At 70.7% G+C, this 57,671-nt stretch carries 46 protein-coding genes, 2 pseudogenes and 1 riboswitch (1 of these 49 running past the window's edge); of the genes and pseudogenes, 15 read left to right on the plus strand and 33 right to left on the minus strand.

Annotation, left to right across the window (positions count from 1 at the left end; translation table 11 throughout):
• Positions 1 to 132: 132 nt before the first annotated feature.
• From truB to rimP, 7 genes are all read right to left on the minus strand, one after another.
• Positions 133 to 1,032, minus strand: a complete 900-nt coding sequence (truB, locus tag ACIQ7D_RS25685) for a tRNA pseudouridine(55) synthase TruB (RefSeq protein ID WP_403941260.1) — start codon at positions 1,030 to 1,032, stop codon at positions 133 to 135.
• Positions 1,029 to 1,571 carry a 30S ribosome-binding factor RbfA gene (rbfA, locus tag ACIQ7D_RS25690; protein ID WP_403941262.1) on the minus strand — a complete coding sequence of 181 codons (543 nt, stop codon included), beginning with the start codon at positions 1,569 to 1,571 and terminating at the stop codon, positions 1,029 to 1,031. The genes truB and rbfA overlap by 4 nt, the downstream gene beginning before the upstream one ends.
• A 125-nt stretch (positions 1,572 to 1,696) precedes the next feature.
• A complete protein-coding gene (locus ACIQ7D_RS25695) occupies positions 1,697 to 1,993 on the minus strand; it encodes a DUF503 domain-containing protein (protein WP_403941264.1) in 297 nt (98 codons plus the stop codon).
• 140 nt (positions 1,994 to 2,133) lie between these two features.
• A complete protein-coding gene (infB, locus tag ACIQ7D_RS25700; protein ID WP_403941266.1) occupies positions 2,134 to 5,244 on the minus strand; it encodes a translation initiation factor IF-2 in 3,111 nt (1,036 codons plus the stop codon).
• 149 nt (positions 5,245 to 5,393) lie between these two features.
• Positions 5,394 to 5,672, minus strand: coding sequence for a YlxR family protein (locus tag ACIQ7D_RS25705; RefSeq protein WP_403941426.1), 279 nt, complete (start codon positions 5,670 to 5,672; stop codon positions 5,394 to 5,396).
• A gap of 143 nt (positions 5,673 to 5,815) precedes the next feature.
• Positions 5,816 to 6,925, minus strand: coding sequence for a transcription termination factor NusA (nusA, locus tag ACIQ7D_RS25710; protein ID WP_403941268.1), 1,110 nt, complete (start codon positions 6,923 to 6,925; stop codon positions 5,816 to 5,818).
• 2 nt (positions 6,926 to 6,927) lie between these two features.
• Positions 6,928 to 7,425, minus strand: a complete 498-nt coding sequence (gene rimP, locus ACIQ7D_RS25715) for a ribosome maturation factor RimP (protein WP_403941270.1) — start codon at positions 7,423 to 7,425, stop codon at positions 6,928 to 6,930.
• 211 nt (positions 7,426 to 7,636) lie between these two features.
• On the opposite strand from rimP, the gene ACIQ7D_RS25720 reads away from it, so the two are divergent.
• Genes ACIQ7D_RS25720 through ACIQ7D_RS25730 form a run of 3 tightly spaced genes read left to right on the plus strand, consistent with a single transcriptional unit; the run spans position 7,637 to position 9,838 of the window.
• The gene (locus ACIQ7D_RS25720; protein ID WP_403941272.1) at positions 7,637 to 8,395 is read left to right on the plus strand and encodes a hypothetical protein; all 759 of its coding nucleotides are present in this window, start codon (positions 7,637 to 7,639) and stop codon (positions 8,393 to 8,395) included.
• Positions 8,392 to 8,814, plus strand: coding sequence for a ferritin-like domain-containing protein (locus ACIQ7D_RS25725; protein WP_403941274.1), 423 nt, complete (start codon positions 8,392 to 8,394; stop codon positions 8,812 to 8,814). Before ACIQ7D_RS25720 ends, ACIQ7D_RS25725 begins: the two co-directional genes overlap by 4 nt.
• A 43-nt stretch (positions 8,815 to 8,857) precedes the next feature.
• Positions 8,858 to 9,838: an aminoglycoside phosphotransferase family protein gene (locus ACIQ7D_RS25730; protein WP_403941276.1), complete on the plus strand. Its 981-nt coding sequence runs from the start codon at positions 8,858 to 8,860 to the stop codon at positions 9,836 to 9,838.
• 191 nt (positions 9,839 to 10,029) lie between these two features.
• On the opposite strand, the gene ACIQ7D_RS25735 is transcribed toward ACIQ7D_RS25730, so the two are convergent.
• The 8 genes from ACIQ7D_RS25735 to ACIQ7D_RS25770 form a co-directional block, all read right to left on the minus strand.
• Complete coding sequence (locus tag ACIQ7D_RS25735) at positions 10,030 to 11,721, minus strand: proline--tRNA ligase (RefSeq protein ID WP_403941278.1); 1,692 nt, start codon at positions 11,719 to 11,721, stop codon at positions 10,030 to 10,032.
• Positions 11,722 to 11,794: 73 nt separating this feature from the next.
• Entirely contained in the window at positions 11,795 to 12,376 is a 582-nt protein-coding gene (locus ACIQ7D_RS25740) for a GNAT family N-acetyltransferase (protein ID WP_403941280.1), read from the minus strand.
• Positions 12,377 to 12,391: 15 nt separating this feature from the next.
• Positions 12,392 to 13,237 carry a GNAT family N-acetyltransferase gene (locus tag ACIQ7D_RS25745; protein WP_403941281.1) on the minus strand — a complete coding sequence of 282 codons (846 nt, stop codon included), beginning with the start codon at positions 13,235 to 13,237 and terminating at the stop codon, positions 12,392 to 12,394.
• A gap of 199 nt (positions 13,238 to 13,436) precedes the next feature.
• Positions 13,437 to 13,592: a hypothetical protein gene (locus ACIQ7D_RS25750; RefSeq protein ID WP_403941283.1), complete on the minus strand. Its 156-nt coding sequence runs from the start codon at positions 13,590 to 13,592 to the stop codon at positions 13,437 to 13,439.
• A gap of 113 nt (positions 13,593 to 13,705) precedes the next feature.
• Positions 13,706 to 14,860, minus strand: coding sequence for a flavodoxin-dependent (E)-4-hydroxy-3-methylbut-2-enyl-diphosphate synthase (gene ispG, locus ACIQ7D_RS25755; protein ID WP_403941428.1), 1,155 nt, complete (start codon positions 14,858 to 14,860; stop codon positions 13,706 to 13,708).
• 163 nt (positions 14,861 to 15,023) lie between these two features.
• A complete protein-coding gene (locus ACIQ7D_RS25760) occupies positions 15,024 to 16,325 on the minus strand; it encodes a M50 family metallopeptidase (protein ID WP_403941285.1) in 1,302 nt (433 codons plus the stop codon).
• Positions 16,322 to 17,647, minus strand: a complete 1,326-nt coding sequence (dxr, locus tag ACIQ7D_RS25765) for a 1-deoxy-D-xylulose-5-phosphate reductoisomerase (RefSeq protein ID WP_403941286.1) — start codon at positions 17,645 to 17,647, stop codon at positions 16,322 to 16,324. Before dxr ends, ACIQ7D_RS25760 begins: the two co-directional genes overlap by 4 nt.
• 276 nt (positions 17,648 to 17,923) lie before the next feature.
• Positions 17,924 to 18,820 (minus strand): hypothetical protein, encoded by an 897-nt coding sequence (locus ACIQ7D_RS25770; protein WP_403941288.1) that lies wholly within the window; start codon positions 18,818 to 18,820, stop codon positions 17,924 to 17,926.
• A gap of 314 nt (positions 18,821 to 19,134) precedes the next feature.
• On the opposite strand from ACIQ7D_RS25770, the gene ACIQ7D_RS25775 reads away from it, so the two are divergent.
• On the plus strand, positions 19,135 to 20,367 hold the full coding sequence (locus ACIQ7D_RS25775) for a glycoside hydrolase family 64 protein (RefSeq protein WP_403941290.1): 1,233 nt from the start codon (positions 19,135 to 19,137) through the stop codon (positions 20,365 to 20,367).
• A gap of 114 nt (positions 20,368 to 20,481) precedes the next feature.
• On the opposite strand, the pseudogene ACIQ7D_RS25780 reads toward ACIQ7D_RS25775, so the two are convergent.
• The 5 genes and pseudogenes from ACIQ7D_RS25780 to ACIQ7D_RS25800 form a co-directional block, all read right to left on the minus strand.
• Positions 20,482 to 20,814, minus strand: a pseudogene (locus tag ACIQ7D_RS25780) (3-phosphoshikimate 1-carboxyvinyltransferase); the annotation flags it as partial.
• Between the two features lie 247 nt (positions 20,815 to 21,061).
• A complete protein-coding gene (locus tag ACIQ7D_RS25785; RefSeq protein ID WP_403941292.1) occupies positions 21,062 to 23,062 on the minus strand; it encodes an acyl-CoA dehydrogenase family protein in 2,001 nt (666 codons plus the stop codon).
• 430 nt (positions 23,063 to 23,492) lie between these two features.
• Positions 23,493 to 24,938: an aldehyde dehydrogenase family protein gene (locus ACIQ7D_RS25790; protein ID WP_403941294.1), complete on the minus strand. Its 1,446-nt coding sequence runs from the start codon at positions 24,936 to 24,938 to the stop codon at positions 23,493 to 23,495.
• 481 nt (positions 24,939 to 25,419) lie between these two features.
• Complete coding sequence (locus ACIQ7D_RS25795; protein ID WP_403941296.1) at positions 25,420 to 27,081, minus strand: PucR family transcriptional regulator; 1,662 nt, start codon at positions 27,079 to 27,081, stop codon at positions 25,420 to 25,422.
• Between the two features lie 244 nt (positions 27,082 to 27,325).
• Entirely contained in the window at positions 27,326 to 29,443 is a 2,118-nt protein-coding gene (locus ACIQ7D_RS25800; RefSeq protein WP_403941298.1) for an ATP-binding protein, read from the minus strand.
• Positions 29,444 to 29,726: 283 nt separating this feature from the next.
• Here ACIQ7D_RS25800 and gabT point away from each other — a divergent pair, with 283 nt between their 5' ends.
• Both gabT and ACIQ7D_RS25810 read left to right on the plus strand, forming a co-directional pair.
• A complete protein-coding gene (gene gabT, locus ACIQ7D_RS25805) occupies positions 29,727 to 31,061 on the plus strand; it encodes a 4-aminobutyrate--2-oxoglutarate transaminase (protein WP_403941300.1) in 1,335 nt (444 codons plus the stop codon).
• Positions 31,062 to 31,590: 529 nt separating this feature from the next.
• A complete protein-coding gene (locus tag ACIQ7D_RS25810; protein ID WP_403941302.1) occupies positions 31,591 to 32,247 on the plus strand; it encodes a phosphatase PAP2 family protein in 657 nt (218 codons plus the stop codon).
• 33 nt (positions 32,248 to 32,280) lie between these two features.
• Here the strand turns inward: ACIQ7D_RS25810 and ACIQ7D_RS25815 are convergent, their stop codons facing one another.
• The 7 genes and pseudogenes from ACIQ7D_RS25815 to ACIQ7D_RS25845 all read right to left on the minus strand — a co-directional run.
• Positions 32,281 to 32,760 (minus strand): hypothetical protein, encoded by a 480-nt coding sequence (locus tag ACIQ7D_RS25815; RefSeq protein ID WP_403941304.1) that lies wholly within the window; start codon positions 32,758 to 32,760, stop codon positions 32,281 to 32,283.
• 326 nt (positions 32,761 to 33,086) lie between these two features.
• Positions 33,087 to 34,511 carry an NAD(P)/FAD-dependent oxidoreductase gene (locus tag ACIQ7D_RS25820; RefSeq protein ID WP_403941306.1) on the minus strand — a complete coding sequence of 475 codons (1,425 nt, stop codon included), beginning with the start codon at positions 34,509 to 34,511 and terminating at the stop codon, positions 33,087 to 33,089.
• An 89-nt stretch (positions 34,512 to 34,600) separates the two neighbouring features.
• On the minus strand, positions 34,601 to 35,341 hold the full coding sequence (locus ACIQ7D_RS25825; RefSeq protein WP_403941430.1) for an ABC transporter permease: 741 nt from the start codon (positions 35,339 to 35,341) through the stop codon (positions 34,601 to 34,603).
• A 179-nt stretch (positions 35,342 to 35,520) separates the two neighbouring features.
• The gene (locus ACIQ7D_RS25830; protein ID WP_403941308.1) at positions 35,521 to 36,465 is read right to left on the minus strand and encodes an ABC transporter permease; all 945 of its coding nucleotides are present in this window, start codon (positions 36,463 to 36,465) and stop codon (positions 35,521 to 35,523) included.
• The gene (locus ACIQ7D_RS25835; protein ID WP_403941310.1) at positions 36,462 to 37,796 is read right to left on the minus strand and encodes an ABC transporter ATP-binding protein; all 1,335 of its coding nucleotides are present in this window, start codon (positions 37,794 to 37,796) and stop codon (positions 36,462 to 36,464) included. The genes ACIQ7D_RS25830 and ACIQ7D_RS25835 overlap by 4 nt, the downstream gene beginning before the upstream one ends.
• A 224-nt stretch (positions 37,797 to 38,020) precedes the next feature.
• On the minus strand, positions 38,021 to 39,268 hold the full coding sequence (locus tag ACIQ7D_RS25840) for a spermidine/putrescine ABC transporter substrate-binding protein (protein ID WP_403941432.1): 1,248 nt from the start codon (positions 39,266 to 39,268) through the stop codon (positions 38,021 to 38,023).
• Positions 39,269 to 39,575: 307 nt separating this feature from the next.
• Positions 39,576 to 40,972, minus strand: a pseudogene (locus ACIQ7D_RS25845) (aminobutyraldehyde dehydrogenase); the annotation flags it as partial.
• Between the two features lie 237 nt (positions 40,973 to 41,209).
• Here ACIQ7D_RS25845 and ACIQ7D_RS25850 point away from each other — a divergent pair.
• Positions 41,210 to 41,782 (plus strand): NADAR family protein, encoded by a 573-nt coding sequence (locus ACIQ7D_RS25850; protein ID WP_403941434.1) that lies wholly within the window; start codon positions 41,210 to 41,212, stop codon positions 41,780 to 41,782.
• Between the two features lie 154 nt (positions 41,783 to 41,936).
• Here the strand turns inward: ACIQ7D_RS25850 and ACIQ7D_RS25855 are convergent, their stop codons facing one another.
• Positions 41,937 to 42,713: a DUF4190 domain-containing protein gene (locus tag ACIQ7D_RS25855; RefSeq protein ID WP_403941312.1), complete on the minus strand. Its 777-nt coding sequence runs from the start codon at positions 42,711 to 42,713 to the stop codon at positions 41,937 to 41,939.
• A gap of 189 nt (positions 42,714 to 42,902) precedes the next feature.
• Between ACIQ7D_RS25855 and ACIQ7D_RS25860 the strand changes: the two genes are divergently transcribed.
• Together ACIQ7D_RS25860 and ACIQ7D_RS25865 are read left to right on the plus strand one after the other, a co-directional pair.
• Positions 42,903 to 43,928, plus strand: coding sequence for an adenosine deaminase (locus ACIQ7D_RS25860; protein ID WP_403941314.1), 1,026 nt, complete (start codon positions 42,903 to 42,905; stop codon positions 43,926 to 43,928).
• Positions 43,929 to 43,930: 2 nt separating this feature from the next.
• Positions 43,931 to 44,752 (plus strand): glycerophosphodiester phosphodiesterase, encoded by an 822-nt coding sequence (locus tag ACIQ7D_RS25865; protein ID WP_403941315.1) that lies wholly within the window; start codon positions 43,931 to 43,933, stop codon positions 44,750 to 44,752.
• 317 nt (positions 44,753 to 45,069) lie between these two features.
• Here the strand turns inward: ACIQ7D_RS25865 and ACIQ7D_RS25870 are convergent, their stop codons facing one another.
• Positions 45,070 to 46,509, minus strand: coding sequence for a gamma-aminobutyraldehyde dehydrogenase (locus ACIQ7D_RS25870; protein WP_403941436.1), 1,440 nt, complete (start codon positions 46,507 to 46,509; stop codon positions 45,070 to 45,072).
• Between the two features lie 374 nt (positions 46,510 to 46,883).
• On the opposite strand from ACIQ7D_RS25870, the gene ACIQ7D_RS25875 reads away from it, so the two are divergent.
• The 6 genes from ACIQ7D_RS25875 (at position 46,884) to ACIQ7D_RS25900 (ending at position 53,034) form a co-directional block, all read left to right on the plus strand.
• Positions 46,884 to 47,324, plus strand: a complete 441-nt coding sequence (locus ACIQ7D_RS25875; protein ID WP_385005444.1) for an Lrp/AsnC family transcriptional regulator — start codon at positions 46,884 to 46,886, stop codon at positions 47,322 to 47,324.
• Positions 47,309 to 48,688, plus strand: a complete 1,380-nt coding sequence (locus ACIQ7D_RS25880; protein WP_403941317.1) for an aspartate aminotransferase family protein — start codon at positions 47,309 to 47,311, stop codon at positions 48,686 to 48,688. Before ACIQ7D_RS25875 ends, ACIQ7D_RS25880 begins: the two co-directional genes overlap by 16 nt.
• Before the next feature lie 259 nt (positions 48,689 to 48,947).
• A complete protein-coding gene (locus tag ACIQ7D_RS25885; RefSeq protein WP_403941319.1) occupies positions 48,948 to 49,676 on the plus strand; it encodes an ABC transporter ATP-binding protein in 729 nt (242 codons plus the stop codon).
• Entirely contained in the window at positions 49,658 to 51,022 is a 1,365-nt protein-coding gene (locus ACIQ7D_RS25890) for a hypothetical protein (RefSeq protein ID WP_403941321.1), read from the plus strand. The genes ACIQ7D_RS25885 and ACIQ7D_RS25890 overlap by 19 nt, the downstream gene beginning before the upstream one ends.
• A gap of 305 nt (positions 51,023 to 51,327) precedes the next feature.
• Positions 51,328 to 52,455 carry an LOG family protein gene (locus ACIQ7D_RS25895; protein ID WP_403941322.1) on the plus strand — a complete coding sequence of 376 codons (1,128 nt, stop codon included), beginning with the start codon at positions 51,328 to 51,330 and terminating at the stop codon, positions 52,453 to 52,455.
• 156 nt (positions 52,456 to 52,611) lie between these two features.
• Positions 52,612 to 53,034 (plus strand): nuclear transport factor 2 family protein, encoded by a 423-nt coding sequence (locus ACIQ7D_RS25900; RefSeq protein WP_403941324.1) that lies wholly within the window; start codon positions 52,612 to 52,614, stop codon positions 53,032 to 53,034.
• Between the two features lie 7 nt (positions 53,035 to 53,041).
• Here the strand turns inward: ACIQ7D_RS25900 and ACIQ7D_RS25905 are convergent, their stop codons facing one another.
• The 4 genes from ACIQ7D_RS25905 to rlmN all read right to left on the minus strand — a co-directional run.
• On the minus strand, positions 53,042 to 54,136 hold the full coding sequence (locus tag ACIQ7D_RS25905) for an ABC transporter ATP-binding protein (RefSeq protein WP_403941326.1): 1,095 nt from the start codon (positions 54,134 to 54,136) through the stop codon (positions 53,042 to 53,044).
• Entirely contained in the window at positions 54,136 to 55,749 is a 1,614-nt protein-coding gene (locus ACIQ7D_RS25910) for an ABC transporter permease (protein WP_403941438.1), read from the minus strand. Before ACIQ7D_RS25910 ends, ACIQ7D_RS25905 begins: the two co-directional genes overlap by 1 nt.
• A 203-nt stretch (positions 55,750 to 55,952) precedes the next feature.
• Positions 55,953 to 57,077: a thiamine ABC transporter substrate binding subunit gene (locus ACIQ7D_RS25915; RefSeq protein ID WP_403941328.1), complete on the minus strand. Its 1,125-nt coding sequence runs from the start codon at positions 57,075 to 57,077 to the stop codon at positions 55,953 to 55,955.
• A 91-nt stretch (positions 57,078 to 57,168) separates the two neighbouring features.
• Positions 57,169 to 57,294, minus strand: a riboswitch (TPP riboswitch).
• A 39-nt stretch (positions 57,295 to 57,333) separates the two neighbouring features.
• Positions 57,334 to 57,671, minus strand: the 3' end of a protein-coding gene (gene rlmN, locus ACIQ7D_RS25920) for a 23S rRNA (adenine(2503)-C(2))-methyltransferase RlmN (RefSeq protein WP_384924717.1). 769 nt of this gene lie beyond the right edge of the window; only the last 338 of its 1,107 coding nucleotides appear in the window; its start codon lies off the right edge, out of view; its stop codon occupies positions 57,334 to 57,336.

Raw genomic sequence — 57,671 nt, forward strand, 5'->3', positions numbered from 1 at the left:
CGGTGCGGGGGCCGCGGGGGCGGGCGGTCGGGGGGGGGGGCGTGGGGGGGGGGGGGGGGGGGGGGGGGGGCCCCCCCCCCCCCCCCCCCGGCGCGGGTCCACCGGGAAGGACACCGGGCGGACACCGAGGGATCAGCCGAAGACGGCGAGGCTCTTCGCCTTGCCGTGCTGCTCCTCCACGAGCGCCAGGAAGCGGCCCTGCGGGCCGAAGACGGCGACCGGCCCCGTGCCGTACGCGGGCATGTCGAGCCGTACGCCGTTGAGCAGGAGCCCCGCGCGCCTCTCGTCCACGTCCCAGCGCGCGAACGCCGCGGCGGCGGCCTCCGCGACGGGCATGACGGTCAGCTCCTCCTGGAGCTGGTCGAGGGTGCGCGCGCCGTCCAGCGCGTACGGGCCCACCCGGGTCCGGCGCAGCGCCGTGAGGTGGCCGCCCACCCCGAGCCCGGCGCCGAGGTCGCGGGCGAGGGCGCGGATGTACGTGCCCGAGGAGCAGACCACGGAGACGACCAGGTCGAGGACCGGAGTGCCGTCTTCCGCGACCGCTTCGCGGACGTCGTAGAGCCGGAAGGAGGAGACGGTCACCGGCCGGGCCGGGATCTCGAACTCCTCGCCGCCGCGGACCCGCGCGTACGACCGCTTGCCGTCGATCTTGATGGCGCTGACCTTGGACGGTACCTGCATGATCGCGCCGGTGAGGGCGGCGATCCCGGCGTCGATGGCCTCGCGCTTCACGGTGGAGGCGTCGGTGGCGGAGGTGATCTCCCCCTCCGCGTCGTCCGTGACGGTGTCCTGGCCGAGCCGGATCGTACCGAGGTACTCCTTCTCGGTCAGCGCGAGGTGGCCGAGGAGCTTCGTGGCACGCTCCACGCCGAGGACGAGGACGCCGGTCGCCATCGGGTCGAGGGTGCCGGCATGGCCGACCCGTCGGGTCCTGGCGATGCCTCGCATCTTGGCGACGACGTCGTGCGAGGTGAAGCCCGACGGCTTGTCCACGATGATCAGGCCGTCGGGCGTCTTGGTCTGCTGAGTCATTCCGCGGCGGCGCCGTTCGTGTCGCCGCCCGCGTCGCGGTTCGTACTCCCGCCCGTACCGCCGTTCGTACGGCCGTCGACGTCGCTTCCTGACCCGCCCTCGGCCCCGTCGTCGGCGTCGTCGTCGGCCTTTCGGTACGGGTCGGCCCCGGCCGCGTAGGTCTTGCCGGTCGACACGTTCCGTACCTCGGCGTCCTTGGCGCGCGCCTTGTCGAGGAGGTCCTCGATGGTGCGCGCGTTGTCCGGGAGCGCGTCGGGGACGAACGCCAGCGTCGGGGTGAAGCGGACGCCGGTCTGGCGGCCCACCTCGGAGCGGAGGACGCCCTTGGCGCTCTCCAGCGCCGCCGCGGAGGCCGCGCGCTCCTCGTCGTCGCCGTAGACCGTGTAGAAGACCGTGGCCTCCCGCAGGTCGCCGGTGACGCGGGCGTCCGTGATGGTCACGAAGCCGAGTCGCGGGTCCTTGATACGCCGGTCCAGGGTCTCCGCGACCACGACCTGGATGCGATCGGCCAGCTTGCGGGCCCGCGCGTTGTCGGTCACCGGTCCGTCACTCTTCCTTCTGGGATTCTTGCTGGTTCTCTTGCTGGTCTGCCCGGCCGGGTGTCCGGTGCCGGGCCCGCGCCGTGCGGCGCACCGTACGGGGCGTACGACGCCTTCCGCGCGGGTCATTCCTCGTCGTCACCGTGGAGCCGGCGCCGTACCGACAGCAGCTCCACCTCGGGCCGGCCGGCGACCATCCGTTCGCACCGGTCGAGCACTTCGGTGAGATGCCCCCAGTCGCCGGAGACCACCGCCAGGCCGATCTGGGCCCTGCGATGGAGGTCCTGGTCTCCGGTCTCCGCCACACTGACCGCGAATTTCCGCTGCAGCTCGGCAACGATCGGCCGGACGACGGAGCGTTTCTCCTTCAACGACCGTACGTCGCCGAGAAGCAGATCGAAGGACAGTGTCCCCACATACATGTATGTCCGGATGTCCCGCCGGTACGGGTTCGACAGGCCCCGCCGACACTTGGCAGGGACACAAGAACCGTACACGGAACGGCCGGGGCCGATCGACGGAAATACGTCCCGTCGACCGGCCCCGGACCGGCTGCCGCACGTCAGCCGCGCGGCTTCTCCCGCATCTCGTACGTCGCGATGACGTCGTCGATCTTGATGTCGTTGAAGTTTCCGAGGTTGATACCACCCTCGAAGCCTTCGCGGATCTCGGTGACATCGTCCTTGAAGCGGCGCAGACCCTGGATGTTGAGGTCCTCCGCGATGACCTTGCCGTCGCGGATGAGCCGGGCCTTGGTGTTGCGCTTGACCTCGCCGGAGCGGATGAGAACACCCGCGATGTTGCCCAGCTTGGACGAGCGGAAGATCTCGCGGATCTCCGCCGTGCCGAGCTCGACCTCTTCGTACTCCGGCTTGAGCATGCCCTTGAGGGCCGCTTCGATCTCCTCGATCGCCTGGTAGATGACCGAGTAGTAGCGGACGTCCACGCCTTCGCGGTCGGCCATCTGCGCGGCGCGCCCCGCGGCGCGCACGTTGAAGCCGATCACGATGGCGTCGGAGCCCATGGCCAGGTCGATGTCGGACTCCGTGACCGCACCCACACCGCGGTGCAGGACCCGGATGTCGACCTCTTCGCCGACGTCGAGCTGGAGCAGCGAGGACTCGAGGGCCTCCACCGAACCGGACGCGTCGCCCTTGATGATGAGGTTGAGTTCCTGCACCAGGCCGGCCTTGAGGGCCTCGTCCAGGTTCTCCAGGGAGAACCGGACACCCCTGCGGGCGAAGGCCGCGTTCCGCTCGCGGGCGGCGCGCTTCTCCGCGATCTGCCGGGCGGTGCGGTCCTCGTCGACGACGAGGAAGTTGTCGCCGGCACCGGGGACGTTGGTGAGACCCAGGACCAGGACGGGCGTCGAAGGCGTCGCCACGTCGACGTTGTTGCCGTTGTCGTCGAGCATCGCCCGGACACGGCCGTACGCGTCACCGGCGACCATCGTGTCACCTACGCGCAGCGTGCCGCGCTGGACGAGCACGGTGGCGACGGCGCCGCGACCGCGGTCGAGGTGGGCCTCGATGGCGATACCCTGCGCGTCCTGCTCCGGGTTGGCCCGCAGGTCGAGCGAGGCGTCCGCGGTGAGGACCACGGCCTCCAGCAGGCTGTCGATGTTCAGTCCCTGCTTGGCGGAGATGTCGACGAACATGGTGTCGCCGCCGTACTCCTCGGCCACCAGACCGAACTCGGTGAGCTGACCGCGCACCTTGGTCGGGTCGGCGCCCTCGACATCGATCTTGTTGACCGCGACCACGATCGGCACGTCGGCCGCCTTGGCGTGGTTCAGCGCCTCGATCGTCTGGGGCATCACACCGTCGTTGGCCGCGACCACGAGGATCGCGATGTCGGTGGACTTCGCACCACGGGCACGCATGGCGGTGAACGCCTCGTGACCCGGGGTGTCGATGAAGGTGATCTTGCGCTCTTCACCGTTGACGTCCGTCGCGACCTGGTACGCACCGATGTGCTGCGTGATCCCGCCGGCCTCGCCCGCGACGACGTTCGTCTTGCGGATCGCGTCGAGCAGCCGGGTCTTACCGTGGTCGACGTGACCCATGACGGTGACGACCGGCGGACGGGACACGAGCGCTTCCTCGCCGCCCTCGTCCTCGCCGAACTCGATGTCGAAGGACTCGAGCAGCTCGCGGTCCTCCTCCTCGGGGCTGACGATCTCGATGACGTAGTTCATCTCGCCGGCGAGGACCTGAAGGGTCTCGTCGGAGACGGACTGCGTGGCCGTGACCATCTCGCCGAGGTTCATCATCACGGCGACGAGCGACGCCGGGTTGGCGTTGATCTTCTCCGCGAAGTCGGTGAGCGACGCACCGCGCGAGAGCCGGACCGTCTGGCCCTGGCCCTGCGGCAGCATCACGCCGCCTACCGACGGGGCCTGCATGGCCTCGTACTCCTGGCGCCTCTGCCGCTTCGACTTGCGGCCTCGACGGGCGGGCCCGCCGGGGCGGCCGAACGCGCCCTGTGTGCCACCACGACCACCGGGACCACCCGGACGACCGCCGAAGCCGGGACGGCCACCGCCGCCACCGAAGCCACCGCCACCGGGACGACCCGGGGCACCGCCACCGCCACCGGGACGACCGGCGAAACCGCCACCGCCGCCACCGGGACGACCGGCGAAACCGCCACCGCCACCGGGACGACCGCCACCGCCGCCACCCGGGCGACCGGGGCCGCCGGGACCGCGGCCACCGCCGGGGCCACCACCGGGACGCGGGCCGGCAGCGGGACGCTGCGGCATCATGCCCGGGTTCGGACGGTTACCACCGGGGCCACCGCCGGGACCCGCGGCGCGCGGGGCCTGCGGACGCGGCATGCCGCCCGGGGTCGGACGGCCACCGGTCTGTCCACCGGGGCCGGCCTGCGGCCGGGGACCGCCCTGACCGGCGCCCTGCGGGCGCGGGCCGCCGGGGGCACCGGGGCCGCCGGGACGCGGGGCGCCGCCGGGACGGGGCGCCTGCGGGCGCGCCATGCCGGTGGAGCCGCCGGACGTGAAGGGGTTGTTACCCGGACGCGGGCCCGCGGGGCGGGCGCCGGGACGCGGGGCCTGGCCTGGACGCGCGCCGCCGGGGCGGCCGCCTTGGCGCTGCTCGCCGCGCTGGTCACCCTGACGGTCGCCCTGGCGCTGGTCTCCCTGACCGCCCGCGGGGCGGTTGGAAGGACGCGGGCCGGGCGTGGCACCGGGCCGAGGACCGGCGGCCGGGGCCGACGGGGGCGCGGTGAACTCCGGAGCCGCCGGAGCGGCGGGCGCCGGACGGGCCGGGGGCCGCGGGGCGGCCGGAGCCGGACGCGGGCCGGGGCTCGGCGCGGGAGAGGGGGCGCTGCTCCTGGGAGCCTCGGCGGCGGCCGGCTTGGGGGCCGGGACACCGGGCTTGGGGGCAGCGGGACGTGCCGCCTGGGCCGGGGAGGCCGGAGACGGGGGGGTGGGCCTTGCGGGGGTCGCCCTGCGGGGCGCCCCGGGCTTGGCAGCGGACTTGCCGGCGTTGCCGCCGGGCCCCTGCAAAGCGTCAGTCAATTTGCGCACGACCGGCGCCTCGATCGTCGAGGACGCCGAACGGACGAATTCACCGAGTTCTTGGAGCTTGGCCATGACGACCTTGCTCTCCACGCCGAACTCCTTGGCGAGTTCGTATACCCGGACCTTAGCCACTTCGCTCCTTTTAGGTCCGGGTTACCGCCGGACCCTCGCTACTTCATGGGCGTACTCATCGCGTACTCATCGAGTGCTCATCGCAATCTCGACCTACTTCCAACTCGCGAGGTACCTGAACCGCACGGGGTCCCGTGCCGTACTTCTTCTTACAGTGCCGACCGCTCGACATACCGGCGCAGTTCCGTGCTGTCGAGCGGCCCCTGGACCTTGAAGGCCCTGGAGAACGCCCGGCGGCGGATCGCCAGGTCGAGACAGATCAAGGCGGGATGCGTGTACGCACCCCGGCCGGGCAGCGTACCGCGTTGATCGGGAACACATTGTTCACCCATCGCCACGATGCGCAGCAGATCGCTCTTGGCCGCTCGCTTCCGACAGCCCACGCAGGTTCGCTCAGGGCAGGGTCGGTCGGTCGTCCGGCCAGACACGTTCAAGTCTACCTCCCCGCGCCGACCTCACCCCTTTGGGGCAACGTTCGAACGCTGACGTACGCAAAAGGGCGTGACGGTGTACGGCGGGATCGCACCGCCGTACACCCGGAAGATCACACCCGGATCGTTACCGATGGGTATCAGCCGCGCTCGCGATCCCTGCTCCGGTCGCCGCCGCGCGCCGCGCCGCGTTCGCCGCCCCGTACCCCGTCACGGGGCCGGTCGTCGCCACGGGGACGGTCGTCGCCACGTTCGCCGCCGTTGTCGTCCGGCTGCTCCGTGTCGGGACGGATGTCGATGCGCCAGCCGGTGAGCCGCGCGGCGAGCCTGGCGTTCTGCCCTTCCTTGCCGATGGCCAACGAGAGCTGGTAGTCCGGCACGGTCACCCGCGCGGACCTGGCGCCCAGGTCAACGACCTCGACCTTGCTGACCCGGGCGGGCGAGAGCGCGTTGGCCACCATCTCGGCCGGGTCGTCCGACCAGTCGACGATGTCGATCTTCTCGCCGAGCAGCTCGGCCATGACATTGCGCACACGGGCGCCCATCGGGCCGATGCAGGCGCCCTTGGCATTGAGACCGGAACGTGTCGAACGCACGGCGATCTTGGTGCGGTGGCCGGCCTCGCGGGCGATCGCCGTGATCTCCACGGAACCGTCCGCGATCTCCGGAACCTCCAGCGCGAAGAGCTTCTTGACCAGATTGGGGTGGGTACGGGAGAGCGTCACCGAGGGGCCCCGTACGCCGCGGGCCACGCGGACCACGTACGTACGCAGCCGCAGCCCGTGGGTGTACTCCTCGCCCGGCACCTGCTCCTGCACCGGGAGGATGGCCTCAAGCTTGTCGTCCAGCTTGACGAGGACGTTCTTGGGGTCCTTGCCCTGCTGCACCATGCCGGCGACGACGTCGCCCTCACGGCGCGCGTACTCGCCGAAGGTGACGTCGTTCTCGGCGTCGCGCAGCCGCTGCTGGATGACCTGGCGCGCGGTGGTGGCGGCGATCCGGCCGAAGTCCGACGGCGTGTCGTCGAACTCCTTCGGCTCCTGGCCCTCCTCCAGATCGGCCGGGTCCTCCTTGGCCCAGACCGTGACGTGGCCGGTCTCGCGGCTGAGGACGACGCGGGCGCGCCGGTGGCTGCCGTCCGTGCGGTGGTAGGCGATGAGGAGGGCGGATTCGATCGCCTCGACCAGCAGATCGAAGGGGATCTCCTTCTCTTGTGCCAAGCCCTTCAGGAGCTTCACATCGATGTCCACGGCTACGCCTCCTCTTCCTTCTTGTCCTTGCGGTTGAACTCGATCTCGACGCGTGCCTTGGCGATCTGCGTGAACTCGACGCGGCGGGCGGTGGGCTTGCGCCCCTTCACGCCCGGCACTTCGAGGTCGAGTCCCTCGTCGTCCACGGCGAGGATGCGCGCGACCACTTCGCCGCCCTCGTGGAGCTGGATCCGGGCCAGCCGGCCGACGGCGCGCAGGTAGTGGCGCTGCTCGGTCAGCGGGCGTTCCGCTCCAGGGGAGGTGACTTCGAGCTGGTATTCGTCCTCGCCCATCGCGTCCGTCTCATCGAGTTTCTCGGAGATGGAGCGGCTCAGCTCGGCGCACTCGTCGAGGTCCACGCCCTCGTCGGAGTCGACCACGATTCTCAGCACACGACGCCTGCCGGCCCGGGACACTTCGATCTCTTCGAGATCCAGGTCCTTGGCGCTGACGAGCGGTTCCAGCAGTCCGCGCAGCCTTTCGCTCTGGGTGGTGCTCATCCGGGTGACTCCTCGGCCGCGTGTGCTGTTGTGGGATCGTCGCGTGTCAGATCAGTCGTGTGTCGGATCAAAGGGTATCCGGTCCCAAGGGGTGTTGCCGTCCACCCGAGGGTGACCCGCGGGTACGCTCGCCAGCGTTGATCATGGAGATCTTCACGAGCCCGAGGAGAGACGCGTGGGGCGCACGGGGACGACACGGAGGCATGCCCTCTTGGCCACGGGCGCCGCGACGGCCGGTCTGCTGACCGCCGCGTGCTCCTCGTCGGACCCGGCGGGCGGGCAGGTCTCCGGAGGACCGGACGGTGCCGCGGCGCGGGCGGCGCACGTGGAGAAGGCGCTGCGGCGGCGGTCGGCGGAGACCAACCGGGCGCTGCTCGCGCGGTACGACGCGGTACGGGAGCGCCATCCGGGACAGGAGGCGCGGCTGGCCCCGCTGCGCGCCGCGGTCGCGCGGCAGATCACGGTGTTGACGCCCGAGGCCGGCAAGGAGGAGGCACCGAAGGCGTCCTCCGCACCGTACGGGGCGGAGGACGGCGCGTCGGGGGACGCGGCTGGCGGCGCGGCGCGCGGGGCGGTGAGCGGCACGGAGAGGGGCGCGGCGCGTGCCCCGGAAAAACCTTCCGCCACGTCCGGCTCACCTGACTCGCGTGACTTGTCTGACTCATCCGGCGCCTCCGACTCACCCAGCTCTCCCGGCTCACCCGGCTCATCGGCAAGGGCTGGCGCACCAGGGTCATCCGCCACTCCTGCCTCCACCACCACCGCCGACGCCACGGTCACCGCTGTTCCCCACGTGTCTGCCGACTCCACAGCGGCGCTCAAGGAGTTGGCCGCCGCGGAGCTCCGTACCTGCGACGCGCACACCGCCACCCTGATGGAGGCGCCCCCGGAACTCGCCCGGCTGCTGGCCTCCCTCGCCGCGGCGAGCGCGGGCCACGCCTATCTGCTGACGGAAGGAGCCCGTCCGTGACCACTCGTGCGCTGGAAGCCGCGCAGGCCGTACTCGCCGCGGAGCACGCCGCTGTCTACGGCTACGGAGTCGTCGGCGGACGCGTCGACCGCGCGCGCCGTGCCGAGGCCACCGCCGCGTACACCGCGCACCGTGCCCGGCGTGACGCGCTGGCGCGCACCGTACGTGACATGGGCGGCAGGCCCGCCGTCGCGGCGGCCGCGTACGCCCTGCCCTTCGACGTGCCGGACGGCGCCGCGGCCGAACGGCTCGCCGCCGAGCTGGAGGACCGGATCGCGGGCGTCTACTCGGATCTCGTGAGGGCCTCGGAGGGGCCCTTGCGGCGCGAGGCGGCGGGGGCGCTGCGCGAGGCGGCGGTACGTGCCGTGCGCTGGCGCGGGAGCGGCGTAGCCTTTCCTGGGCTCGCCGAGAGAGCGTGAGCCCTGCACGTCCCCCATGGCTCCGAAAGGGATCTACGCGCGTATGGGTTTCGAACCGCCGCAGCGTCTGGCGCGCACGCTCGGCGAGCTGACCGGGGACACCGCCGCGGCCGCGTGGCTCGGGCGCCTTCCCGCGCTCACGGCGGAGGCTGTCGCGCGGCGAGGCCTTGTAGTGGAGCGGGTGATCGCGCCGGGCGGCGGGAGCGGGCTGGTGCTGCTCGTACGGCGGTCCGACGGCTCCCCAGCCACGCTCAAGCTCGCGCCGCCGTTCGCGGCCCCGGCGCTGGAACGGGCGGCGCTGGCGCACTGGCAGGGGTGGGGGGCGGTCCGGCTTCTCGACGCCGCAGAGGGCGCGACGTGCGGCGCGGACGGCGACGTACGGGGCGCCGTGCCGGGCGACGGAGGTGTCGCGGCGGAGGCGGAGGACGGTGCGGACGGTGCGCTGCTCCTGGAGCGTCTGCACCCAGAGATGTCGCTGCGCTCCCTGCCGGAGGCCAAGGCGCTGCTCGAAGCGGCGGGGACGGTGCGCCGGCTGTGGGTCGAGCCTCCTGTGGGTCATGGCTTCGGCACGGTGGCCGGGCGGACCGCCGCCGAGGCGGTGCGACTGCGCGCGTCGTCCGACGAGGACCTCGCGCCGCTCGTCACCGCCGCGCTGGCCGCGCGCGACGAACTGTGCGCCACGTCCCCCGAGGAACTGCTGCTGCACGGCGCGTTCCGTCAGGGCAAGGTGCTGGCGGGCGACCGCGCGCCCTGGCTGGCGGTCGGCCCCGAGCCCGTCGTCGGCGAGCGCGCCTACGATCTGGCGCGGCTGGCGCGGGACCGCGTGGAGGACCTTGTGGCGGCCTCGTCAGGCGCCTCGTCGGCGCGCCGACGTGTCAACCGGCTGGCAGACTCCCTGGATCTGAACCGGGAGCGGCTGCGCGGCTGGACGCTCTTCCGTGCGGTCGAGTCGGCCACGCGCGCCCTGGCCGCGGGCCGCCGCCAGAGCGCGGAGTCGCTGCTGGAGTTCGCGGGCTGGCTCTGAGCCGCCCGATGGCGGCGAGGCCGGCCGCGACACTGCCGCCGCGCGCGGCGCACGCACCGTATAGGGCGAGGGCCGCCCTATAGCGGCCCGTACCTGGCCGCTCCCCGCCCCGTACACAGCCGTGCTGCGCGCCGTACGGGGCGGAAGCCGGGCCCGTACGGCGCGCAGCACGCGTTAAGCGGTGACGTATCTCAGGCCGTCAGGCGGGCGATCGCCTCCGCGACCGTCAGCTCCTCGCGCTCCCCCGTGCGGCGGTCCTTCAGCTCCACGACGCCCTCCGCGGAGCGGCGGCCCGCCACCAGAATGTACGGGACACCGATCAGCTCGGCATCGGTGAACTTCACGCCCGGGGAGACCCCGGGCCGCTCGTCCACCAGGACGCGCAGTCCGGCCGCCGAAAGCTGCTCGGAGACGTCCAGCGCCAGCTCCGTCTGGAGCGCCTTGCCCGCCGCCACGACATGGACGTCGGCCGGGGCGATCTCCCTGGGCCAACACAGGCCCTTCGCGTCGGCGCTCTGCTCGGCCAGGGCGGCCACGGCGCGCGACACGCCGATGCCATAGGAGCCCATGGTCACGCGCACCGGCTTGCCCTGCTGGCCCAGCACGTCGAGCTGGAAGGTGTCGGCGTACTTGCGGCCGAGCTGGAAGATGTGGCCGATCTCGATCGCACGGTCCAGCTTGAGGCCGGAGCCGCAGGAGGGGCAGGGGTCGCCCTCCTCGACGACGACGACGTCCAGGTACTGGTCGACCTCGAAGTCGCGGCCCGCGACAACGTTGCGCGCGTGGGTGTCGGGCTTGTTGGCGCCGGTGACCCACGCCGTACCGGCGGCGACGCGCGGGTCGGCGATGTAGCGGATCTTGAGGCCCTGGGGGCCCACGTAGCCGCGTACGAGCTCCGGCCGGTCCACGAAGTCCTCGGCCGTCACCAGCTCCACGACGGCGGGCGCCAGATGCTCGCCGAGCTTGCCGAGGTCCACCTCGCGGTCGCCGGGGACGCCGACCGCGGTGATCTCGCCGTCGACCTTGACCAGCAGGTTCTTCAGGGTGGCGGAGGCCGGCACGCCGAGGTGGGCGGCGAGCGTCTCGATGGTCGGGGTGTCGGGGGTGTCCAGTTCCTCGACGGGGCCGTGCTCGACGGGCTCCGCCGCCGGGGCGGTGAAGGTGACGGCCTCCGTGTTCGCGGCGTAGTCGCAGGCCGGGCAGTCGACGAAGGTGTCCTCGCCCGCCGCGGCGGGCGCCAGGAACTCCTCGGACGCTGAGCCGCCCATCGCGCCGGAGACCGCCGAGACGATGCGGAAGTCGAGCCCGATCCTGGCGAAGATCTTCTGGTAGGCGGCACGGTGCAGCGCGTACGACTCGGCCAGGCCCTCGTCCGTGGTGTCGAAGGAGTACGAGTCCTTCATCTGGAACTCACGGCCGCGCAGTACACCCGAGCGCGGACGCGCCTCGTCGCGGTACTTCGTCTGGATCTGGTAGAGCATCACCGGCAGGTCCTTGTAGGACGTGCACTGGTCCTTGACGACCTGAGTGAAGATCTCCTCGTGCGTGGGGCCCAGCAGGTAGTCCGCACCCTTGCGGTCCTTGAGGCGGAACAGCAGGTCGCCGTACTCCTCCCAGCGTCCGCTCGCCTCGTACGGCTCACGGGGCAGCAGCGCGGGCAGCAGCACTTCCTGCGCTCCGATGGCGTCCATCTCCTCGCGGACGACGCGCGAGATGTTGTCGAGGACCTTCTTGCCGAGCGGCAGCCAGCTCCAGATGCCGGCGGACGTACGGCGGACGTACCCGGCGCGGACGAGCAGCTTGTGGCTGAGGGTCTCGGCGTCCGCCGGGTCGTCGCGCAAGGTCTTGACCATCAACCGGGACATGCGCTGGACCTGGGACATGGGGAGCACTCCTGCGTTCTGCTTCTCTCGGGTGTTGCCAGGAGGTTAGCCGGGGTCCGCCAGCGGGCGGAAATCAGTATCTGCGCCGCGCCGTGCCGCGCAGCGGGAGCGGGGCTCCCATCACGGCGTACGGCTTGGGCGCGCTGGGGAAGTGGACCCGGCGGGCGAGGTCCTCGTAACCGAGGGTCCGGTACAGCCTGCGGGCGGGGCTCTCGATGTCGATGGCGGACAGGATCGACCGCGGCTGCGCGGCGGTGTCCGTGATGGCGGTGATCAGGGTGCGGCCGATGCCGCGTGCCTGGAACTCGGGGTGCACATGGAGCTCGGTGATCACGAAGGAGTCGTCGAGCCAGCCGTCGGAGCCACTGGCGCGCAGATAGGGCTCGACGATCGTGGACCACCAGTGGGCGCGGTCGTTGGGCATGCCGTACACGAACCCGACGAGCCGCCCTGACGCGGTGGTGGCGCCGAGCGCGCGGCAGCCGCGGTGCAGCACGTGCCGGAGCACGATGTGGCGCCGTACGCCGACCTCGTCGTCGCTGAGGCCGAAGGCGAGGGCCTGTACGGCGAGCGCCTCGTCGACGCGCGCGGCGAGATCGAGAGGCCCTACCTGTACGTCGGGGGTACGGGGGGCGCCCCCGGGGATGCTCGGCATGGCCGAACCTTACTTTCAGAAGAGCACGCTCATGAAGGCGCCCACTTCGTGGAAGCCGACGCGCCGGTAGGCGGCTCTGGCGGGGGCGTTGTAGTCGTTCACATAGAGGCTCACTGTGGGCGCGACATCGGCGAGCGCGTACCGTACGACGGCCGCCATGCCGGACTCGGAGAGGCCCCGTCCGCGGAACTCGGGGTCCACCCACACGCCCTGGACCTGGCAGGCCTGCGGGGTGGCCGCGCCGATCTCGGCCTTGAAGAGGACTCTGCCGTCCTCTATGCGTGCGAACGAGCGCCCCGATCCGACGAGTTCGGCGACGCGCGCCTGGTAGAGCAGTCCGCCGTCGCCGGCGAGCGGGGAGACGCCGACCTCCTCGGTGAACATGGCCACACAGGCGGGCATGATCACTTCGAGTTCGTCCTTGCGGATGCGGCGTACGAAGGGATCGGGCGCGACGCGGGCGGCGAGTTCCTCGGTGACCATCAGCGGCTGGTTCGCGCGGACCTCGCGGGCGGGGCCCCAGTTCGGCTCCAGAAGGCGCCACAGCTCGGCGGTGGGCCCGGCGGGGCCGACGATGGAGGAACAGCGGCGGCCGGTCCTGCGGGCGCGGTCGGCGAAAGCACGGACGGCCTCGGGGGTGGCACAGATCGGGACGAGATTGGCTCCGGCGTAGCAGAGCGAGCGGAGCCGGCCGTCCGCGTACCAGCCCCACATCTCGCCGCCGAGGCGCCAGGGGTCGAGTCCGGCGACCTGAACGCGGGACGTGACGAATGCGTTGGCGACGGGCTCGCTCTCCAGGATGGCGAGCGCGGCGCCGAGTTCACTGGGTTCGAGGACCCGGGTGGTGGTCTGCGTCAACACGAGGGGGCCTCACCATACGTATGCCGATCTCCGCACTGTACCCGGCGGCCCTGTGACGCGCCGCCCGCATGCGCGGACAAGCTCTGTGGACCGCGGGCCTCGCCCCGTACGCCGCGCCCGTGCACGGGGCGCCGTGCGCGGGGCGCGGCGTACGGGGCGGTGCGGGGCCGGTAGGAGGCGGTGCGCGGGCCATACGGAGCTACGCGGACCGGGCGGCGTACGGGCGGGGCTGGCGCGGCGTACGGGGCGGCGGGCAGCGCGCGGTGTACGCGGCCGCCTCCGTACGCAGCAGAGCCAGCCAGGGGCCGGAGCGCCCACGCCCCGTACGGCGCAGCCTCGACGCTCCGTATGCCACGTCCGTAACAGCCATAGTCCCCGCGACCGACGTCCGAGGGACGGGGCCGCGGGACCACCCACGCATGGCTCCGCGCGAGCAGCCGCAGTGGCCGCGCGCCGCCCTGAGCGCGGTCAGCTCACCGAGACCTCGGGCTCGCCCGAGGCGATGCCCTCCTTCTCCATCTGCTCAGCGATCTTCATGGCCTCGTCGATCAGGGTCTCCACGATCTTCGACTCGGGGACGGTCTTGATGACCTCGCCCTTGACGAAGATCTGTCCCTTGCCGTTGCCCGACGCCACTCCGAGATCGGCCTCACGGGCCTCGCCCGGGCCGTTCACCACACAGCCCATGACCGCGACCCGCAGCGGGACCTCCATGCCCTCCAGCCCCGCCGAGACCTCGTCCGCGAGCTTGTACACATCCACCTGCGCCCGCCCGCAGGACGGGCACGACACGATCTCCAGGCGCCGCTGCCGCAGGTTCAGCGACTCCAGAATCTGGATGCCGACCTTGACCTCCTCTGCGGGAGGAGCCGACAGCGACACGCGGATCGTGTCCCCGATCCCCTCCGACAACAGTGCACCGAACGCCACCGCGGACTTGATGGTGCCCTGGAACGCCGGACCGGCCTCCGTCACCCCCAGGTGCAGCGGGTAGTCGGACTGCGCGGCGAGCTGCCGGTAGGCGTTGACCATGACCACCGGGTCGTTGTGCTTCACCGAGATCTTGATGTCACGGAAACCGTGCTCCTCGAAGAGCGACGCCTCCCACAGCGCCGACTCGACCAGCGCCTCCGGCGTCGCCTTCCCGTACTTCGCCAGCAGCCGCGCGTCCAGCGACCCGGCGTTCACCCCGATACGGATCGGCGTTCCCGCGTCGCCCGCGGCCCGCGCGATCTCCCGCACCTTGTCGTCGAACTGCTTGATGTTCCCCGGATTCACCCGTACCGCCGCACATCCCGCGTCAATCGCCGCGAACACATACTTCGGCTGGAAATGAATATCCGCGATCACCGGAATCTGCGACTTCCGCGCAATCACGGCCAACGCGTCGGCGTCGTCCTGCGTCGGACAAGCCACCCGTACAATCTGGCACCCGGACGCCGTCAACTCGGCGATCTGCTGCAGCGTCGCACCGATGTCCGACGTACGCGTCGTCGTCATCGACTGCACCGACACCGGCGCATCCCCGCCAACCGCCACCGACCCGACCTGGATCTGACGGCTGACCCTTCGATCGGCGAGCTTCGTCGGAACGGACGGCATTCCGAGAGAAATTGCGGTCATCTGCTGAGCAACCCCAAGGTATGGATCAAGGTCCCGAGATCGGCGGGCTCCAGCACCCGAGATTACGCCACCGCGTGCCACACCGGCACATCCTCGCGAAAAGTCCACCCAAAGGTAAGCGGCCGGACACAAACAGTGTCCGGCCGCCGTAAATCGGCTGATATCAACTGATTCTGACGGGGTTGAAGACGTCGGCGACCAGGACGAGCAGGGTGAAGCAGATGAAGACCCCGGCCACGACGTAGGCGACCGGCATCAGCCTCGCCACGTCGAAGGGGCCCGGGTCGGGCCGCTTGAACAGCCGTGCGACCCTGCGCCGCGCCGCCTCCCAGAGCGCGCCCGCGATATGGCCGCCGTCGAGGGGCAGCAGGGGCAGCATGTTGAAGAGGAAGAGCGAGAGGTTGAAGCCGGCGAGCAGGAACAGCATCATCGCGATCTGGTTCTGCGCCGGGATGTCGAGCGTCAGCACCTCGCCGCCGATCCGTGCCGCGCCGACCACGCCCACCGGCGAGTCGTCCTTGCGCGGGCCGTCGCCGAAGGCGGCGCTCCACAGGTCAGGGATCTTGGACGGCAGCGCGATGATCGACTCGACGCCGTTCCCGATCATGTCACCCATCCGGTCCACGGACTCGGTGAAGGTGAGCGGCAGGATCTCCGTGGACGCGGCGAACCCCAGGTAGCCGGCGGGGACGTACTTGTCCGGGACGGCCTCCCCGTTGGAGTCCTTCGCGGCCACCATGTTCTTGGCGAGCGTGGCGTGCAGGACCCGCTCCGAACCGTCGCGCTGGACGGTGACGGTGGCGGGGCCGATCGTGCCGCGGATCAGGTTGGAGAGCGTGGTCCAGTCGTCGACGCGCTTGCCGTTGAAGGCGACGATCTTGTCGCCCTCCTTGAGGCCGGCCGCCTGGGCGGGCGAGACGGGGTCCCCCTTCTCGCACGAGTCCCGCTTGTCGCTCTGCGCGATCACGCACTTCTGGACCCCGGCCACAGTCGTGGTCTGCGTCTGGAATCCGAAGCCCATCGCGACACTGATGAAGATCACGGCGGCGAGTACGAGGTTCATGAAGGGACCGGCGAACATCACGATGACGCGTTTCCACGGCGCGCGCGTGTAGAAGAGGCGCTTCTCGTCGCCGGGCTCGAGTTCTTCGTAAGCGGCGGAGCGCGCGTCCTCTATCATCGCGCGCCACGGCGACGTGGAGCGCGCCTCGATGCGTCCGTCGGGCCCCGGCGGGAACATTCCGATCATACGAATGAAGCCGCCCATGGGGATCGCCTTGAGGCCGTACTCCGTGTCGCCCTTCTTACGTGACCAGATGGTCGGCCCGAAACCGACCATGTACTGGGGCACTCGGATACCGAAGAACTTGGCCGTGGAGAGGTGGCCGAGTTCGTGCCAGGCAATGGAGAAGAGCAGCCCGGCGAGGAACACCAGGATGCCGAGGACCGTCAACAGAATCGTCATGCGCGGGCCTCCGTCGGCTGTTCTTCGTTCGACTGACGTACGTCACTGAATGTCGCCGCTGTCTCACGGGCCCGGGCACGCGCCCAGGTCTCGGCTTCGAGGACGTCGGCGAGGGTGAGTGAGGTTCCCGCCCAACTGCCCTGCACCGTGCCCTCGTCCGCGCGGGCACGGGGCCAGTGGCGCTCCGCCTCCGCGACGACCGCGGTGACCGTCTCCATGATGCCGTTGAAGGGCAGGCGCCCCGCCAGGAAGGCGTCCACGCACTCCTCGTTCGCCGCGTTGAACACCGCCGGGGCCGTGCCGCCGAGCGTTCCCACATGCCGGGCGAGTCCGACAGAGGGGAACGCCTCACCGTCGAGCGGGAAGAACTCCCAGGTCGAAGCCTTGGTCCAGTCGAAAGCCGGCGCGGCGTCGGGCACCCTCTCGGGCCAGCCGAGGCCGACAGCGATCGGCCCGCGCATGTCGGGCGGGGTCGCCTGGGCCAGGGTCGAACCGTCCTTGAACTCCACCATCGAATGGACATACGACTGAGGGTGGACGACCACTTCAATGCGTTCGAAGGGGATGTCGTAGAGGAGATGCGCCTCGATCACTTCGAGACCTTTGTTCACGAGGGTCGCGGAGTTGACCGTGATCACCGGGCCCATGGCCCAGGTCGGGTGCGCAAGAGCGTCCTTGGGAGTGACGCCCGCCAGGTCGGCCTTCGTACGGCCTCGGAACGGGCCTCCTGAGGCCGTCACGACGAGCTTGCGCACATCGGCACGGGTTCCGGCGGCCAGCGCCTGGAAGAGCGCGGCGTGCTCGGAGTCGACGGGGATGATCTGACCGGGCTTGGCCAGAGCTTTGACCAGAGGGCCGCCGACGATCAGCGACTCCTTGTTGGCGAGGGCGAGCGTACGGCCCGCTGTCAGCGCGGCGAGGGTGGGGGCGAGCCCGATGGAGCCGGTGATGCCGTTCAGGACGGTGTGGCACTCCGAGGCGGCGAGTTCGGTGGCGGCGTCGGGGCCGGCGAGGATCTCGGGGAGCGGTTCGCCCGCCCCGTACCGCGCGCCGAGTGCCTCCCGGAGCGCGGATACGGCGCTCTCGCGTGCGACGGCCACGGTGCGGACCCGCAGCCGCCACGCCTGCTCGGCGAGGAGCGCCACGCGGCCGCCCGCGGCGGAGAGCGCGGTGACGCGGAAGCGGTCGGGATTGCGCAGGACCAGGTCGATGGCCTGCGTACCGATGGATCCGGTGGAGCCGAGGACGACAATGTCACGGCGGCCTTCGATCGGATCGAAGACGATGTGCGGATCGGCGAGAGGGGCTGGGCTGTCGCTCATGCCCCCATTCTTGCCTCATCCGCGAACGGGAAGGACAGCGCTCCCCCGTGGGTGCCCCCACGCGCCGGTCCCGCGCACTCCCCCGACCGGTCCCCACGAGGCCCGGCGGCGATTCCAGGCCCGTCTGCGCCGCGTCCCATGGCCCGCCCCGTACGTGGCCCCGTACGGCGCGCTCTGGCGGGGTCCGGGGCCCTTCTGCCGGCTCCTGCGGCCCGTGGGGCGCCGTATAGGGCGCGGACAGGGCCGCAGCCGCGAGAACGCGGGAGGCGGGCACGGTCATTCGGCGGCGGCGTGAAACTTCTCCCACTGCGCCTGGACGATCTCGTCGGGGACTCGCCCGATGTCCTCGCTGTCCGTGGTCTCGGCTCGGAACGAGAGGGTGCAGGCACCAATCCGTACGACGGTCAGGTATTCGTAGAGCTTCGCCTTCCCCTGTACGTCAAGGATCGTGAACCGGTACGCCACCGCGTCGTCCCCCAGGCCGGGCGCGTCGGCCGATTCCACGGAGAGATATCTCGCCCGCGCGAGGCCCCGGTCCTCCGTGAACCCGTCGGCGCACTGCCGCCCCGCCGCGCGCAGCGCCCCGAGCACACCGGCCGCACCGTGGGCGGCGTACGAGCGCAGTTGGACGGCGACGGTGCTGCCGTACGCCTCGTCGGTGTCCGCGAGCCCTCGGTTCACCTCGGCCTCGGGGACGTGCGGAGTGGCTCCCTTGGCCAGGCTGACGAGCGGCTGGCAGTCCACGGGCTCGGCAGAGTAGCGCTCACCGAGCGGCGCGCCGAGCCCGTAGGCAGAGGCGGTGTACCCGCCGATCCGCTCGCCGTCGGTGAAAGACGCCGCGGTGAGCCGTGCGCTGGTGAGGGGCGTGGGCGCGGGGCCGAGGATGGGGACGGAGAGCGCTGCCGCGGGCGCGGGCACCGTAGGCGTCACGCTCGCTCCGCCCTTCCCGTCGGCCTCGCCTCTCAGACTGCCCCCGCCCAACCTGCTCGCTGCGCTCGTCGCGGCGCCGGGGGCGCTGCCGCCGCTCCCGCCGCCGCCCGGTACGTCGCCCTGCGCCCCGTCGGCGCCGCACGCCGCCGTACACGTGGCGACGAGCACGGTGCCCACCACCGAGGCCACGAAGCGCCGTTGGCGCCGTTCCTTCTTCCCGCCCCGTTGACCGTCCCCGAACATTCCCCCACCCGTCCTGAGTTGACCGCGCCGAGCGCTGCACGCCGTACACGGACGACGGCGTCCTGACGGCCGCATTGTGCGCCTTGGGACGCATGAGGTCACGGATGGCCGGGAGCGCGGCGTTGCGGGAGGGGCGCTCCGTTCGGCACCGGGCGACGAGCCCGGTCAGGCGCGACTCGCCAACCACTCCTTCAACTCTGGCCCGTTGAGCCTCTCTCATTGACACACCTGCCGCGCGGCCCGATCCTGAGAGCGCTCTCAGACTCTCTGTTCCACCCCCACTGGAATCCACCTCCCTCCTAAGGAGGAAGAGCGTGCCTGCGCTACCGAAGGTACTGACTTACCTGGCCGCATCCGTGGTCTTCGCGACGGCGTTCACGGCGGCCGGCCCCGCGCCCGCCGCCACCGCCGACGCGCACGCCGCGGCCGCGCCGTCGGCCGAAGCCGCCGTCCCCGAGACCATCCCGCTCACCATCAAGAACAGTTCCGCGCGCGGCGATCAGGTCTACATCTACAACATCGGAACGCAGCTCTCCACGGGCCGGCAGGGCTGGGCGGACGCGAACGGTACGTTCCACCCCTGGCCCACCGGAGGCAATCCGCCCACCCCGGCGCCGGACGCGTCGATCGCCGGGCCCGCCAACGGTCAGTCGATGACGATCCGGATGCCGCAGTTCTCCGGCCGGGTCTACTTCTCTTACGGTCAGAAGCTCGTCTTCAAGCTGACCACAGGCGGTCTCGTACAGCCCGCCGTGCAGAACCCGTCCGACCCGAACCGCAACATCCTCTTCAACTGGACCGAGTACACGCTCAACGGCAGCGGACTCTGGATCAACAGCACACAGGTCGACATGTTCTCGGCCCCGTACGCCGTGGGCGTCAAACTGCCGAACGGTACGACGAAGAACACCGGCCACCTCAAGCCGGGCGGCTACAACGGCTTCTACAGCTCTCTGCGGGCCCAGCCGGGCGGCTGGGCCAACCTCATCCAGACGCGCTCCGACGGCACCGTTCTGCGCGCTCTCGCGCCCGGTCACGGCATCGGGGCAGGCACACTGCCGGCATCCGTCATGGACGACTACATCAACCGTGTGTGGAGCAAGTACTCCTCCTCCACCCTGACGGTGACTCCGTTCACGGACCAGCCGAACACCAAGTACTTCGGGAGCGTCTCCGGCAACGTCATGAACTTCACCAACACGTCGGGCGCTATTGTCACCTCGTTCCAGAAGCCTGACGCGGACAGCGTCTTCGGCTGCTACAAGCTCCTGGACGCCCCGAACGACGCCGTACGCGGCCCGATCTCGCGCACCCTGTGCGCGGGCTACAACCGTTCCACCCTCCTGACGAACGCCAACCAGCCCGACACAAGTGCGGCCGGCTTCTACCAGGACTCGGTGACCAACCACTACGCCCGGAAGATCCACGCCCAGATGGCGGACGGCAAGGCGTACGCCTTCGCATTCGACGATGTCGGCAACCACGAGTCGCTGGTGACCGACAGCAACCCCCAGGAGGCGTTCATCACCCTCGATCCGTTCAGCTAAGAAGCAGGAGACAGGGCCCGGATTGGTTCCCCGGCCCAAGGGCCGGGGAACAGCGGGCGCTCTCTTCCGGAGCGGTAAAGGACGGTCGAGCTTCGCCCCGCCATCAGCACGCCGGAACGCGCTGAACGCCTCGTGGAACACCGGGAAGGTCTTCCGTACGCAGCCCGGGTCGTCGTAGGCCATCCCGGGCGCGCAGCGCGGTGACGGCGAAGGACATGACGATACGGTGATCCACAATGCGGTGATCACCTTGAGTGGCGATCTCCACCACGCGCGGCGTACCGGGGGCGGATCTCGATCCTGTCCGGCCCTCGCGGCCGTAACGCCCAGTCGGCGCAGGTTCCGGGCACACCGCCAGACGGTCGCACTCCTTCACCCCGGGTATTTGGCGACGTCTTCGCTCCGTACGGGGCCGGGAGGTCGTGGCACCGTCGCGGAAGTAGGCATCGGCGTCGGCTGCGGCGCGGGGCCTGACGGGCGGCCCTCGATCGGAGACGGGCCATCTGCGCACCGCACAGGGCCAGGCCACGTGCGCTCCGTACGAGCTTCTGTCACGCACGCACTGTACGGAGCCGCCCACGGCGCGCCGAGGAGATCGCCCGGCGCCCCAGCCCACCCTCCAACCCCGCCCACCTCCGCTGCCCCGGTGACGGCCCGCGACGCCCCGTACGGTGCGTCTCAACGGCTCAACGGCTCAACGGATCGGGCGGTGCACGTTCTCCCGTTCTGACGGGCCCGGTGTCGCGTCCGCGATCCAGGGGCCCTCGCCGCTCGGATCGACGATGCCTTCCTCCAGCCAGGCGTACGTACCCGACAGGACGCCGTTCACGACCTTGTGGTCCAGGTCGTCAGTATTGGACCAGAGCCTCGTGAAAAGCGCCTCGACGCGGATCCGGGCCTGCTTGCAGAAGACATCTGCCAGTTGGTACGCCTCGCGGCCGTGGTCACCGCTTGTACGCAGCAGTTCGGCCCGTACACACGCGGCGCTCATCGCGAACAGCTCCGCACCGATGTCGACGATCCGGCCGAGAAAGCCCTGTTTGGTCTCCATGCGCCCCTGCCAGCGCGACATGGCGTAGAAGGTGGAGCGGGCGAGTTTACGGGCGGTGCGCTCGACGTAACGCAGATGCGACGACAGGTCCGGGTGTCCGGCCGGGTGGAACGCCGCGTACGAACTGGGCAGTTGTCCCGGCCCGGCCACCAGCTTCGGCAGCCAGCGCGCGTAGAACTTCCCCGCCTGTGCTCCCGCCCTGGCCTTGTCCTGGAAGGACTTGTCGGGATCGATGATGTCGCCGGCCACCGCGAGATGGGCGTCGACGGCCTCGCGTGCGATCAGCAGGTGCATGATCTCCGTGGAGCCCTCGAAGATCCGGTTGATGCGCAGGTCACGGAGCATCTGTTCGGCGGGTACGGCGCGTTCGCCGCGGGCCGCCAGGGAGTCAGCCGTCTCGAAGCCCCGGCCGCCGCGGATCTGGACGAGTTCGTCCGCCATCAGCCAGGCCATCTCGGAACCGTACAGTTTGGCGAGTGCGGCCTCGATCCTGATGTCGTTGCGGTCCTCGTCGGCCATCTGGGAAGAGAGGTCGACGACCGCCTCCAGCGCGAAGGTGGTGGCCGCGATGAACGAGATCTTCGTCGCCACTGCTTCGTGGCGGGCGACCGGCTTGCCCCACTGCTCGCGCGCGGACGACCACTCGCGGGCGATCTTCAGACACCATTTGCCCGCACCCACGCACATCGCGGGCAGCGAGAGACGCCCCGTGTTGAGCGTGGTGAGCGCGATCTTGAGACCTGCTCCTTCGGGGCCGATACGGTTCGCGGCGGGGACTCGGACCTGGTGGAAGCGGGTGACACCGTTCTCCAGGCCGCGCAGACCCATGAAGGCGTTGCGGTTCTCGACGGTGATGCCGGGGGAGCTCGCCTCGACGACAAACGCGGTGATGCCGCCCTTACGGCCCTCCTCCTTGGGAACCCGGGCCATCACCACGAGCAGGTCGGCGACGACGCCGTTGGTGGTCCACAGCTTCACGCCGTCAAGAACGTACGCGTCGCCGTCGGGGACGGCCGTCGTGGCCAGCCTGGCGGGGTCGGAACCCACGTCGGGCTCGGTGAGCAGGAACGCCGAGATGTCGCTGCGGGCCAGGCGCGGCAGGAAGAGGTCCTTCTGCTCCTGCGTGCCGAAGATCTTGAGCGGCTGCGGTACGCCGATCGACTGATGGGCCGAGAGCAGCGCCCCGACAGCGGGGCTGGCGGTGCCGATAAGCTCCAGGGCCTTGTTGTAGTACACCTGGGTGAGGCCGAGCCCGCCGTACTTGGTGTCGATCTTCATGCCGAGAGCGCCCAGTTCCTTGAGGCCGTTGATCACCTCGTCGGGAATCCGGGCGTCGCGTTCGATCAGCGCACCGTCGACGTATGTCTCGCAGAACGCGCGCAGCTTCGCGAGGAACTCCTCGCCGCGCCTGACGTCCTCGGGTGCCGGCATGGGGTGCGGATGGATGAGGTCGAGCCGGAAGCGGCCGAGGAACATCTCCTTCGCGAAGCTGGGCTTGCGCCAGCCTTGCTCACGGGCGGCTTCGGCGACCCGCCGTGCCTCCCGTTCGGAGACCTTGGGCTTTCCCTGCGCTCCCCGTGATTCTTGTGGTTTCCGTGGTTCCTGTGGCGTGGACGCTGCTGAGGGTGCGGATGGGGCGGACATGAGGAACTCACCTCGCCGCGGAGTCGGGGCCATGGGCGGTGCCTGGCGGTGCGGGCCGGTACGCGGCAGTGCGGGACGGTGCCCACCTACCGGTGACGGTGTCGATTTACCGACTGTTGCTACTCGTCCGTATCTACCCGATTCCTACCGCACGCACCAGTCGTGGAACGGACCGTTTCGGCCCCCCGTGCGTGAACCGTCGAACCGTCGCCCTCTAGCACCCCCATTACCGCCCCGTACCGCGCCGTCGTGCTCTCCTGCGCGAGCCGTGTCGGAATGTACGGCAGCGGCCGGGGCCCGCTGCTGGAGGCTCCGGCCGCTGCCGTCGGTGGTGCGTGCGCTCCGTACGGCGCCCTGCCCGCCCAGTGCGGGGCGTACGGGGCGTACGGGGCGGGCGGGGCGAGGCGTGTGGAGGCCCCGTAGGCGGGGTCTACAGGTCCAGACCCGTGAGTACGAGGACGCGCTCGTACGTGTAGTCGTCCATCGCATACCGCACGCCCTCGCGGCCCACTCCGGACTGCTTGGCGCCCCCGTACGGCATCTGGTCGGCGCGGTACGACGGGACGTCGCCGACGACCACGCCGCCGACCTCCAGAGCTCGGTGGGCGCGGAACGCGGCCTTCAGGTCATGGGTGAAGACGCCGGCCTGAAGGCCGTACTTGGAGTCGTTCACCCGCTCGAACGCCTCCCTCTCGCTCTCGACGCGGCGGAGGGTGAGAACGGGGCCGAAGACCTCCTCGCAGGCGAGGGTGGTGTCCTCGGGGACATCCGCGAGGATGGTGGGCGCGTAGCTCGCCCCGTAGCGCTTGCCGCCCGTGAGGAGCTGCGCGCCGGCCCGTACGGCCTCGTCGACCCACGACTCGACGCGCTTCGCGGCGTCCTCGCTGACGAGGGGACCCACGTCGGTGGCGTCGTCCCCGGGGTCACCCGTGACCTGGGCCTCGACGGCAGCGACGATGCGGGGCACGAGGCGTGCGTACACCGTGGCGTCCGCGATCACGCGCTGCACGGAGATGCAGGACTGGCCGCCCTGGTAGTTCGAGAACGTGGCGATCCGCGCCGCGGCCCAGTCGAGGTCCTGGTCGCTCGCGTAGTCCGCCAGGACGACGGCCGCGCCGTTGCCGCCGAGTTCGAGGGTGCAGTGCTTGCGCGGGACGGAGTCCATGATCGCATAGCCGACCTTGTCGGAACCGGTGAAGGAGATCACCGGCAGTCGCTCGTCCTGCACGAGTGCGGGCATCCGGTCGTTGGGCACCGGCAGCACGGACCAGGCGCCGGCGGGTAGGTCGGTCTCCGCGAGCAGCTCACCGATGAGGAGGCCGGAGAGCGGCGTCGCCGGGGCGGGCTTGAGGACGATCGGGGCGCCGGCGGCGATGGCCGGGGCGATCTTGTGGGCGCAGAGGTTGAGCGGGAAGTTGAACGGCGCGATACCGAGGACGACGCCGCGGGGGAAGCGACGGGTCAGGGCGAGGCGGCCGGTGCCGCCCGCGTCGGTGTCGAGCCGCTGCGCGTCGCCGGCATTGAAACGGCGGGCCTCCTCGGCAGCGAACCGGAAGACGGATACGGCGCGGCCGACCTCGCCTCGGGCCCACTTCAGGGGCTTGCCGTTCTCGGCGGAGATCAGCCGGGCGACCTCTTCGGTGCGCTCGACGAGGCGGCGCGAGACGTGGTCGAGGGCGGCGGCCCGTACGTGCGCGGGCGTCGCGGCGAACTCGTCGACCACCGCGTGCGCGGCGGCGACGGCTTCCTCGACCTGCGCGTCGGTCGGCAGGGCGATGGTTCCGACGAGGCGGCCGTCCCAGGGGGAGGTGACGTCGAGGGTGTCTTCGCCGGTGGCCTGGCGGCCGGCGAGCCAGAAAGCGTGGGTGGAAGTCATTGCGAGTCCGGGCCCTTCCGAGGAGACGGCGTGTCCATCCCACGGTAGAGGTGCGGAGGCGCGAGACGGATTGTCCGCAGTGGAGTGATGCGGACGAGGCTGTGCTACGCAATGTCATACGCGGGATTGGGTCGAAACGGGCCGACCGGGGCGAGGCCGCATGCCGACGGGGGAGAGGGAAAGGCGCGACGACACGGAGCCCGCTTGCCCTGTCGCGGCGTACGGGGCGTGGCGATGCGAAGCGGCGGCCTATAGGGGCGCGGAAGCGGGTGGGACCGGCCCCGTACGGGGCTACGACCGCGCCCGGGGCAGGCGCCCCGGCGCGAGTCCTGGGCGCGCCCGCCTCGCCCGACGTCTGTCGGTGAGGCTGTTCGGTCCGGCGTCCCGCCATCCTGGCGCCGTACACGCCCCGTACGACGCGCACCCGCGCTCCCCGCCCCTCCCGGGTGTGGCTCATCCCTGACCATTCATTCCCCTACCTCTAATCCGGCTGATCCGGCTGATCCGGAGTCTCCGGGGCTTCCGCCGCCGAAGGGGCGGGCAGTGTCGGTGCCGCCGTGGTCTTCAGCGCCAGCCACAGCTCCATCCGCACGTCCGGGTCGTCCAGTGAACGGCCGAGGATCTCCTCCACCCTCCGCATGCGGTAACGGAGCGTATGGCGATGCACCCCCAGGTCGGCGGCAGCGGCGTCCCACTGGCCGTGGCGGGACAGCCAGGCCCGCAGCGACGCCACCAGATCGCCGCGCCCCTTGGCGTCGTGGTCACGCAACGCCCGCAGCATCCCCTCCGCGAAGGCCCGCACCGCGTCGTCCGCCAGAAGGGGCAGGATCGACCCCGCCGCGAGTTCCTCGTGCTCGACGAGCGCCATGCCGCGCCGCCGGGCCACCGACAGCGCCTGTTCGGCCTGCTTATAGGCGCCGGCTGCCGCGATCGGCCCTGTAGGAGCCGAGAGACCGACGACAACGCCTGTCTCCTGCGCCTCCAGCAGTGCGTACCGCGACATGGAGGCGACCACGGCGCCGCCGTCGGAGGCCACCGCGGCGAGCCGGTACTCACCGTCCGGGACCACGAGCACCGGCTCACCCGCACGTGAGGCCACCGCCTCGATGGCGTCCGTCAACACCTGGAGCGGATGGTCCGTCTCTGCGCACTCCTGGGCGGCGGCGCCTGCGGAACTCGGCGTGGATTCCGCGATCAGCAGCCGGAACGGGGCGTCGAGCAGGCCTCCGTACAGGTCCCCCGCCACCATCCGAGCGTGGTCCGGCTGCCCGGACAGCAACATGCGCAGCACGGCGGCGCCCAGCCGCTGCTCGGCCGCCTGAAGGGCTCGTGAACGCTCCGTCGTCAGCGTCAGCAACGCGACCGCGGAGTGCACCGCGTACCGCTCCGCGGTGCCCAGTGCCGCCCCCGTACCGACCGCGAGGGCGCCGCGGACGCGTCGGCCCGTGCCCAGCGACTGGAGTTCGACGCGGTCTTCCGCGTCCCCGGACGTGTCGCCGGTGCCCGCCCCTCCGACCACCGCACTCGTGGGTGCGGGGCGCTCGCCCAATCGCTCGACCTCTGCCGTCAGCCGCGCCGCACGCCGCGCCGCCCACTCGGGCGCCGCGGCGACGACGGCGCCGGACGCGTCGTACAGCGCCGCCCAGCCGTCCACGTGCGCCGCGAGCCGTTCCAGCAGCGCGGCGGGCCCCTGGGAGAGCGCCGCGCGGGTCAGCTCGCGCTGGACCTCGAACCCCGCGGTCACGGCGCGGTACTGGTCGGCGGCGAGCGCCGCCGAGACCGCCTTGCTGATGGCAAGGAAGGGGGTACGCCGCGGCACGGCCAGCAAGGGCAGCCCCACCTCCCGCGCCGCTCCCACCAGCGCCTCGGGGATGTCCTCGTAGTTGACACCGACGGCGAAGCCGAGCCCGGCGACCCCTGCGTCCGCCAGCCGCCGTACGTACCGCCGCATGGCGCCGGGGTCCGCGGCGTCCAGCGTCGTCGCCGTGATGAGGAGCAGTTCGCCGCCCTCCATGTACGGGACAGGGTCGGGCAGCTCGCTGGCGTGGACCCAGCGGACGGGCGTGCTCAACCGGTCCTCCCCCGCGTGGACGGTGAGGTGGAGCGCCGAGTGCTGGACGAGCGAGGCGAGGGTGGGCGGCATGGTGGAACCGTAGGGCCTTAGGCAGCGGAGGGGCAGGGCGACAGACACAGGCCGATCAGGCGGCGGAGCGTGCTGTGGCCCCGACACGGGGCCACACAACCATTTGCCGTCTTGTAGCAACGGCATATCCCGATTCTGCCAGTCTGTACGAAGGGCGGGCGTCCCGATGACCGTGGACCGCCCCGCTCTGTGCGCGCCGTTCCGCCTCGTACGGTCAGTCCCGGTCAGTTCTGTTCATTCCCGGTCAGTCCCGCAGGTCGACCAGGAGGGGTGGCGCGTGCTCGCCACTCACCGTCCGCAGCGACAGGACCGCGTGGCCCGCCGGCACCGAGTGCGCCAGTTCGGAGGCCGACCAGCGCTCCCGCTCGACCTTCCGTACGGTAACGGCGTCCGTGGTCACAGCCTTCCCGGTGACCAGCTTGCGGAAGGCGTGGATGGCCCGGGTCAGCGGCTGGTCCGCGAAGACCGTGCGCTGCGTGACGTCGCGCGTCTCCACCCATTCGGTGCCCCACGCCTCCGCGAAGCGCTTGCCGTCCCAGGTGGTGATACCGGAGAAGGCCATCCGGCAGCCCACGGCGCCGAGCAGCGCGGTGTGCAGCGCCTCGGGCACGTCGTCGAGGGTACGCAGAGTGAGTACGGCACCCGCGTTGACCGACCGGAGGCGCTGCACGCCGCGCAAGGTCTCGGGGGTGAGCGTGCGTGTCGCATCGTCCAGCACGAGGCAGGCGAAGAGCGACCGGTCGGCCCGGGTCGCGGCGCTCGCCGTGAACTGGGTGAGAACGATCCTCGCCAGCATCCGCGACGCCTCGGCGTGCCCGCGCTCGGGCAGGTCGATGCGGACGCGCAGCGGGTGCTCCAGTGCGCGCAGGGAGAACGGCCGGGTTTTGCCACTGGTGTCGAAGAAGCCCGCGAAGGCGGGCCGGTCGAGCAGCGCGACCCGGTCGGCGAGTGCCCGCCCCGGATCGCCGGGCGCGCCGGACTGCCGTTCGCGGGCGTCGAGCTCGCGCCGCATGGCAACGTGCCCCTCGGCGTCCAGGGTCTCCCGCAGGACGGCGAGTGCCGCGGGCTCGTCGTCGAGCAGCTCGCGCAGCTCCGGTACGGCGGGCAGCCGGCCATACGCGGCACGGAACGGCCCCAGGAGCTGCGCGAGGGCCGTGGAGGCCCGCCGGCTGTCGGTGTCCGCCAGATCGCCCACGAGGCCCTCAGCGAGGACGACAGCGGCCTCGTCGGGGTCGTTGGCGCCGCCGTACAGGTCAAGGTCGTACACCGAGTCGGGATCGCCGAGCCTGACGACGACGTCGTACGCGCTGTCCGGCCCGAGCTGGGTGCCGGTGGCGCAGACGGCGATGACGGCGGCCTGCCCGGCGAGCGCCTGGAGCGACAGCGACTCGACGACGGGGCGTACCAGGGCGTGCGTTTTCCCGGCGCCGGGCGGGCCGACAGCGAGCAGCGAGGTTCCCAGCAGACCCGGGTCCAGCGCGAGACCCGTTCCCCTGCGGGCGTACGGGTTGCGTGCGCCGTCGTGGACGGTGCCGAGCCTGACCTGCCGTACGAGCAGATCGTGCCGGGCGGCGCGGACGGGCAAATCGCGCTTGCCCGAGGGATGGACACATGCGCCCGCGCCGTCGCCCCGTACGGCCTCGCCGAAGGCCGTCAGGCGCGAGGGATCGGCCCGTACGGAACGCCAGGCGCGGCGGATCCGGGCGTAGTCGACGTCGTTCATCCGCCCGCTCCTTATCTCGGAGGCGAGGCGCGCGGCGATATCGTTCTGCCCCGCTGTGCGCAGTTCGGGCCACCCTGCGAGATCGTCCTCGGGCTCCGGGGGCGCTGGGGCGGCCTCCTTGGGAGTCGCACCGGGGCCACGGCCGACGACGCGCCGCGCCAGTTCGGGCCAGCGGCCGAGGCGGCCGAAGAGGAAGAGCATTCCGCCAATGACCAGGGCGTAGTAGATGTCCTGGGCAACGGCGCCCTCAACCGTGCCGATCCACCAGCGGTCCGGTGTGAAGAGATACAGCGGCCAGAGCCAGAAGCCCCCCAGATAGCCGTTCCACAGCAGCGACCAGAGCAACAGACCGGCCAGCAACGAGATCAGCGCCCCGCTCACGAGTTGCCGCAGCGGTGTCAGCTCCGGTTCTTCGGCGGGCCGGGCCCGGTGGCCGTACGTCCAGGTTCCCGGCGCGTCCGGGCGCCGTGGAACGCGCAGCCACTCCGCCAGGGTCGGCCCGGAGCGCGGCGCGTGCCCCGGCGCGGGGGGCGCGGCCGGTTCGAGCGGTGCTGAGGACGGCATGGGCGGCGGCCCCGCCGGGCGCGGCACGGGGTTGGCGTGTGTGCCCCGTGCGTCGTGTGTGCCGTCGCTGTCCATGTGAACTCCTGCCCCCTGCGCAGTCCGCCCTGTTGTACCCGCTCAATGTATTGCCACCGCCGGGCGTTGAGCGGGTGGCCCACCGCCACGGTGCTGCCCACGGGGCGCCGTCGTTCGCGCTTCTGCGCCGTACGGGGCGGCACCCCGTACGGCGCAGAAGCAGGTCGCTATGTCCGCCGCGGACAACGACACGCCCCTCACCACTCCCGATCGGAGCATGCCCGCTTTCCTCTGTCACCCCTAGCCTGCGGAGAAAGACCCGGAATACCCCCAGGAGCCCCTCATGACCGCCATTCCGCAGGAGCGCCGCGTCGTCACCGACATCCCTGGACCCAAGTCGCGGGAGCTGCAGGCCCGCCGTACCGCCGCGGTCGCCGCGGGTGTGGGGTCCGTGCTGCCCGTCTTCGCCGCACGTGCCGGCGGCGGCATCCTTGAGGACGTGGACGGCAACCGGCTGATCGACTTCGGTTCCGGTATCGCCGTGACCTCCGTCGGCGCCAGTGCCGAGGCCGTCGTACGCCGCGCCGCCGCCCAGCTCACGGACTTCACCCACACCTGTTTCATGGTCACGCCCTACGAGGGGTACGTGGAGGTCTGTGAGCAACTCGCCGAGCTGACGCCTGGCGACCACCCCAAGAAGTCGGCTCTTTTCAACTCGGGAGCCGAGGCGGTGGAGAACGCCGTCAAGATCGCCCGCGCACACACCAAGCGCCAGGCAGTCATCGTGTTCGACCACGGCTATCACGGCCGTACAAACCTGACCATGGCACTGACCGCCAAGAACATGCCATACAAGAACGGCTTCGGGCCGTTCGCACCCGAGGTCTACCGCGTACCGGTCGCCTACGGTTACCGCTGGCCAACCGGTCCCGAGAACTGCGGCGCCGAGGCGTCCGCCCAGGCCATCGACCAGATCAGCAAGCAGGTCGGCGCCGACAACGTCGCCGCCATCATCATCGAGCCCGTACTCGGCGAGGGCGGCTTCATCGAGCCGGCGAAGGGCTTCCTGCCCGCCCTCGCACAGTTCGCCCGGGAGAACGGCATCGTGTTCGTGGCGGACGAGATCCAGTCGGGCTTCTGCCGCACCGGCCAGTGGTTCGCGTGCGAGGACGAGGGCGTCGTCCCCGACCTGATCACCACGGCGAAGGGGATCGCGGGCGGCCTGCCGCTCGCCGCCGTCACCGGCCGCGCCGAGATCATGGACGCCGCGCACGCGGGCGGCCTCGGCGGAACGTACGGCGGGAACCCGGTGGCCTGCGCCGCCGCGCTCGGCTCCATCGAGACGATGAAGGAGCTGGATCTCAACGCGAAGGCGCGCCGTATCGAGACGGTCATGAAGGACCGTCTGTCCGCCCTGCGCGAGAAGTACGACGTCATCGGCGACGTCCGGGGGCGCGGCGCGATGATCGCGGTCGAGCTCGTGAAGGACCGCGACACCAAGGAGCCGGATCCGCAGTCGACGGCGGCGCTCGCCAAGGCGTGCCATGCGGAGGGTCTGCTGGTCCTCACCTGCGGCACGTACGGCAACGTCCTGCGTTTCCTGCCTCCCCTGGTGATCGGCGAGGAACTACTGAACGAAGGCCTGGACATCGTCGAGCGGTCGCTCGCCGCCCTCTGAGTCCGGCTAATAGGGAAAGCGGGGGCCTTCGAGCCCCTCCGAGCCGCTTATAGGAGCCCTTTGCGCTCCCCGCGCCCCGTTACGCCGCGCCGCGGTGCCCCACTGTGCGGTGTGCGACGGCGCGGTGCGACCCCCATCGCACCGATCTCGCGGCGTGAGGGGGTCCATCACACCGGTGAGGGCCTGTGAAGAAGGTGTGCGAGGGCCATGGCGGGATAGGTTTCCGACTGTCGGAGCCCCCGACCCTGACGTACGGTTTTGCCAGATGAGAGAAACACCCCGTTCACAGGGAACTGCACAGGGACCTGTGGGCGACACCAATGCGGGGCATCCCCAGCGCCGCTTTGGTCGTGCCTTCGCGCACACCACTGGAGCTTCTGGCTCTGGATCTCCTCACCGATCGGATGGCCGCCCGCCCCAAACCCCCCGGGGCGTGCGGTACACCGGTCCTGGCGGCCGCCCCGGAACAACCCCCCCTGTTCCCGGGCGGCCGCCTTTTTTCTCCCCTCGCGCTCTCGCGGCCCTCACCGTGTGCGCGGTCCTCTTCGCGCTCATCACGTGGCAGACGACCGTCGGCGGGCCATTGCTCACCGTCGACGAACGGATCGGGCTCGCCGTCGCCGGCAGGGCGCCGGAAGCTCTGACGCAGTTTCTCTCCGACCTCGGCGGCATGCCCGTCGCCCTGCCCGTACTGGCTCTCGCGCTCGGCGAGGCGCTACGGCGAGGGCAGCGCGCACGGCCACTGGGGGCCGTCGTCGCGATGGCCGCCGTCCCCGCCCTGGTCGTACCGCTCAAGCTGTGGATCGACCGGCCGGGCCCGCTCACGGACGCGACCGGCTACTACCCGTCAGGGCATACGGCGACGGCGATGGTCGCGTACGGCGGCGCCGCGCTGCTTCTCGCCCCGTACGCCGGGCGGAACAGGACGCTGCCCGTCGCCGCGCTGCTCACCCTGGCGACAGGCGTGGGCCTCGTACTGCGCGGCTACCACTGGCCGCTGGACGTCCTCGGGAGTCTGGCGCTGTGCGGGATGCTGCTCCTTCTTACGGAGGCGGCGATCCGCCGATTCCGCCAGCGCCTGTCCGAACACCGACCCGAGCCCGAACGCGGCCAGGGCGCCGGTTCGCGCCGCACCGGGCACAGTGACGGCGCGGCCCGTCCCGCCGACCGGCCGCCATCCGGCTGACGCGGTGAGAGCCGGCCGGGGCCGGGACACGCTTCACTCCCCAACGCCGTCCTCCCACGCGCCCCCTCCGCGTGCCATTCCCGCCGCCGCCTCGTGCATGGCCAGCTCCAGCAGCGCCGCGTCCGTGAGGGTTCCCGCGCCATCCGGCGGAATCAGCCAGCGCACCCCGCCGTTTGCCCGGCCTGGGTACGGGACGACGATCCAGGTGCCCCGTCCGGCGCCCCGTACCCCTGTACCGATCCAGCGCGCGACCGTCCCAGGCGGCACGAAGAAACCCATCCGGGCGTCGCCGAAGTCGGCGAGCACGGGACCTGGGCGGTCGACGAGCCGGGTCAGCACATCGAGTGTCGGGTAACCGAGATCGCCCGGCAGGATCAGTACGTCCCAGCGTCGACCGGCCGGAAGGAGTGCCACCCCGTTCGGGCTGCGCTCCCATTCCCACCGGCAGGCGTCGGGATCCGGTGCCACCGATACCAGCCACTCCACCGCGCTCTTTGCCCCCGAGGCAGTCATCTGCCCGGCCTCCCATCCATGTTGTTGGACAGTCTGTCCACAAGGGGGAGGGCGGTGGGGCCGATCGATTACGCGGGTTCTGTCCACCACCTTCCGGTGATCTGACTCACAGGTTCTGATACAGGGGCGGCGAGGGGAGGGTGAAGGCGCGTCGGGGCCCGGTCGTCGCGCCGTTGTACGCGCGGAACGGCGTGCCACGCGCCGCGCCGTACCGCGCGGCTCATCGCGCCCCGCTACGGTGCACGGTGCCCCCTACCGCCCGCCCCGTACGGCGCGCACAGCCCTCGGCCCGGGCCGTGCGTCCGAGCACTGGCTCCAGCTCCCGCTCAACTGTCGAAGCCCAGCCCGAGCCGGTCCATCGTTCGCAGCCAGAGGTTGCGCCGGCCGTCGCGGGCGTCCGCGCGCGCCAGCGACCATTGGGTGAGGCCGATCCCGGCCCACGCGAATGGTTCGGGCGGGAACGGCAGTGGTTTGTCGCGGACCATGGCCAGTTCGGTGCGCTCCGTCCGCTCCCCCGCGAGGAGGTCGAGCAGCGCGTCGCTGCCGAAGCGCGTCGCGCCGACCCCCAGGCCGGTGTAGCCCGCCGCGTACGCCACCCGGCCGCCGTACGCCGTACCGAAGAACGCCGAGAACCGTGAGCACGTGTCGATCGCCCCGCCCCACGCGTGGCTGAAGCGCACACCCTCCAATTGCGGGAAGCAACGGAAGAAGTGGGCGGCGAGCGTGAAGAAGGTTTCCGGGCGCTGCTCCCTCTCGGCACGGAGCCGGCCACCGTAAGGGTAGATCGCGTCGTAACCGCCCCACAGGACACGGTGGTCGGCGATGATCCGGAAGTAGTGGAACCGGTTGGCGCTGTCCGCCAGTCCCTGGCGGTTGTGCCAACCGATCGCGCCCCGTTGCCCCACCGTCAGCGGCTCCGTCATCAAGGCGTAGTCGTAGACCGGCACGGTGTACGGGCGCGCCCTCCTGACCAGTGACGGGAAGACATTGGTGCCGAGCGCAACGCGCCGGGCGAAGATCCGTCCGGACGGGGTTCGGAGGGCCATTCCCGCGCCGTACCGGGCCAGCGCCAGGCCGCGAGTGTTCTCGTAGATCCGTACACCCAGTTCCGCGCAGGCCCGCTTGAGGCCCCAGGCGAGCCGCGCCGGGTCCAGCATGGCGACGCCTCGCCGGTCCCACACTCCGCCCAGGAAGGTCGGCGAGTCGACCTCGGCGCGTACCGCGTCGCGGTCGAGGAGTTCGAGGCCCTTGGCGCCGAGCCGTGTGCGTTCCTCGTACAGCTCGCGGAGTACGTCGAGCTGGTACGGCTCCGTGGCGACGTCGATCTCGCCGGTGCGCTCGAAAGCGCAGTCGATGCCGTACCGGGCGACGGCCGCCTCGATGGCGTCGAGGTTGCGCTCGCCCAGCTCCTCCAGTGCGCGCAGTTCGTCGGGCCAGCGGGCGAGCCCGTTGCCGAAGCCGTGAGTGAGGGAGGCCGCGCAGAAGCCTCCGTTGCGGCCTGAGGCGGCCCAGCCCACCTCCTGACCCTCAATCAGTACGACGTCGCGCTCCGGGGCGCGCTCCTTGGCGAGGAGGGCCGTCCACAGGCCGCTGTAGCCGCCACCGACGACAAGCAGGTCGCAGTGTTCGTCGCCGGTGAGCGCGGCGTGCGCCGCCGGCCGGTCCGGGGAGTCCAGCCAGTACGGTACGGGGCGCGCGCCGGCGAGGGACGCCGCGGCGACGGCGCGCACGGCGCCAGAGTTCACGGCCATGAGTTCCGGCTCCTTCTCCTTCGAACTGCTCGGGATGCGGACTTCGCCGAATCGGACCGCTGTGAAGGCGGGCGGCCCGCGGAGCCGTGTCAGATGGTCGCGGTGGTCTTCTTCCGCCGGTTGCCGACCATCTGGCCGACGACCACCGCCAGTACGGCGATGAGAAACATCGCCGTCCCGATGACGTTGATTTGCACCGGTGTGCCGCGCTGCGCGGAGCCCCAAACGAACATCGGGAAGGTCACGGTCGATCCGGCATTGAAGTTGGTGATGATGAAGTCGTCGAACGAGAGCGCGAAGGCGAGCAGCGCTCCTGCCGCGATACCAGGCGCGGCGATCGGCAGGGTGACCCGTACGAAGGTCTGCACCGGCCCCGCGTAGAGGTCGCGCGCCGCTTCTTCGAGCCGCGGGTCCATGGACATGACGCGCGCCTTGACGGCGGTCACGACGAAGCTGAGGCAGAACATGATGTGGGCGATCAGGACCGTCCAGAAGCCGAGCTGAACGCCCAGGTTGAGGAAGAGCGTCAGCAGCGACGCCGCCATCACGACCTCGGGCATCGCCATCGGCAGGAAGATCAGGGAGTTGATCGATCCGCGCGCCCGGAAGCGGTAGCGGACCAGCGCGAAGGCGATCATGGTGCCGAGGACGGTCGCACCGAGCGTCGCCCAGGCAGCGATCCGGAGCGAGAGCGACAGCGAGCCGCAGAGATCGGCGACGCCGCACGGATCGTTCCAGGCGTCCAGGGAGAACCGCTGCCACGCGTAGTTGAAGCGGCCGTTCGGCTTGTTGAAGGAGAAGACCATCACGACGACATTGGGCACGATCATGTAGCCGAGCGTCAGCAGACCCGCGATGACCACCAGGTTGCGCCGTACCCAGCGCGTCACGGCCGTGGGGCCGCCCCGTGGAGCGGCCTGCGGAACGCCCCGTAGAACGCCCCGTATCGGACTCACCGGCTCCAGCGGCCCTCCAGGGCTCCTCGGACTTCTCGGTCTTCTCTGAGTCATCAGACGAGGCCCTCCGTCCCTGCTCGGCGGATGTAGACGGTGACCATCATCAGGACGACCGCCATGAGGATGAAGGAGAGCGCGGCGGCCGTCGGATAGTCGAGAACGCGCAGGAACTGCGTCTGGATGACGCTGCCGACCATCTTGGTGTCGGTGGAGCCGAGCAGTTCGGCGTTGACGTAGTCGCCGCTCGAGGGGATGAAGGTGAGCAGCGTGCCGGAGATGACGCCGGGCATGGAGAGCGGGAACGTCACGGTGCGGAAGGTCGTCAGCGGCCTCGCGTACAGATCGCCCGCGGCCTCGTGCAACCGGCTGTCGATGCGCTCCAGCGAGGTGTAGAGCGGCAGGATCATGAAGGGCAGGAAGTTGTACGTCAGGCCACAGACCACCGCCATGGGGGTCGCCAGGACGCGGTTGCCCTCGGTCCAGCCGAGCCAACTGGTCACGTCGAGGACGTGCAGGGCGTCCAGTACGCCGACTACGGCACCCCCGTCCGCGAGGATCGTCTTCCAGGCAAGGGTGCGGATCAGGAAACTGGTGAAGAACGGGGCGATGACGAGGACCAGGAGCAGATTGCGCCAGCGGCCCGCTTTGAAGGCGATGAGATACGCGAGGGGGTAGCCGAGCAGCAGGCACAGAAGCGTCGCGGTGCCTGCGTACAGCACGGAGCGAACGTACTGCGGGTAGTACTCCTGAAGCGCGTCCGCATAGGTCTGGAAGTGCCAGGTGACCTGAAAGCCCTCTTCCAGGGAACCGGTCTGTACGGAGGTCGACGCCTGGTAGGCCATCGGCAGCGCGAAGAAGACCAGCAGCCACAGGATGCCGGGCAGGAGCAGCCAGTACGGGACGAGGCGCCTGCGCGCGGGGGATGTGCGCGGGGGCGGTCCGGGCTCGGCGGCGAACGGCGGGGCAGGCGTGGTGCGCGGCGCTTCCGTGGCGGTCACGTGTCCTCCCCTCGTGCCTTGCCGACGCGGTCGGGCGCCTGTGGCTCGGCCTGGGCCCGCTCCGTAGCGGCGTCTACGGCGCCGGTGGCACCCCCGGCGAGGCCGCCGGGTGCCGCGTCGAGGGCTCCGGTATCCGCGCCAACGCCGCGAGGAGCTCCGCGAGGAGCCGAATTGACGCCGACGTCGCCCGTTGTGCCCGCGAGGGGCGACTGCTTGGCGTCCAGGGCGAAGGTGTGCGCCGGGTTCCAGTGCAGAACGACCTCGGCGCCGGGGGCGAGTCGGCTGTCACGCTCGATGTTCTGCGCGTACACCTCCAGTGCGGGGCAGACGGCGCTCTCGATCACGTATTGCGTGGAGACGCCGATGAAGCGGGAGTCGTTGATCCGCCCGGTTATGCGGTTGCGTCGCTCGGGGATCGAGCCGGCGTCGTCGGCGTGGGTCAGGGAGATCTTCTCGGGGCGCACGCCGACCAGCAGCCTGCCGCCCCGTATGGTCGGCGCGGCGCATCGGCCACCGGGAAGCAGGAGCGTTGCGCCTCCCGTCGTGACCACCACGTCGTCGCCCCGTACCTCGGCCGTCACGGCCTCTATGAGGTTGGACGTACCGAGAAAGTTGGCGACGAAGGTGGTGCGCGGATTCTCGTAGAGGTCGGTGGGGCTGCCGAGCTGTTCGACTCCCCCCGCATTCATCACGGCGACAGTGTCGGCCATCGTCATGGCCTCCTCCTGGTCGTGAGTGACGTGGATGAAGGTGATGCCGACCTCGGACTGGATGCGCTTCAGCTCCCCCTGCATCCGGCGGCGCAGCTTGAGGTCGAGGGCGCCCAGCGGTTCGTCGAGGAGGAGTACCTGCGGATGGTTGATCAGCGCGCGGGCCACCGCGACGCGCTGCTGCTGACCGCCGGAGAGCTGGTGCGGCTTGCGCCTGGCGTGGTCGCCGAGCTGGACGAGGTCGAGCATGTCACCAACCGGCTTGCTGACGGATCTGATGCCGCGACGGCGCAACCCGAAGGCGACGTTCTCGTAGATGTCGAGATGCGGGAAAAGGGCGTAGCTCTGGAACACGGTGTTGACGGGACGCTTGTGCGGAGGAAGGCCTGTCACGTTCCTGTCGCCCAGGAAGACGGTGCCGGTGGTGGGTTCCTCCAGGCCGGCGATCACCCGCAGCGTGGTGGTCTTGCCGCAGCCCGACGCGCCGAGGAGCGCGAAGAAGGAGCCTTGCGGCACGGTGAGGTCGAGGGGCCGTACGGCGCGGAACGAGCCGTAGGTCTTGCTGATCCCGGCGAGGCGGACGTCGCCGCCGTCCCGGCTGGTGGATGCGGTCTCTGTCATGGGTCACGGTCCCGGGGAGGAGAGAGGTGGGCGAACGAGGCGTACGGCGCGGGGCCGGCGGGGCGTTGGGAGGCGACGTACAGAAGGCCGTACGAGGCAGGGCATACGGTGTGGGGTGTACGGCCGCGGGTGCGCCAGGAGCGCCGGGCACGGCGCGGCGTACGGCGCGGCCCACGGACCCCACGCGGCCATCTACGCACCTACGCACCTACGCACCTACGCACCTACGCACCGATGAGCTTGGCGAACTTCTCCTCGTACGCCGTCTCTTCCTCGGCACTGAGGGAACGGAAGGCGTGCGAGGCGGCGGCCATCGCGGCATTCGGGAGGATCAGAGTGTTGTCCGCCATCGACTTGTCGATGCCTGCCAGCTCGGCGCGCACTCCGTCGACCGGGCAGACGTAGTTGATGTACGCGGCGAGCCGCGCGGCAATCGGCGGCCGGTAGTAGTGGTCGATGAGCTGCTCGGCGTTGGTCTTGTGCCGTGCCTTGGCCGGGACCAGAAGGTTGTCGCTGGAGAGCATGTAGCCGGCCCGCGGGATGACGAACTTGATGTCCGGGTTGTCGTTCCGGAGCTGGACGATGTCCCCCGCCCAGGCGACGCACGCCGCGATGTCGCCCTTGTCGAGGTCCGCGGTGTAGTCGTTGCCTGTGAAGCGGCGTATCTGCTTCCTGTCGACGGCCTTCTGGATCCGGGCGAGGGCGGCATCGAAGTCGGCGTCTGTGAAGGCCGCCGGGTCCTTGCCGAGGTCCAGAAGGGTCATCCCGACGGTGTCGCGCATCTCGGAGAGGAAGGCCACCCGCCCCGTGAGCTTCGGATCGTCCAGGAGCTGGGAGACGGAGTCGACCGTACGCCCGCCGGTCGCCTTCGCATTGTACGCGATGACGGCGGGGATCCCTGTCCAGGGGTACGAGTAGGCGCGGCCCGGGTCCCAGTCGGGCGAGCGGAACGGAGCGGAGAGGTTGGCGAAGGCGTGCGGGAGGTGGGACGGGTCGAGTCTCTGCGCCCAGCCGAGCCTGATGATGCGGGCGGCAAGCCAGTCCGTGACGCAGATGAGGTCCCGCCCGGTGTCCTGGCCTGCGGCGAGCTGTGGCCTGACCTTGCCGAAGAACTCGACGTTGTCGTTGATGTCCGCGGTGTATGTGACCGTGATCCCGGTGCGCTTGGTGAACGCCTCCAGCGTTGGATAGTGCTTCTCGTCGTCGCTGACGTCCATGTACTCGGTCCAGTTGGAGAAGACGACGCGCTTCTCCTCGGCCGAGTGATCGGTGGAGGCGGGCCCTTCGCCCTCCCTCTTCGCGGGCGGGATGCCGCAGCCGCCCAGCGCGGCGAGCCCGCCCAGTGTGAGGGCGCCGGCGCCGGTGGCGCGCAGCATCGAGCGGCGGGTGAGGGCGCCCCGGCCGCTGGTCATGGTGCGGCGTATAGCGGCCCACTGCGCCGCGGAGGGGCGGTCGGGCTCGTACTGCTCCATCTGCTCCATGCACTCTGCCCTTCGGCTGGACGGTGACGACTGGACTGCTGGACCGTTCGGGCGGTTCGGGCGGTTCTACGGCATCGGCGGGCCTGAGGAGGCCTCCTGGGGCTCAAGGGGGCTCGAGAGGGCTTGAGGGCTCCGTAGGAGGCTGCGGCTTCGTGCGGTCTCAGGGGTGGCGACGCTGCCGGTCACCGAAGACGGTGCGATGCCCGTCCTTCCTGGCCACCGCCGTGTTGTCGTACTTCACATGTTTGAGCTGCGTGTACTCGTCGAATGAGTACGCGGACATGTCCTTGCCGAACCCGCTGCCCTTGTAGCCGCCGTGCGGCATCTCGCTGATGATCGGGATGTGGTCGTTACCCACACGCAGCCGGCTCTGGTCTCGCGGACCGCGCGGCCGGTGCGGTATACGTCGCGGCTCCAGGCGGAGGCGGCGAGACCGTACAGGGTGTCGTTGGCGAGCCGGATGCCTTCGTCGTCAGAGTCGAAGGGGAGCGCGACGAGGACGGGGCCGAAGACCTCGGACTGGACGATCTCGTTGTCCTGGGCGGCGTCCGTGACGAGTGTGGGTCGGTAAGAGGCGCCGTTCTTCCAGCCACCCCCGGGGGACTCCCCGCCGGTGACGACGCGGGCGTAGCCGCGAGCCCGGTCGACGAAGCCCGCGACGCGGTCGCGGTGGGCGTGGGAGATGAGCGGACCGAGGTCGGTCGCCTCGTCGAAGGGATCACCGAGGCGCACCGCGGCCATGAGGTCGGCGACGCCGCTGACGAAGGCGTCGTACAGCGGCCGTTGGACGTAGGCGCGGGTGGCCGCCGTACAGTCCCGGCCGCTGTTGATGAGCGACGCGGTGACGGCGCCGTGTACGGCGGCCTCGAGGTCCGCGTCATCGAAGACGAGGAACGGGGCCATGCCGCCCAGTTCGAGGTGGAGGCGCTTGACGGGGACGGCGGCGATGGCGATCGCCGCGACACGCCTCCCTACGGCGGTGGAGCCGGTGATCGACGTCATGGCGGCATCAGGGTGGCCCACAAGGCGTTCGACCGCGTCGGGGCCGGCCCCGGTGACCACATTGATCACGCTGTCGGGCAGCCCGGCCTCCTGGGCGGCGCGGGCGAACATCAGCGAGGTGAAGGGCGTGAGTTCGGCGGGCTTGAGAACGACCGTGTTGCCCGCGGCGACGGCCGGGAGGATCTTCCACGCGGCCATCTGGAGCGGATAGTTCCACGGTGCGACGGAGCCGACGATGCCGATCGGCTCGCGGCGTACGGAGGAGGTGTGGTCGCCGCTGTACTCACCGGCCGAGGCACCGTCCAGGCGGCGTGCGGCGCCCGCGAAGAAGGCCGTGTTGTCGACGGTGCCGGGAACGTCGAACTCGGTGGAGAGCTTGATCGGCTTGCCGCACTGCAACGTCTCGGCGTACGCGAAGTCGTCCGCCTGGGTGGCGAGAACGTCCGCCAGGCGATGCAGGGCGTCGGAGCGCTCGCCGGGCGTGGCGCCCGCCCAGCCGGGGAAGGCCTCGTGCGCGGCGGCAACGGCGTCGTCCACGTCGGCGGGGCCGGCCAGTTCGTACGCGTAGACGTCTTCGCCGGTCGCCGGGTTCACAACGGCGTGCAGACGTCCCGAGGTGCCCGGTCGCGACCACCCGCCGATGAACTGCGCGCCCTCCGCGAAACGGTCCCGCACCTGGAAGCGGTTGGCCATGACGCTCTCCCATGTCCGGGCCGACAGCAGCGGCCCTTGTACGAACAGTTGCGAACGGTTGTCCCGGCTTGAGTTGATGGCCGATCCTGACAGAGCACTTCCGCCTCAACAAGGGATTCCGTTGTTGCCTTTTGATTACGCGACGGAATCGGTGGGCGAGGCTCAGCCCCAGGACCATAACCGTGTGAAAAACCGGGGGCCCTGTCAGTGGTGGCTGGCAGACTCCGGGACATGGGGATGAACACGGGGAATTCTGTACGTACGCGAGCCGAGTTGGTCGAGCAGACCCAGGGCGGCACGACGGTCAAATATCTGCACTTCTGGGGGCACACCCCCCGGCGGGACGGCGCGCTCGGTACGAGCTGTCTGAGCCAGTGGTGGCCCGCATCGTTCACGGTCGACGGGGCCGAGTACGCGACGGCCGAGCACTGGATGATGGCGGCCAAAGCTCGACTCTTCGGCGACGAGAAGGCCGAGCGTGCGGCCCTGGGCGCCCCGAATCCGGCGCTCGCCAAGAAGGCGGGGCGGCTGGTACGCGAGTTCGACGACGCCGTCTGGGAGCGTGAGCGCTACGGAATCGTGGTGACGGGCAGCGTCCACAAATTCGGGCAGGACGCGTCGCTGCGCGACTACCTGCTGGGGACGGGCGACCGGGTTCTCGTCGAGGCGAGCCCGATTGACCGGATCTGGGGCATCGGGCTCGCCTCCGACGACGAGCGGGCGGCGGACCCCACGCGGTGGCGCGGGCTCAACCTGCTGGGCTTCGCGCTCATGGAAGCGCGCGACCGGCTCCGGACGGACCGGAAGTAACCGCCGGACCGGGGCCCTGACCGGAAGCAGGGGCCGGACCGAACCCCGGGCAGGAAGCCTCCGAACCGAGGGCGCGCCAGCCCGGTCCGGAGGGAGCCGCCAACCGGTCGGAGGGGGCCGCCCGCCAGTCCGGAGCGGAGCCGCCTGACCAGTTCTAATGGTGGGACGCGGCGCCGACGACGAGCGAGGTGGCGAACGGATCTTCGGTGTTCGAGTTCAGTTCTTCCCCCTTCACGACTGCCCAGATCAGGAAACCGAGGAACGCGGCGCTGATCAGAGCGCCGATCGCGCCGAGGATGATGCCCGCCAGCGCCATTCCGGCGTTGCTCGCCTCGCCTCGCTGGGCGCGTCCGCGGCCCACGAACCCGAAGATCAGTGCCAGGACGCCGAGGATGATGCCGATCCCCCAGAAGCAGAAGGTCACGACGGCGAGGATCCCGAGCACCAGCGCCGTGATCCCCATGCCGTTCGACGGCGTCTGCTGCCAGCCGGTCTGGCCGTATCCGGAGTACGGAGCGCTGGGGTAGCCCGGGTAGCTGTAGCCGGCGCCCGCCCCTGCCCCCGTAGGCGCCCCGTACGGGGCGCCGGACTGCTGGGCTCCCGGGTAGCCGTACGGTCCCGGGGCGGGCCTGGCGGGCCCACCGGGAGCGGTGGGCGGCGGTGGTACGGCGCCCTCGCCGCCCCCCGGCCCCATGCCCGCACCGCCTCCGGCACCGGGCCCGGTGCCGGGCCCCGTCCCGCCGGCCGGCATCCCGGTCACCGTCGGCTGATCATGCACCGATCGGGCGGACGGCTTCGGCGGCATCTGCGAACCCTGGGGGGTGTGCGACTGCGCGGACGACGGCTTGTCCAGTGGCACCTTGTGCTCCGGCGGCGCCCAGGGATCGCTCGGCTCGTAGCCGCCCGACGGCTGCTCGCTCTTGTCTGACATGGGCCTCCCCCACTCGTAATTCCGTCATGCTACGGCCTCGGCTCCGCGCGGAACCGGTCCGGCCTACGATGATCCGTGCCCCGGAAACCGTCCGGCAGACGGCCCACGCGCCGCCCCGCCGAGGCCGCGCTTCCAGCACCCGTACCGTCCGCACCCGCGCCGTACCGCCCCCTTCCCCGGAGGATCACGATGACCGATCCGAACGCCTTCATCGCCGGTCTACCCAAGGCCGAGCTCCATGTCCACCATGTCGGCTCCGCGTCGCCGCGCATCGTCGCCGAACTGGCGTCCCGGCACCCGGACTCCAAGGTGCCCACCGACCCCGGCGCGCTCGTCGACTTCTTCACCTTCACGGACTTCGCCCACTTCATCGACGTCTACCTCTCGGTCGTCGATCTGATCCGGACGCCGGAGGACGTGCGGCTGCTGACCTTCGAGGTCGCCCGCGACATGGCCCGGCAGAACATCCGCTACGCCGAGCTGACGGTCACCCCGTTCAGCTCCACCAACCGCGGTATCCCGGACCATGCCTTCATGGAGGCGATAGAGGACGCGCGGAAGGCCGCCGAGGCGGAACTCGGCGTCGTACTGCGCTGGATCTTCGACATCCCCGGTGAGGCGGGCCTGCGGGCCGCCGAGGAGACCACTCGGCTCGCCGTGGACCTGCGCCCGGACGGGCTGGTCGGCTTCGGACTGGGCGGCCCGGAGATCGGCGTGCCCCGGCCGCAGTTCAAGCCGTACTTCGACCGGGCGATCGCGGCGGGGCTGCGCTCCGTACCGCACGCCGGGGAAACGACGGGGCCGGAGACGGTCTGGGACGCGCTGCGCGACCTGCACGCGGAGCGCATCGGTCATGGCACCAGCTCCGTCCAGGACCCGGAGCTGCTGGCGTATCTCGCCCAGCACCGCATCCCGCTGGAGGTGTGCCCCACGTCCAACATCGCCACCCGCGCCGTCGCCGATCTCGACGAGCACCCCATCAAGGCGATGGTCTCGGCGGGCGTGCTGGTGACGGTCAACAGCGACGACCCGCCCATGTTCGGCACGGATCTGAACAACGAGTACCGCGTCGCGGCGCGGCTGCTCGGCCTGGACGAACACGGCATCGCCGATCTCGCGAAGAACGGGGTCGAGGCGTCGTTCCTCGACACGGCCGGCAAGAAGCGGCTGGCCGAGGAGATCGACACGTACACCGCCCAGTGGCTCGCGCGCTGACCATGGCCGTCGGCGATGGCGACGACGGCGGACACGGCACCGGTACGGGGCGGGCGGTCGTCGCCGTGGGCCACCGGGGCGACCCTTATCGCGTCCGGGAGAACACCCTCCCCTCGGTCCGTTCCGCGCGGCGACGGGGCGCGGACGCGGTCGAGATCGATGTACGGCTCACCCGGGACGGCGTGCCCGTACTGCTGCACGACGCCTCGCTGGCGCGGCTCTGGGGTCATGAGCGGCGGCTTGCCGAGGTGACGTACGACGAGCTGCGCGAGCTGACGCGCGGCGAGGTTCCGACCTTGCGCGAAGCGCTCCTTCCGCCCCCGGGCGGGGGCTACGGCGGCGCCCCGGAGCCTGAACGGGGCCCGTACGGCGCGGGGGGACGGTTCATGATCGATCTGCCGGGCGCCACCGCGGCTTCGGTGCGCGCGATCGTCGGCACCGTCCGCGAGTGCGGCGCGGAGGAGCGCGTGTACTACTGCGCCGGACCGGACACGATGCTGGCCGTGCGCGCCGCCGACGCGCGTGCCGAGATCGCGATGACCTGGACGACCCTGGCGCCGCCGCGCCCCGCGCTGCTCGCGGCGGTGCGGCCACGCTGGCTCAACTACCGTTTCGGGCTGGTCAGCCGGGAGCTGGCCGATCGCAACCACCGGGACGGGCTGCTGGTCTCCGCCTGGACCGTGGACACGCGGCGCAGCATGCGCAGGCTGATCCAGCGCGGCGTCGATTCGATCACCACGAACCGGATCGACGTCCTGTCCGGCCTGCTCAGCGAGCACTCCGGCGGGCCGGACGCCGACCGTCCGGTCCGCGCGGGGATGTAGCCGCGTACGGGCGCCAACCCGGCGGGTAAGACGCGTCGCCACCGTACGAGGCACCTCGTACAACTCGCTCCGTACGAGGCGTAGCCGCCCAGTGTGCTCGGGTAAGAGGCCGCGCCTGCCCGGCGCCGTACGCCGCCCCGGTGGCGCACCGTAGGACGCCGCGCAGGCCCGCCCCGTACGGTGGCGTACGGGGCGCCCTGTACGCCGCCCCGCGCACGCAGTGAGGTAGCAGCCGCTCCCCCGCCGACCGTCGTCGGCCGCCGCCCGCACGTCTGTCCTGCAGCCGACGCCCGCCCCCAGCCGTCAGCCGTCAGCCGTCAGCCGTCGAGGGACGTCATCACGTGCTTGATGCGCGTGTAGTCGTCGAAGCCGTACGCCGAGAGGTCCTTGCCGTAACCGGACTTCTTGAAGCCTCCGTGCGGCATCTCCGCGACCAGCGGAATGTGCGTGTTGATCCACACGCAGCCGAAGTCCAGGGCCTTCGACATCCGCATCGCCCGCGCGTGGTCCTTCGTCCACACGGACGAGGCGAGCGCGAACTCCACGCCGTTGGCGTACTCCAGCGCCTGGGCCTCGTCCGTGAAGGACTGGACGGTGATGACGGGGCCGAACACCTCGTTCTGGATGATCTCGTCGTCCTGGTTGAGGCCGGAGACGACGGTCGGGGCGTAGAAGTAGCCCTTCTCGCCGACCCGGTGACCGCCGGCCTCGACCCGTGCGTGGGCCGGCAGCCGCTCGATGAAGCCGGAGACCTGCTGGAGCTGCCGGGCGTTGTTGAGCGGCCCGTAGAGCACGTCCTCGTCGTCCGGCGCGCCCGTCTTCGTGTCGGCCGCGGCCTTGGCGAGCGCGGTCACGAACTCGTCGTGGATCGACTCGTGGACGAGGACGCGCGTCGCCGCCGTACAGTCCTGCCCCGCGTTGAAGTACCCCGCCACCGCGATGTCCTCGACGGCCTTTGCCAGGTCGACGTCCTCGAAGACCACGACCGGCGCCTTGCCGCCCAGTTCCAGGTGGACCCGCTTGACGTCCTTGGCTGCAGACTCGGCGACCTGCATACCGGCCCGTACGGAGCCGGTGATGGAGGCCATCGCGGGCGTCGGGTGCTCGACCATGGCGCGGCCGCTGTCGCGGTCGCCGCAGATGACGTTGAAGACGCCCTTGGGGACGATCGCGCCGATGATCTCGGCCATCAGCACCGTCGACGCGGGGGTGGTGTCCGACGGCTTGAGCACCACCGTGTTGCCCGCGGCGAGCGCCGGCGCGAACTTCCACACCGCCATCATCATCGGATAGTTCCATGGCGCGACCTGTGCGCAGACGCCGACGGGCTCCCGCCGGACGATGGAGGTGAATCCGTCCATGTACTCCCCGGCCGACCGGCCTTCGAGCATCCGGGCGGCGCCCGCGAAGAAGCGGATCTGGTCCACCATCGGCGGGATCTCTTCGGTGCGGGTGAGTTCGATCGGCTTGCCCGTGTTCTCGGACTCGGCGGCGATCAGGTCCTCCGCGCGCTCCTCGAAGGCGTCCGCGATCTTCAGCAGCACCTTCTGACGCTCGGCCGGGGTGGTGTCCCGCCAGGCGGGGAAGGCGGCGGCAGCGGCCTCCATGGCGGCGTCGACATCGGCCTTGCCCGAGAGCGGGGACGTGGCGTACGCGTCGCCCGTGGTCGGGTCGACCACCTCGATGGTCCGCCCGTCAACGGCGTCCCGGAACTCCCCGTTGATGTAGTTACGCAGCCGGCGCAGCTCGGTGGTCACTGCCACCCCTCCCTGTCAGGTGTCCGATGGGTGAGACACCCACCCTAATCGCTCGGTCGACGCTTTCAATAGGCCCGACCCTCCACAACTTCGGATTCAGTGCTATCGAAGCCCTTGAACAACGAATTTCATCGATACAGGGTTGCGATACGGGCGAGTCCCGGTGCACAGTGAAGTGCGTGGCCAGCCGTAGCGCAGACTCCAGAACGAACTCGAAGGCGCAGTCCGGTGCGGACGCGAAGCCGGAGCCCGCGCCTGCCTCCACGGGGCGCTCCAAGCCCGGCGTCCGACACGACCGAAGGCACGACCCGAGGCACGACTCCAGGCACGAGGCCAGACCTGAGCCCCGGACCGGGAACGGCTCCTCGCCGACGATCGACTCCGTGTCACTCGCGATCATCGAACAGCTCCAGCAGGACGGACGCCGCCCGTACGCCGCGATCGGCAAGGCGGTCGGCCTCTCCGAGGCCGCCGTACGCCAGCGCGTCCAGAAACTGCTCGATCAGGGCGTGATGCAGATCGTCGCCGTCACGGACCCGCTCACTGTCGGCTTCCGGCGGCAGGCGATGGTCGGCATCAACGTCGAGGGCGACATGGACCCGGTCGCGGACGCGCTGTCGGAGATGGCCGAATGCGAGTACGTGGTGATGACCGCTGGCTCCTTCGACCTCATGGTGGAGATCGTCTGCGAGGACGACGACCACCTGCTCGAAGTGATCAACAAGCGGATCCGCGCACTCCCCGGCGTGCGCTCCACCGAGAGCTTCGTCTACCTGAAGCTGAAGAAGCAGACCTACATGTGGGGAACCCGATAGCCGTGAGCAAGGACCTCTCCAAGACCGCGTACGACCACCTGTGGATGCACTTCACCCGCATGTCCTCGTACGAGAACGCCCCGGTGCCCACCATCGTGCGGGGCGAGGGCACCTACATCTACGACGCCCAGGGCAAGCGCTACCTGGACGGCCTCTCGGGGCTGTTCGTGGTCAACGCCGGCCACGGCCGGCACGAACTGGCGGAGGCCGCCTACAAGCAGGGTCAGGAACTGGGCTTCTTCCCGGTATGGTCGTACGCCCATCCGAAGGCCGTGGAACTCGCGGAGCGGCTCGCGCACCACGCCCCGGGCGACCTCAACAAGGTCTTCTTCACGACGGGCGGTGGCGAGGCCGTGGAGACCGCCTGGAAGCTCGCCAAGCAGTACTTCAAGTTGACGGGAAAGCCGACCAAGTACAAGGTCGTCTCGCGCGCCGTCGCCTACCACGGGACACCCCAGGGGGCGCTCTCCATCACCGGACTGCCCGCTCTGAAGGCACCGTTCGAGCCGCTGGTCCCGGGCGCGCGCAAGGTTCCGAACACGAACATCTACCGCGCCCCGCTGTACGGCGACGATCCGGAGGCGTTCGGCCGCTGGGCCGCCGACCAGATCGAGCAGGAGATCCTCTTCGAGGGGCCCGACACGGTCGCGGCGGTCTTCCTGGAGCCTGTACAGAACGCCGGGGGCTGTTTCCCTCCGCCGCCCGGCTACTTCCAGCGGGTCCGCGAGATCTGCGACCGTTACGACGTCCTGCTCGTCTCCGACGAGGTCATCTGCGCCTTCGGCCGGCTCGGCACGATGTTCGCCTGCGACAAGTTCGACTACATACCCGACATGATCACCTGCGCCAAGGGCATGACGTCGGGCTACTCCCCGATCGGCGCCTGCATCGTCTCCGACCGGCTCGCCGAGCCGTTCTACCAGGGTGTCAACACGTTCCTGCACGGCTACACATTCGGCGGGCACCCGGTGTCCGCGGCGGTCGGCCTCGCCAACCTCGACATCTTCGAACGCGAGGGCCTCAACCAGCATGTGCTTGACCACGAGGGCGCGTTCTTCGACACCCTGAAGAAGCTGCACGACCTGCCCATCGTGGGCGATGTACGCGGCAACGGCTTCTTCTACGGCATCGAACTGGTGAAGGACAAGACCACCAAGGAGACGTTCACGGCCGAGGAGACTGAGCGCGTCCTGTACGGCTTCCTCTCCAAGAAGCTCTACGACAGCGGCCTCTACTGCCGCGCCGACGACCGGGGCGACCCGGTGGTGCAGCTCGCGCCGCCGCTGATCTCCGACCAGTCCACATTCGACGAGATCGAGGGGATCCTCCGGTCCGTGCTGACGGAGGCGTGGACGAAGCTCTGAGCCGACGTCACACGGCCCGCCCGGGGGCGAAGCGCCCAGGGAGTCCTGCCCGCCGTGCTCGGCCCGTACGGGGCCCGGCAAGCGCCCCGGTGCCGCCTTTCGGGTGAGAAGGGCGGCACCCGGGCCTGTGATGTCCGCTCTCCCCGCTCCGAATACCTAGCGTGCCCCATGACCGATCGTCGCCGCCCCGTTCCGCCGGACGTGGGACGGCCGGGCAGCGCCGAGGCGCACCCATCCGATCAGAACCGAGGTGTACGCCATGGTGGCCCCGCCGGACAACGACGTGCTCTGGGCGCGTTCCCTGAACTACTCCCACAACGGATCGCCCGCGCTCGACGGCGTCTCGCTCGGTGTGCGCGAGGGCGAGATCCTCGCCGTGAACGGTTCGCGCGGCAGCGGCAAGACGACGCTGCTCCGATGCCTGTCGGGGCAGTTGGTCCCCCAGCAGGGCGAGGTCTGGTTCAACAGCTCGCCGGTCCACACCATGAGCCCCCTGCTGCGCGAACGGCTGCGCCGCGACCGCTTCGGCTGGATCGGCCCCGAGCCGGCGCTCGTTCCCGAGCTGACCGCGTGGGAGAACGCCGCGCTGCCCCTGCTGATGCGCGGTACGTCGCCCCGTGCCGCCAAGACCACCGCGTTGGAGTGGCTGGAGCGCCTCGACGTCGGCCCCTGCGCCCGTAAGCGGCCGTACGCCCTCTTCAGGTCCCAGCAGCAACGCGTCGCCGTCGCACGCGCCCTGGTCACCGAGCCCTCGGTCGTCTTCGCCGACGAGCCGACCGCGCCGCTGCACCGTACGGACCGGACACAGGTGCTCCGTACGCTGACCACCGCGGCGCGCTCGCACCGGATCACCGTCGTCCTCGCCACCCTGGACGCGGAGGTCGCGACGCTCGCCGACCGCACCGTCACCCTGATCGACGGCCGGCGGGACAGCTCGCCGCGTCCGTCCGAGGCGGAAGGCCGGGCCGCGTGCTCGCTCTCCGTCTAGGCCGCGGCACGCACCCCCTGGTCCTGTTCCGGCGGCTGCTGGTCGTCGCGGCGTCGGCGGGTGTCGGTTTCCTGTTGTTGTGCACTCTCGGTTGGGCGATGGGCCACCCGGCAGGGTCACTGGTCAGGCTGCTCTGGTGTCTGGTGCCGCTCGCGGCGACGGTCCAGTTCGCCGTGGCGGTCGCACGCGCCGAACCGCGCACCCGATCCCGCTCCGGTCTGTCGGCGGTGGGTCTCGGCCCGGCGCGGCTCACGGTGCTGGGGGCGACGTCGACGGCGCTCTCCTGCACGCTGGGCAGTGCGTTGGCGCTGATGTTCTTCCTGCATCTCCGCGGCGACCTGACGGGCATGCCGTTCGACGGCAAGGCAGCCGGCCTGCTGGCCGCCGGCCGACCGCTGCCGGTCGGCGCGACGCTGACGCTGCTGGCGGCCTCACCGGTCCTGGCGACGATGGCGACGGGGCTCGCCCTCCGGAGGCGCGGCCGTGTCGAGGCGAAGGCCGCGGGCGTCGTACTGGGCGTGTCGAGGGCCCAGTTGGAGGCGAGCGTCGGCGGCGGTGCCCCCGCCCTGGCTGCTTCCGTCACTGAGGCGCCGGACACGGATGAGTCCCTGCCCTCTGCCGACGGCTCCGTGGCGGTACGGACGGCCACGGCGACGGCCGCGCTCCCACCCGCACCTGCTACCACGTCTGTGGCCGCGCCCCTTGTGTCCGCGCCTGTGGCCGCCCCGTACCCCGCGCCCGCACCGGCGGGGCTGCCCTGGGGCGTCGCGCTCACGGCGGCCGGCCTCGCGGTCGAGACGTACGCGAGCCGGGGAGGGGGCGGCCCCGCGCTGCCGCTGCCCGGTCGGTTCGACGGCAGTTCCGCCGCGGTCCTGGCCGGCTGGTCACTGACCGCCGTCGGCCTGGCGCTGGCCGGTCCGGGCATCACGTATCTCTGCGGCTGGCTGCTCCAGGGGATGCGCCCCGGAGCGCTCCGTCTGCTGGCCGGACGGACCTTGATGGCCGAATCGCGGCGTATCGGGCACCCGCTGGGCGTGCTGTGCGCGGTGGTGTCGGGAACGTTCGCTGCGGCGTCCCTGTACGACCCCTCGGACGAGCGCCTCTTCGGCCCGCTCACCGCGCTCGGTGCGACGCTGGTCATCGGCTGTACGGCGGCCACAGTGCTGGTGGCGGCCCTGGAAGCGCGGCAGGCGCGGGCCTCGGCCACCGAAAGCCTCCGCGTCGCGGGCGCGCCTGCGGGGCTGTTGCGCACGGCGGTGCTGGTGAGAGCGGCCGCTGTGGTGGCGGTCTTCACACCCTTGACCTGGGCCGTGGCGGCGCTGGCAGCTATCCCGCTGTCCAGGTAGGCCCGATTCCGACTGGCCCGCCGCGCCCCATAGCGCCGACGGTGCGAGCGTGGCGGCCCGCGCCGTCGGCCTCCTGTGGATCGGGCCTACGAGGGGGCGGCGTACGGCGCGGTCACTACGCGGGGTACGCCGCGTAGTGACCGCGCCGTAGGCCCCGTCGTCGCGGCGGGCACCGCACCGTACGCCGCGCACGGAGCCCTACGGGGCGTCCCCACACGCACCCGCCGTACCGCGCCACCTTCGGGCTCGCGACTTCGTTTACCTGTCCCTCGGGCCGGGCTCCGGGAATCCCCTATCGTGACCCCATGTCGAACGACGATCAGCCCACCGCGCACCGCCAGGACCGCGAGATCGAGTCCCTCGACGAGTTCGACCGCATCGTGCAGACCCGGGGGACGCTCCGCGGATATCGCGTGCAGTCCGTCGATCTGACGGCCCGTACGCCGGAACTCCTCCGTACCGACACCACAGACACCGTCTTCCTCGGCTGCCCCATGGACCCCGACGGCGCGTCGAAGGTGCGCGCCGACGGTGCCATGGTCTTCCCGCCCGTACCGAATCTGCCGTTCGATCCCTATCGAGGGTTCCTCTACTCCGCCGATCGGCTCTTCGAAGGCCTTGAGGAGGGCGGCTACAAGGCCACCCCCGACGCCCTCGCCTACGCCTGGTTCCAGCAGACCAAGGCGGACGGCGACATATTCGCGTCCATGCTGCGCTCCGTGCACGACGACGCAATCTCCGACGCCCTGGACGAACTCGTGGTCGGCGCGCGCGTCGTGGGCGTCATGGGCGGGCACGCGATGGCCCGTGGCACCGAGGCCTACGCCGGTGCGGCACGCCTCGGGCGCTCCCTCACCCGTACGGGACTGACCGTCGCCACCGGTGGTGGGCCCGGCGCGATGGAGGCCGCGAACCTCGGCGCGTACGCCGCTGCCCACCCGGACGAGATGCTGGACCAGGCCCTTGAAGTGCTCGCCGAAGCACCGTCGTTCGTTCCCTCCGTCTCGGCGTGGGCACGGGCCGCCTTCGAGGTCAGGGCGCGCTGGCCCAAGGGCGACGACTCCATCGGCATCCCCACCTGGTTCTACGGCCACGAACCGCCCAACGCCTTCGCCGGCCACATCGCCAAGTACTTCGCCAACGCGACCCGCGAAGACGGCCTGCTGGCCCGCTCCAACGCGGGGGTGATCTTCCTGCCCGGTGCGGCGGGCACCGTCCAGGAGATCTTCGACAACGCGACGCCGAACTACTACCAGTCGCGCGGAGAACCGACGCCGATGGTCCTGGTCGACCGCGCCCACTGGACCGAGCGGCTCCCGACGTGGCCGCTGCTCCAAGCACTGGCGAAGGAACGCCCGATGGAGGCGCGGATCGCGCTCGTCGGCTCGGTGGACGAGGCCCCCGCCGCGCTTGCCAGGCTTTCCGCCGGCTGACGGCGGACGCCGCCGTACTCAAAACCCAGCCTGGTCCGGTCGGGCACGTCCACCGCGCCGTACGCCGCCTGTGGGCATGACCTTTGAGGTAATCGACGCCGCGCGCACCGCGCGACAGGCTCATCCCCGTACACACACTGGAACAGGGGATCCACGATGACCGACGGCGCCACCCTCACCGAACACACCCGCGCTGCTGTCCAGCTTCTGCTCCAGCGCATCGCGGAGGGCGACCCCGCGCGTATCGCCGAACTCTTCGCGGAGCGCGTCGACTGGGTCATCGCCGAAAACCCCGCCGTCCCGTGGATCCGGCCCCGCACCACGCGCGCCGATGTCGCGGACCACTTCCGTGAACTCGCCGAGGGACAGCGCCCCGACCCGGACGGCTCCTCCATGGACGTTCTTGTCGCAGACGGCGCGGAAGCCGCACTCGGTGGCCGGCTCGCGGGCACCGTACGGCGCACGGGGAAGTCGTTCCGCTCGCCCTTCGCCATACGGCTGACTGTGGAAGACGGCCTGATCACCCGCTACCACGTCTACGAGGACAGCCTCGCCATCGCTGCCGCCTGCACTCCCTGAGCGGGCTTCAGTGCGCCGACTGTACGCCGCCCCCTACGGGGCGCTCGTCCCGCTCCTCCAGGACCACCACATCCTCGGCGGCAAAGGCGACCCCTACCGTCGCGCCCTCCGCCGGGGCGGCGTGCAGCCCGCACTCGGCTTCCAGGACCGGCCCGTCGCCCGGCTGATCGGGACGCAGCAGTACGGCGACGCGGCTGCCCCGGAAGGTACGGGCCTCGACGGTGCAGCGCAGCCCCTGCGCGGCGTCGACCAGCCGTACGCCCGCCGGGCGTACCAGGAGCCGCCGTTCCCCCCGTGCGGAGCCGTCCGGTACGGGGATCCGGCCCCAGGGCGTTTCGGCGGCCCCGTCGGCCACGGTCGCGGGCACGACGTTGTCGAAGCCGAGGAAGCGCGCCACGAACGCGGAGGCGGGCCGCTGCCAGACCTCCAGCGGTGTGCCGCTCTGGGCGATGCGGCCGTCACGCATCACCACGACCCGGTCGGCGAGCGCGAATGCCTCGCCCTGGTCGTGAGTGACGGCGAGCACGGTCGTACCGAGTCGTCCGAAGAGGCCGCGCAGTTCGACCACGAGGCGCTCGCGCAGGCTTCGGTCCAGCTGGCCGAGCGGCTCGTCCAGCATCAGCAGCCGGGGCCGGGGCGCGAGCGCCCGTGCCAGGGCGACCCGCTGCTGTTCACCGCCGGAGAGCGCGGCGACGGCGCGCCGTCCGGCGCCCGGCAGGCCCACGAGTTCGAGCAGTTCGTCGACCCGCCGGGACTGCTCGTCGCGTGACACGCCGCGCATCCGCAGTCCGAAGGCGACGTTCCCCGCCACGTCGCGCTGTGGGAAGAGCTGGTGGTCCTGGAACATCAGCCCGACGCCACGCCGGTGCACCGGCACCCCCGACTGGTCGGTGCCGCCCAGGGTGATCCGCCCGGCGTCCGGGGTCTGAAGGCCTGCCACGGCGCGCAGCAGTGTCGACTTGCCGCTCCCGCTCGGCCCGAGCACACAGACGATCTCGTGCTCGGCCACCTCCAGATCGACCGCGTCGAGCGCGGCGTGCGGTGCGACGCCGGTTCCGGTGCCGAACCGCACGGTCACGTCCGACAGGGTCAGCAAGGCCATCAGAACTCTCCCGAGCGGTCGGTACGGATACGTTCGAGCACCAGCAACGAGGCCGCGCACACCACCATCAGGACCGTGGACAACGCCATCGCCTGCCCGTAGTTGAGCTCGCCGGGCCGGCTCAGCAGCCGCGCCACGGCCACCGGCAGCGTCGGCCGGTCGGGACGCGCGATGAAAACCGTCGCACCGAACTCACCGAGCGAGACGGCGAAGGCGAACCCTGCCGCGACGAGCGTGGCCCGCCGTACCAACGGCAGATCGACCTCCCGCCAGGCGCGCAGCGGAGACGCTCCGAGAACGGCAGCCGCCTCGCGCAGCCGCCCGTCCACCGCGCGCAGCACCGGCAGCATGGTCCGTACGACGAAGGGCACGCCCACCAGCGCCTGAGCGAGCGGCACGAGGATCCAGGAGCCCCGCAGGTCGAGCGGCGGCTTGTCGAGGGTGATCAGGAAGCCGAAGCCGACGGTGACGGCGGAGACGCCGAGCGGCAGCATCAGCAGCGCGTCGAAGCCCCGTACGAGGCGTCCGGCGCGGCGGGTCAGCGCGGCGGCGGCGAGGCCGCCGATCACCACCGCGACGGCTGTGGCGACCAGCGCGTACCGCAGCGAGTTCCAGACGGCCTCCAGCGGTGGCACGAGGAAGGTGCCGCCGCTCGCGTCCACCGAGGTGAGCGCCCGGTAGTAGCCGAACCCATAGCCGCCCGGACCGTCGAGGGAGCGCTCGACGAGCACTCCCAGGGGCAGCAGGACCAGCAGGGCGACGGTCGCGAGCACGCCGCCGAGCAGCGCCCACTGCCCGGCTCCGGCTGGCCGGCGCGCGGTCTGTTCCGGGTCGACGAGCTTCAGCGCGGTTTCCCGCCGCCGTACGGTCGCGGCGTGTACGGCGAGAATCGCACCGACCGCCGCGAACTGCACGAGCGTCAGTACGGCTGCGGTGGGCAGGTCGAGAAGTTGTGCGGTCTGCCGGTAGATCTCGACTTCAAGGGTGGAGAAGCCGGGGCCACCGAGGATCTGTACGACGCCGAAGGAGGTGAACGTGAAGAGGAAGACCATCAGCGCGGCGGCTGCGACGGCCGGTGCGAGCGCGGGCAGGGTCACGCGACGCCACGCCGCGAGTCGTCCGGCGCCCAGCACGCGCGCCGCTTCCTCCTGGCGCGGGTCGAGCTGTGACCACAGACCACCCACGGTGCGTACGACCACCGCGTAGTTGAAGAAGACATGGGCGAGAAGGATCGCCCAGACGGTGGTGTCGAGCCGCACGCCCCACAGGTCGTCGAGGAGTCCACCCCGCCCGAGAAGCGCCAGGAAGGCGGTGCCGACGACGACAGTGGGCAGCACGAAGGGCACGGTGACCACGGCGCGCAGCAGTTGCTTCCCGGGGAAGGAGAAGCGCGCGAAGACATAGGCGCCGGGCAGCGCGATCAGCAACGTGAGCGCAGTGGAGACGAGCGCCTGCCAGGTGGTGAACCACAGGACGCCGAGGATGTCGGGGCGGCTCAGTACGTCGCCGACGCGTCCGAACTGCCAGGCACCGTCCCTCTTGAGGCCGCGACCGACAATTGCGACCACGGGGTAGGCGAAGAAGACGGCGAAGAAGGCGAGCGGCCCGGCCATGAGGGCGAGGCGTACGGCGCTGCCGCGCCCGCGCCCGTTCCCTCGCCACTGCCGGCCTCGCAAGGCGCCGGGCATGCGCAGAGCGCCGCGCACAGAGCCCCGTAGCACGCGCCGTGGCCCGCCCCGTACGCCGCCACGGCGCGTCACCGTGCCTCGCACGGCCCGGCCGTCCTTCTCCGCCGCCCGGTCCTTCTCCTCGGCGGTTACTTCACTACGAGGGAGGACCACGACTGGATCCACTGCTCACGGTTGGCGGCGATACGGTCGGGCGCCACGGTCTCGGGCCGGTCGATGGTCGCACCGAACTTCGTGAACAGTTCGGGCAGCGCGACGCCCTTGACCACAGGGTTGACGAACATGTTCAGCGGCATGTCCGCCTGGAACTTCTCACTGATCAGGAAGTCCAGCAGAGCCTTGCCACCGGCCACGTTCTTCGCGCCGTCGAGCAGCCCCGCGAACTCGGTCTGCCGGAAGCAGGTACCCGTGGAGACCCCCGTCGGGGCCTTCTGGGGCTGCGGCTTCGCGTACAGCACCTCCACGGGCGGGCTGGAGGCGTACGAGACGACCAGCGGCCGGTCGCCCTTGGCCTTCTTTCCGCCCGGTGAGCCGGAGAAGCTCTCGTTGTACGCCTGCTCCCACCCGTCGACGACCTGGACGCCGTTGTCCTTGAGCTCCTTCCAGTAGTCCTGCCAGCCGTCGTCCCCGTAGTGCGCGACGGTGCCCAGGAGAAAGCCGAGGCCGGGCGAGGATGTCGCGGCGTTCTCGGTGACCAGGAGGTTCTTGTACTGAGGCTTGATCAGGTCGTCGAAGGACTGCGGCGGCGCCAGCTCCTTGTCAGCGAAGTACTTCTTGTCATAGTTGATGCATATATCACCGATATCGATCGGCGTGACCCGGTGCTTCTCCTTATCGAGCTGCGCGCTCGCGTCGACACGGTCCAGGCCCTTCGCCCCGTACGGCGCGAAGAGGTCATTGTCCAGGGCGCGGGAGAGCAGGGTGTTGTCGACGCCGAAGAAGACGTCCCCCTGGGGCGATCCCTTGGTCAGGATCTCCTTGTTGAGCGCTTCGCCGGCGTCGCCGCTCTTCAGTACCTTGACGGTGTAACCGGTCTCCTTGGTGAACTCCTTCAGCACCGCGGGGGACGCGTTGAAGGAGTCGTGGCTGACGAGGGTGACGGTCTTGGACTGCGCGCCGCCACTCCCCCCGTCGCCGGACGACGCGGAGCCGTCGGAACCGCCGCAGGCCGCGAGGGTCGTGGCGCCGAGCGCCGCGGCCAGCGCGGCGAACGCCGCCCTTCTGGCGCCGGTACAGGTACGAATGGTGCTCACTGGTTTTCCTCCTGGGAAGTCCAGGAGAAGACGCGGCCCTGCCCCGGGCCCGGTCATCGGCACGGACCGGGCCCTGGGCAGGGCGCAACAGCTTGAGTGATGTCCGAACTTCCTACCCAGAATGACCCGGGCAAGGTTCAGAGGGTCTGCGACCGCTGCCCGCTCTCACGGACATGTGCCGCACTCTCAGCGCTGTGGCGCTCCCCTGTCGGAAAATATGCAATACGTTTCGGCCCAAGGTTACCCCCAGACCGCGCTACCGCTCCGTGGCAGCCAACTGTCCGCATGCCCCGTCGATCTCCTGGCCCCGTGTGTCGCGTACGGTCACCGGAACGCCGTGCGCCGCGATCGCCTCGACGAACTTCTTCTCGTCCTCCGGGCGCGACGCCGTCCACTTGGAGCCCGGGGTCGGGTTGAGCGGGATCAGGTTGACGTGGACCCGCTTGCCCTTGAGGAGCCGACCGAGCCGATCGCCCCGCCAGGCCTGGTCGTTGATGTCGCGGATCAGGGCGTACTCGATGGAGATCCGGCGGCCGGACTTCTCCGCGTACTCCCACGCGGCGTCCAGCACCTCTCGGACCTTCCAGCGCGTAT

The organism is Streptomyces sp. NPDC096310 (assembly GCF_044763125.1).
GTDB lineage: Bacteria > Actinomycetota > Actinomycetes > Streptomycetales > Streptomycetaceae > Streptomyces.

What these genes read in the sequence shown, in the direction of transcription:
- truB (WP_403941260.1), bottom strand. Translation starts at nt 1,032, where the DNA reads ATGACTCAGCAGACCAAGACGCCCGACGGCCTGATCATCGTGGACAAG.
- ACIQ7D_RS25695 (WP_403941264.1), bottom strand. Translation starts at nt 1,993, where the DNA reads ATGTATGTGGGGACACTGTCCTTCGATCTGCTTCTCGGCGACGTACGG.
- rimP (WP_403941270.1), bottom strand. Translation starts at nt 7,425, where the DNA reads ATGAGCACCACCCAGAGCGAAAGGCTGCGCGGACTGCTGGAACCGCTC.
- ACIQ7D_RS25730 (WP_403941276.1), top strand. Translation starts at nt 8,858, where the DNA reads ATGGGTTTCGAACCGCCGCAGCGTCTGGCGCGCACGCTCGGCGAGCTG.
- ACIQ7D_RS25735 (WP_403941278.1), bottom strand. Translation starts at nt 11,721, where the DNA reads ATGTCCCAGGTCCAGCGCATGTCCCGGTTGATGGTCAAGACCTTGCGC.
- ACIQ7D_RS25740 (WP_403941280.1), bottom strand. Translation starts at nt 12,376, where the DNA reads ATGCCGAGCATCCCCGGGGGCGCCCCCCGTACCCCCGACGTACAGGTA.
- ispG (WP_403941428.1), bottom strand. Translation starts at nt 14,860, where the DNA reads ATGACCGCAATTTCTCTCGGAATGCCGTCCGTTCCGACGAAGCTCGCC.
- ACIQ7D_RS25760 (WP_403941285.1), bottom strand. Translation starts at nt 16,325, where the DNA reads ATGACGATTCTGTTGACGGTCCTCGGCATCCTGGTGTTCCTCGCCGGG.
- dxr (WP_403941286.1), bottom strand. Translation starts at nt 17,647, where the DNA reads ATGAGCGACAGCCCAGCCCCTCTCGCCGATCCGCACATCGTCTTCGAT.
- ACIQ7D_RS25770 (WP_403941288.1), bottom strand. Translation starts at nt 18,820, where the DNA reads ATGTTCGGGGACGGTCAACGGGGCGGGAAGAAGGAACGGCGCCAACGG.
- ACIQ7D_RS25785 (WP_403941292.1), bottom strand. Translation starts at nt 23,062, where the DNA reads ATGTCCGCCCCATCCGCACCCTCAGCAGCGTCCACGCCACAGGAACCA.
- ACIQ7D_RS25790 (WP_403941294.1), bottom strand. Translation starts at nt 24,938, where the DNA reads ATGACTTCCACCCACGCTTTCTGGCTCGCCGGCCGCCAGGCCACCGGC.
- ACIQ7D_RS25795 (WP_403941296.1), bottom strand. Translation starts at nt 27,081, where the DNA reads ATGCCGCCCACCCTCGCCTCGCTCGTCCAGCACTCGGCGCTCCACCTC.
- ACIQ7D_RS25800 (WP_403941298.1), bottom strand. Translation starts at nt 29,443, where the DNA reads ATGGACAGCGACGGCACACACGACGCACGGGGCACACACGCCAACCCC.
- gabT (WP_403941300.1), top strand. Translation starts at nt 29,727, where the DNA reads ATGACCGCCATTCCGCAGGAGCGCCGCGTCGTCACCGACATCCCTGGA.
- ACIQ7D_RS25815 (WP_403941304.1), bottom strand. Translation starts at nt 32,760, where the DNA reads ATGACTGCCTCGGGGGCAAAGAGCGCGGTGGAGTGGCTGGTATCGGTG.
- ACIQ7D_RS25820 (WP_403941306.1), bottom strand. Translation starts at nt 34,511, where the DNA reads ATGGCCGTGAACTCTGGCGCCGTGCGCGCCGTCGCCGCGGCGTCCCTC.
- ACIQ7D_RS25825 (WP_403941430.1), bottom strand. Translation starts at nt 35,341, where the DNA reads ATGATCGTGCCCAATGTCGTCGTGATGGTCTTCTCCTTCAACAAGCCG.
- ACIQ7D_RS25835 (WP_403941310.1), bottom strand. Translation starts at nt 37,796, where the DNA reads ATGACAGAGACCGCATCCACCAGCCGGGACGGCGGCGACGTCCGCCTC.
- ACIQ7D_RS25840 (WP_403941432.1), bottom strand. Translation starts at nt 39,268, where the DNA reads ATGGAGCAGTACGAGCCCGACCGCCCCTCCGCGGCGCAGTGGGCCGCT.
- ACIQ7D_RS25850 (WP_403941434.1), top strand. Translation starts at nt 41,210, where the DNA reads ATGAACACGGGGAATTCTGTACGTACGCGAGCCGAGTTGGTCGAGCAG.
- ACIQ7D_RS25855 (WP_403941312.1), bottom strand. Translation starts at nt 42,713, where the DNA reads ATGTCAGACAAGAGCGAGCAGCCGTCGGGCGGCTACGAGCCGAGCGAT.
- ACIQ7D_RS25860 (WP_403941314.1), top strand. Translation starts at nt 42,903, where the DNA reads ATGACCGATCCGAACGCCTTCATCGCCGGTCTACCCAAGGCCGAGCTC.
- ACIQ7D_RS25865 (WP_403941315.1), top strand. Translation starts at nt 43,931, where the DNA reads ATGGCCGTCGGCGATGGCGACGACGGCGGACACGGCACCGGTACGGGG.
- ACIQ7D_RS25885 (WP_403941319.1), top strand. Translation starts at nt 48,948, where the DNA reads ATGGTGGCCCCGCCGGACAACGACGTGCTCTGGGCGCGTTCCCTGAAC.
- ACIQ7D_RS25895 (WP_403941322.1), top strand. Translation starts at nt 51,328, where the DNA reads ATGTCGAACGACGATCAGCCCACCGCGCACCGCCAGGACCGCGAGATC.
- ACIQ7D_RS25900 (WP_403941324.1), top strand. Translation starts at nt 52,612, where the DNA reads ATGACCGACGGCGCCACCCTCACCGAACACACCCGCGCTGCTGTCCAG.
- ACIQ7D_RS25905 (WP_403941326.1), bottom strand. Translation starts at nt 54,136, where the DNA reads ATGGCCTTGCTGACCCTGTCGGACGTGACCGTGCGGTTCGGCACCGGA.
- ACIQ7D_RS25910 (WP_403941438.1), bottom strand. Translation starts at nt 55,749, where the DNA reads ATGGCCGGGCCGCTCGCCTTCTTCGCCGTCTTCTTCGCCTACCCCGTG.